We start from the raw sequence: 55,300 nt of genomic DNA on the forward strand, positions 1-55,300 counted from the left end.
GTAGACAGACTTCCATCAAGTGGATCCAGGCAACGGACCAAATGCCGGTGTGCTTTTTTCCACGCTGCTCCGATCGTCGCCTCGGATGAGATATCACGTGCGGCGCGCGGACCACGGGTGCGGTGGCTCCAAAGAGTAAACAATCCAGCGCAACTTTCAGCGCGTACTAGTTTTCATGACAGGGACCTCATCTCGGGGCGACTCCGCCTCTCGCCTCGACCTTTTCTCCTACGGACTTTTGGGGCTGCCGCTGGCGGCCGGCACGCTGCCGGTCTATCTATTCGTGCCGACCTTCTATGCGGAAGAGCTGGGGCTCGGGCTTGCCGCCGTGGGGGCGGTGCTGTTCTGGATGCGCCTTCTCGATGTGGTGAGCGATCCGGTCATTGGATGGCTTAGCGACCGCACGACCAGCCGCTTCGGGCGCAGAGTGCCCTGGATCGTCCTCGGCCTTCCCCTAACGGCTATTGGCATGTGGCTTCTGTTCCGTCCGCCGGAAGACCCGACGCTCGGCTATTTGGCGATCGCCAGCGCGATTCTTTACATCGGTTGGACGTCGCTGGCCGTGCCCTATTCGGCTTGGGGCGCGGAAGCGAGTCCGTCCTATAATGAGCGTTCGCGCTTCACTGCCTGGCGAGAAGGGGCGGTCGTTATTGGCACGCTGGTCGCCGCAGGCATTGCCGATAGTGGCGGGGCGCTGGCGGAAGGGCTTGGGCACTTGGCGGTGGCGACCGTGCTGGGGCTCGCCATTGCGGGCGCGCTGCTCTTGTTCCGGGCGCCGCGCCCCCAAGCGCGGGTTAGCGACGCGTCCGACCAGGCAGCTCAAACCCCAGCGGGGTGGCGTGCCGGAGTTCAGCTGCTGTGGGCGAACGGGCCTTTTCGGCGCTTGCTCTTCGCCTGGCTCTTGAATGGCGTCGCCAACGGACTGCCGGCGACGCTCTTTCTTCTCTTTGTGACGCATCGGCTGAATGCTCCTGATCAAACCGGTCTGTTTCTGATCACCTATTTCGGCATCTCTATCGCAGGGCTGCCGTTCTGGCTGTGGGCGGCGCGCCGGTTTGGCAAGCACCGCGCCTGGAGCGGGGCCATGATCTGGGCCTGCGGCTGGTTTGCGCTTGCGCCGTTCTTAGGCCCGCAAGACCTTGCACTGTTTGCGGCCCTTTGCGTCGGGACGGGCCTCGCCCTCGGGGCCGATTTGGCCCTGCCGCCATCGATGCAGGCGGACGCGATCGATGCGGAGACGGCGCGCACGCTGAACGCGCGCACGGGGCTCTATTTCGCCCTCTGGGGGATGGCGACAAAGCTCTCGCTAGCCTTCGCGGTCGGCATTGCATTCCCGCTGCTCGATTGGGCTGGCGGTCCGGAAGCGGGCGGCTGGATGCTGGCGCTTCTCTATGGCGGCGTGCCGATCCTTTTCAAGCTTGCCGCCGTTGCACTTATTGCTGGGTACGATCTCGACGAAGCGGCGCAGCGCGATCTTCGGCGCCGGATCGAATCGCACGCACGCGAGGCCGTGTGACGCGACGCAGCTGATGGTGCGCCGATCCTAGTCCATCGAAAAGCGGGTTGGGGACGCCTCAGTCATCATCGGGCAGCCCAGCGTCTTTTCCAGTGCCTCGACCAGCTCCCGTTCCGTCTCCACTGTTGAGAAGAGCCCGCCGGTCTCCTCCGCAAGGCATTTGGTCTCGACGACCGATTGTTCGCCCGTCCAGGTGATGCCTCTCACGCGCAAGCCAATGACATGCACGGTGAGCTGCAAGCCCTCTTGCTTGAGTTGCTTGCCGACATCGCAGGGGTTGCCGCCGCAGGTCTCTTCACCGTCCGTCAAGAGCACGATCACGCCGGGTTTGGCCACGTAGTCGAGCACGTCCGCCGCCTGCAATACGGACTTCGACAACGGCGTCTGGCCTGCCGGTGTCAGACCGTTGACGACATCGAGGATACGTTTCGCCGCGTCCGGGGCAGGCTTGAGGTCGAGCTGCACGTTGCATTGCTGCCAGGGTCCTGGCCCGTAGGTGATGAGGCCGACGCGCCGCATACGCGTGACGCGCGGCAAGACCTTGGCGAGCGCCGCGCGAACTTTGTCGATCCGGCTGATGGCGCTCGGATTCTCGCTGCCGTAGCCCCAGCCATTGCCCGACATCGACCCAGACGCGTCGAACACGAGCATTGCATCCTCTGTACACGGCGCTTGCGCGTCGTCGGCAGCCTGCGCAGGCGTACCAATAAGTATAGCGGCTGCAAGTAACGCCAGCCCTAGCCACGTGGCGATGTCCATCATGTCAAAGCGAAGTCTAACCAATTCGAGACTGGTGCGCTTGTATTCGCGCCCTGCCGGCACCCTCTTCGTCCTAGCTCTCTGCTGCTTGAGGACGAGCGGCCTTGAGATCGGGGAGAAGGGCGGCAGCTTTACCTATCGGGTCGAGGACGATTACAGCGCGCCGTTCGACAGCGGCACGGGCATCCAGACCTGGGCTGTCACCGGCGGCGAGGCTTACCGGATCTAGAGCGCGCCCGACAGTTTCGGCACGTGTTCAAAAAAGGGGCGGGGTAGGGCTTTAATCGTTCCAATCCCGCCTCCGCGCGCAGCACAAAGGCGGGACCGGTTCATGACGCAACATCACCCATCGCGGTGGGACTTACGGAGCCTCGAGCGCTTCCCGACGCTCCTTACTCAGGACCTCCTCGTCCTAGACCAAACCCATGCTCGCGTGCAGGGCTGCGAGTTTAGGGCCAAGAGGTGACTGCATAACCGTGGCAATCAAAACGATAGCTCCGGCTGCGATGAGTCTCATTGTCATGCGAGAGGGCAAATACATGGGGGGTATCCTTCTCTTACAACACTGAGGGGTGTCGTTATTCGACGACACACAGTCTAAACGCGTTATATGTCGGTTTGGATTACAAATCGCACACTCGAGTTCACGGCTGAGTGAGGGGAACTAAGGCTGAACAGCGGCGTCGTAACCCAAATTCCGTTTCCGGTTTGCATGCTCTAGCCGTTCGCAATAGGCATAGTCGAGGGGCCCAGCGGAGATCCGGCCCCCGATGATGAACCGAACCGCTAGGTCAATGCGTTGCCGGACACCTCAATGAAGCTTTGGGAACAAGCACTTATCGCCTTCTCGATACTGGCGGTTGGCTTTCTCCTGATCGACCCGTTCATGTATGAACGGGCGAAGGCCATGTCGCCCGCAGCGCGCGACTTCTTCCGCGCCATTACCGATATCGGCCGCTCGAATTGGATGCTGATTCCAACGGCGACCATTATAGGTTTTGCGGTTTTACTGCGGCGCAACCATATCGGCTTTCGCAATGCAGCAGGCTACGGGCTGATTATTCAGGCCGCGAGCTTTGCCTTTGTGAGCATTGGGGGCGCAGGGCTCATCGCGGCGCTTTGCAAGAATATTCTCGGGCGCGCCCGCCCCAAGTTCTACGAGGAACTTGGGCACTTTCACTTCAGCTTCTTCTCCTTCGACGCCGATTATGCGTCCCTGCCGTCGGGCCATTCGACCTCGATCTTTGCCTTTGCGACTGTCGTCGCGATACTCGTCCCGCGTGCTCGTGTGTTCGTCTACACGATCGCCGTGTGGATCGCGTTCAGCCGCGTGTTGATTGGGGTGCATTACTTCACCGACGCGGTTCTCGGCGCGATTCTCGGGACGGTATTCCCCTATATCGTGCGAGATCGATTCGCCGCGCGTCGCTGGCTGTTCGAATACGCTCCGGACGGAGGCTACCGGCTGCGGGGTTTGCGCACGCAAGCCTGGCTAGGCTGGCCAGAGCATGTGCGCACGTCTCACGATTCGTCCAGCGAGCCTGCGCGGGATGGCTCCGCGAAATAGCGCGGACCATTCGGTTTCCCAAGCACCGTTGATCTGTCCCGCGCGCGTTCCTATCTAATTTCGTTCGCTATAACGCGAGGTCCGCGCCCTATTTGAGAGGCGAAGGCCCCGGGGAGAGAGACGAAATGATGAAGAATTTTTCACGTACCCTTGCCATTGGGGTCGTTGCTGGCGCGCTGCTTGCGCCTGCAGCAGCGAGCGCGCTGTCGCTGACGGCGGCCGACTTCGCGAGGATGGAGTCGAGGCTAAATCTCACGCCGGAACAGCGTGCAGCGATTTCGCCCATTCTGCAGAAATCGCAAACCGCCCGCAGCTCGACGTTCCAGAAATACGGCGTCGACCTCAAGACATGCAGTCGGCCTGGGGCCCTTGGGCTCATGCGACTGAACAAGGATATGAATCGGATCAACGCTGATACGCGTGCGCGCTTGGCGGCGATCTTGGATGCGTCTCAGCTTCGCGAATACGACAAGATCGTCGCGGAGCAGACAGAGATTGTTAAAAAGCAGATCATGTGTTGATCCCGGATCGGGCTTGGATAGGGGGCGGTCGCGAAACCAACGGCTACCCGGCGAAGGTCAGCGTGATAACGATACCGAGTGTCAGAACGACGAGTGACACAACGCCCATGACCCAGACCGGCGGAGAGGGTTGATGTAGGGCCGACCCGCCCTCTGCTGCTTTCATTCTGTCAGCGATGCTCATTCGGGAAACGGGACCGCCTGCCGATCCTGAGTTCGACATGTCCATGCCTTGCATCCCACTCGCCTTCATCGGCGCCGAAATGGAGACGTGCGCGTCCGTACCGCCAGGCCGCACGGTCATCATTCCGTGTTTCAAATGATGGGCCACAAGCCAATAGTTCATGGGGTAGGCGCAAAGTGCGCCCACCATCAGCGCGAGCGACATACGGAACCAAAACAGGGCCTGGGTGGGGTCGTGGGCGTCCGGGTTGCCCTGAAAGGCGAGGGCGGAAACCGGCAGCATCCCACCCATCAAACAATTGATGGATAGAAACTCTGAGCTGAAGGTCCCCTTGAGGGCCTTCCAGTAGGAGCCGAACATCTCGCCCATGAAGAGGGCTTGAAAGATGGCCCAGCCGAAGGCGAAACCCAGCACATACTCGAGCGCGAATTCAGCCATAGGCGGCAGCGCAACGACGGCACCGATCACAGCGCCAACCAGGATCCCGATGCCATCGCCTGTGGCGCAGTGCATGGTCGAGCCAAGGGCCTGGCGCCACTGCGCGGCCACATAGCGTTCATGGAGCCCGGGCAGGGGTTCTCTGCAGCCCAGAACATAAAGAAACGCGCCAAAAGGCCCCGAATAGGCTGTGAAGAGGACGAAGGCCCACTTCATCACGGGGTTTTCGGGGGTCGAGCAAATATCGATCGCCACGAACAACAGGGAAAGCGCTGTTAGCGTGAACCACCACAGTGTGACCCCGTCGAGTAGCATAGCGCTCCTCCCTTGCCGTGCCCCCGAATAGATGTGGCAGAACACTACCTCTCGCCGCGTAGCCATGCGAGGGGTCGATCGAGCCATAGGTGCGGTGCTCATGGAATAGGCAGGTCAGCCGCGCATCTGGCGTCATCTTTGCCAAATTTCCCACGGCTGTTGCCTCCATGCTCTAGGGGCCGCTTCTCATTCGCGTTAGACTTATGTCAGTCTTGCGAATCAATTTTTTGCGGTGCAGCATTGGTGTCAAATGCTGGTGGGAAGACGGAAGTCTTGCAGTTCCAGCAATTTGTACCGGGTCAAATGGATTTCGAAGTGCCTGCATAACTTCTGTATTGGTCATTCTGACGCAGGGCAGCCGCTAGGCTCCGGTTTAGCACGGGTCTTGCGAAGACCAGTCTAAGCTCGCGAAACAAAGCGAGCTAATGCTGCGGCGCAGCATTGGCGGATTGGGCAAGTTAAAGAAGTCCGGCCGGTCATTGAGAGTGTTGGGAGGTTCGGGTCCGAAAAGGGCCGCGAGGAGTGGCGTTAGTGCAACCTTTGGAAAGGGGGCCAAATGCCTACGAGACTGACCCAAATCAAAGCGGCTGCCCTGAGCCGGTCGGTTCAGGGCGATAGGCTGCTGCTAATGCCGAGACCGCGTTTGGTTGCGCGCTCATCTGAAAAATCGATGCCCGCCAGCCTGGCGAGTCAACCGGGCCCTTTTGCGGTCCTTTCACAGACGTGGGGAGCATAGATCATGCCCGTACCAATGCCATCTGCTGTCGTCCTTATCGTGTGTAAGACCGTATTGCTGCCGGCCGACCAACAAGACGTGAACTCTAAGTGGACAGGGTATGAGAACCGGACGTGGTTGATCGAGGACTCGATGATGCATTGCAAGCGTGAGGAGGTCCAACTCTTCGATCAGGCTGAAGCGATGGGCGCCGCGGCGCAGCCCTTCAACCAGCAGCGCTGCCAGAGAGCGAGCCTTATGTTGGGGGTCCAGTGGGACCAAAGCCACAAGAGCTCGAAGTATCGTTTCTGGCGCGTCGCCTGTCCGGTGCCGATCGTCGATACCAGAACAGGCGAAGTGATCGCCTGGAAGATGCCGGATTGCGGGCATCGTGATACAGTGGTTTGCGAGGTTGATACCGCAATCTAGCGCGGTCCAGCCTCGATCTAGCGGACGTCGAGGCGCCCTCACGAGTTGGGGCGGCCTTGGCGGAGGAGGTCCTGGCTCATGCCAGCCTGGGCAAAGATCGGTGCAGGATTAGTGCTTGCGCTTGTCTTGCTGGGATTCGCGGGGCTCAAAGCCACGTCCAATAAGTTTGGGCCACTCGTCCAGACCTACGGCACAACTTATTACGGCGGCGACGGTCCGAAAGTCGCGACGGTCCCGTGTAAGACCGAGAGCGATATCCGATCGGCTATAGCCCGCGTTCATGCGGTATTCGATCAGTATGTTGGTTCCCGCCTCGCCGCATTCGAGCAGCGCGCCGCGCACCAAAAAGGGTTGCCACCGCTCCGCGTTGACACCCTCTATGTGATCACTGAGGATGATCAGATGAGGGATGGAAAGACGGTCCTGTTCATCGGCCTGAAAGACGATTGCGTGAGCACGGTCTTCAGTTTTCCAACGCGAATTTACGACGACTTGAAGGCGCTTGAAGAAGGCGACGTTTGAGTCCGTGACCGCAACGATTCCCGCCGGTGAAGTCGTTTATGCGATTGGCGATATTCATGGTCGCGTCGATCTCTTGCATGAGCTCCTCACACTCATCGAGCAGGACGCAGCAGCAGTTGGCAAAGCAAGGAAGACGCTCATATTCCTTGGCGACTACGTGGATCGCGGACCAGACAGCCGCGGTGTTGTCGAGCTCCTAAGCACTCGCTTGCCCGATGAATTCGACGCGCACTTTCTAATAGGCAACCACGAACAGTTCTTATTGGATTTTCTCGACGATCCAACTTGGCTCGACGTTTGGCTGCGCAATGGCGGTGAGCCGACCCTGCTATCCTACGGTGTCGATGTCGGCGGACTCGAGCGCCAAGGAGCTGAGCCAGGAGCGTGGCGAGAAGCCTTCCGTGAAGCTATTCCGGAGAGGCATCTGCACTTCCTTCGAAATCTGGAACTGCAATACCAGATCGGGGACTATGTGTTCGTACACGCCGGCGTGCGCCCGGGCGTGCCACTCGACGAACAACGGCGCGCCGATCTGCTTTGGATACGACATGAGTTTCTGCGCTCGCAGGAACCATTCGGGAAAATTGTGGTTCACGGACACACGCCGGAGCGCGAGCCAGTCATGAGATCGAATCGGATTGGAATCGATACGGGCGCGGTCTTCACCGGCTGCCTCACGGCGCTTCGGCTCGAGAGCGGCACACGCACGTTTCTTCAAGTCGCAAGCTAGGCGTTTTTTCTGGTGCGCTATCCGCGTGTCTCTGGGCTGTCAGCCACAAGCCCCCGGAGTCGGCTTGTAAGGCTACCACCGCCTGACTTTCGACCCCGCCTTTTAGCTCGCCGAGCGGCGAAGCGACTAGACAGACTGCGCGATCCCTCGTCTGCCTGGTTGACGTCTTCCTCCGCTGTCTCTTCGTCTTCGTGGTGGGCTTCAGTGTCATGCTCTTTGACCTCGTCGCTCTGATCACTGTCGTCTTGACCACGTGACGTATAGTGCCCCTGGATCTCGTAAGTCTCAAAGTCCTCTTCGATCTCGTCGTCGCCCTCGCCGTTATAAGTCTCGACGTCGAACGTGTGCGTGGCAACCTGTTCCTCTTCCCAACGAGGGGGCTCGACCTCATGGCTCTCACCGGCATAGTCGACATCTGCAGAGGGCGCCTCTTCGCCCGTGGCATAGGCTTGATCCTGGACGGGTTCAGAGGGCTCGGCAGCGCCATTACCAGCGTAAGCGGCCTCTTCGTACACATCAGCGGTCTCGTTCGCCATGGCCATAGTGTGTTGCGGCTCCGCCATAGCTTCGGATCCTTCAGCGGACGCCGCGTGACTTGTCATCGCGCTCTGCCACGTTTGCGGTTTTTGCCGTGCTGCGTCGAGAATATGGGACGCAAGTTGGTTGAGCTCGCGGCGCAGAAACTCAATTTCTTCGCTGCTCGTCCGTACACGTTCCAGTTCTTCCTGGGCTCGGGACAGCTCGGCCGTGAGCCGTTGGCTCTCTGCGACTGCTTTAGAGTCTTTCTTGCTCGAGCCGCGGCCCGACGCACCTCCGCTCTCGAGCGAGAGCCGGAGCTGGTCGATATCGGCGCGCTGATTATGGACAGTCGCTCGGGCGACTTTCAGCGCGTCCGACTGGGATGCGATCGTCGTACGCAATTCGGCATTTACTGTTTCCAGGTCCGTTAGGGCTTTCTTCGCGGCTTTGAGGCGGGCGTCGAGATCTGGCAAACGCCGCTTTATGGTCTGCTGCAAAACCCGATTGGCGTTCTCAGCCTCATGCAGCTCGCCCTTCGCAGCCTCCAGACTGCCATTCAACTTCTGAATTTCGACCCGACGCTTGTTCGCTTCGATCAGCTCGCGAGCAGCCTTCTCCTTCGACTTATCGAGGGCAACTTCGACCTTCCGAAGCTGAAGTGCAAAGTCAGCGCGTATTTGATCTTTGTCGGCCTGAATCTCGGCAAGTGTCAGGGGCATAGTGGCTTCGAGGCGGCGCGTGGTGAGCTTCACCGCCCGATTCCACAAAGGTGGCGCCAGCATGAGGCCGAGAAGGCATCCCAGGAAGAAGCCCAACGCCCCGAACATAAACCACTCGATCATCAAGGCCTTTGGTTCCTTGAAATTGGAGCCGGATTTGCCCCCGGAAAGGGCTCTGCCGACGAACGCTCCATAAGCCCCTTGTGCAGGAAGCCGATGCCACGCACCGAGCCCTATGCGCGAGCCACCCGCGCAATAAGGGGAGGCCATGCCCTGCGCGCCCAACGATCCGAGGCCCGCAAAACTCGCGCTCCGACTTCATTAGCGCCAAATTAGAACGGATTCCAGGTCGGCTGACGAGTATACTTCAAGTAGCCGACATTTGCGCCCAGTCTAAGGCCGACCCCGGATCGGATCGGGGCGAGGACAAGATCGTCCCGGGCCAAGTAGGTGACGCCCACGCCGCCCACCAAGTAGGCGGAGCCGTCTATGCCGGCAAACTTGTCATAGATCTGGCCCGGATCCGCCAGATTGTATACTAAAACCATGGTCTTGGAGCCTTCGGCACCGAAGTCGTAGCCCAAAGACGGGCCCTGCCAGAAGACCCGATACTGCCCGCCATTTGTTGTGTGCAGCGTCCCTTCGCCGTAGCGAAGGCCCGCAACGAACGCCCCCCCGGCTTCCTCACCAACGATATAGCCGTTCGGGCGCCCCGATTTCTGGAACGTGTACTCCACCGCACTGGCGAAGCCGGAGGAGATTTTGCCGAAAAAGCGATGTCCTGCGCTCTTGATCTCATCGGGCGAGAAGCCATCGTCACTGTCTAGTCGCTCCGATGCATAGCCCTGCGCCGCCACGTAGGTTTGGCTGGGTTGATAACCCGGTGGTTGGTAGGCCTGTTGGGGTGCAGCAATAGGGGCCGATTGCGACGCGTTCGGGTCGTACCCCCCAACGGCCGGAGCGACACCGCCGCTACTTTGTACAGGGGCGTTCTGGACCGGGATAGTGCCGGAATTCGCGCCGTATGGCGCGCTCTGCGCCTGCGAGGCAGACGCAAGAACCGAATTCAGAAGAATCGCCGAAAGCGCGGCGACCACGATGTAGGTAGTACGCATGACAAAAGACCTCGGACGTGCGAGCCCGCTTGATGACCGGGCGCAGAGGCGTAAGGCCCCGCTCTCGATTGTTGACCGAAAGGGTTACCAAACGGTGGAAGGCTTACCGCGGCGTTAAGATGGAGCGGCCCCATGCGACAAAGTTCGCGTTCTTTAGCGCCGAGTCCGTTTTGCCATATCTGAATCTGGCGCCGCGTGTATTGACGACATGGCCGCCGGCCGCTTCCAAGACGGCCTGCCCGGCTGCTGTGTCCCACTCCATCGTGGGGCCGAGGCGCGGATAGAGGTCCGCATTGCCGCGTGCGATCTCCAAGAACTTGATGGACGACCCGGCAGCCGTACGTTCAGTGACTGAATAGCCCTCCAAGAACTCCTCGGTCTTCCGGTCCAAGTGAGAGAGGCTCACCAGAGCCGTGATCGCTTCTGGGTGGGCAGCCCGCGCATGCAGACGTTTGTGACTTAGGGCGTTCAAGTCTGCACCGTCTTTGCTCGGTGCCATGGAAGTCTCGATCGCCACACCATCGGCAATGGTGACGGCAAGAAGATTCCGGGCAGGCGCGTACACCAGGCCGAAGCAGGGAAATCCATCGTCTATCAGCCCAACATTGACCGTGAAATCTGTACGCTCCTTGATGAATTCTTTCGTGCCGTCCAATGGGTCAACGAGGAAAAAAGTCTGGCCCAAGGACGCCTTGCGGTCAGTTGTCGACTCTTCGGACACAATTGGGATGTTCGGTGCGAGCTCGCGCAGCGCGGTCTCAAGTATTTCATTGGAATCCCGATCCGCCTGGGTCACCGGAGACTGGTCGTCTTTGTACTCGATCTCATCCGTTGCGCCATAGTGGGCCATGATCGCGGCGCCGGCTTTTGCGGCTGCGCCGGTTAAGACTTCGGCGGCGACATGGAGGTCGAGGACGGGCGTCCCCTCGGCAAGCGCCGCTGTTGTATGTCTAGGTGCTGACAAGGCAAGATGCTCCAAAGGGCGTTGATTCGAAAAAAATCTTCGTGTTTCGATGATTGCTCCCTTCCTGTAACAGAAATTCGTACACAGGCCATGATAACTGCGCATGAGTCTTGCTGGCGCGAGAATGGAGAAAGCAATGTCGGAGCCGATTGTGCTCAACGATCTCGAGCTGGCGGCACTGGTTTCGAGCCGGATATGCCATGACATCATCAATCCGGTCTCCGCCATCTCCAACGGTTTGGAGATGCTGGCGGAGGAGCCCGACGACGAGATGCGCGCCGCGGCGATGGATCTCATTCTGAAGAGTGCCAGCCAGGCATCCGCCAAACTTCAGTTTGCCCGCATCGCTTTCGGGGCGGCAGGATCGGCAGGCGCAGAGATTGACACGCGCGATGCGGAAAAGGTGGCGCAAGCGTTTGTTCAGACGAGTGAGAAACATGACCTCGTGTGGGACGGGCCGGCGCTGATCTTGCCCAAGAACAAGGTCAAGCTATTGCTCAATTTGGTCGGGCTTGGTCTCGCTGCATTGCCGCGCGGTGGCACCATTAACGCGGCAATATCCGAGGACGGGGGAGAGGTGTCCTACACGATCACGGCTACAGGCAAGGCGGCGCGTCTCAGCGAAAAGGCGGACGCACTTCTTGTGGGCGAGGCAACAGGGGAAGTCGATGCGCATTTGATTCAGCCCTACTACGCCGCGCGTGTGGCACAAGCGTCTGGCATGACGGTAACAACGAGTTCCGGCGAAGACGAGGTCGTGTTACGAGCGCAATAGCGCAGCTAATACAACCCTTCGCCAAGAATGGCCCGCCATCGCGCGCCTGACTCAAATGTACGAAGCAGACACAAAACGGCCGGGGCAAGCCCAGCCGTCTTCGTGTCCAACAATCGAAAGTCGGAGTGACCTAAGCGGCGGCCTCGTCGGCCTCTGCTTCTTCCTCGGGATTGCGCAGCACGTAGCCGCGGCCCCAAACGGTCTCAATGTAGTGCTTTCCGCCTGTCGCCGCGGCGAGCTTCTTGCGCAGCTTGCAGATAAATACGTCGATGATCTTGAGTTCCGGCTCGTCCATGCCGCCATACAGATGGTTCAAGAACATCTCTTTGGTCAGGGTTGTCCCCTTACGCAAAGAGAGCAGTTCCAGCATCTGGTATTCTTTACCTGTGAGGTGCACACGCTGACCGTTAACGTCGACCGTTTTAGTGTCCAGGTTAACCTTTAGGCCGCCGGTCTGGATGACTGACTGGGCATGCCCCTTTGAGCGGCGCACAATCGCGTGGATGCGCGCTACGAGCTCGTCCTTATGGAAAGGCTTGGTCATATAGTCGTCGGCGCCGAAGCCTAGACCGCGCACCTTGTCTTCGATGCCTGCAAGACCGGAAAGGATGAGTATCGGGGTCGATACCTTGCTCACACGCAAGGATTTGAGGACCTCGTAACCGCTCATGTCCGGCAAATTCAAGTCGAGAAGGATTATGTCGTAGTCGTAGATCTTGCCGAGATCGACGCCTTCTTCGCCGAGATCTGTCTTGTAAACGTTGAAGCCTTCGGACTGCAGCATCAATTCGATGCTCTGCGCCGTCGCGCTGTCGTCCTCGATCAGAAGAACCCGCATTCTAATTCCCCCGTATTCTCATGTCCTGGCTGTCCCCTGACCCAAAACGTCGGACGCTTGATTGGTTAATTTCGAATCAAGAAGTTAATGTCCAATAGTTAACAAAAACTAACCAACAGGGTAGTGTTAACAACATCCGCTAACCAAGATTATTTATGCGTACGTCTTCGCCAGTTACATCGATTAGGCGGATACGACTCTCATGGTTTACCGGCGCTTAAGTCCTGTCGGCGATGATCTTGATTCAAGGGACGGGGGGACCGGTCCTTGAGACTTGGTGAGAAGCCGTTTGGGGGCGCCTGGCTTTCGGTTTGCTCTGCGCTTGGTAGTCGGCTCGTGTCAATTTGGGGAAGTAGCGTTCGCGCCGAAACTGCGCGGACCCGAACAGGCTTGAGGGTATTGAGTTATGAAGTCACGCGATGGAGTCATGCGTCTAAAGCGCTTCGAGGTCGATGAGAAGCGCCGGAAGGTCGCTGACATCGAGTCTATGATTGCCGAATTTAACGATATGGCTGTGGACCTCGACCGGCAGATCGCTGTCGAGCAAGAGCGCGCCGGCATCACAGACGTCAATCACTACGCTTATCCGACCTTCGCAAAGGCAGCCATACAGCGCCGGGACAATCTGGCGGTGTCGGTGGCGGGGCTAGAGGCGAAGTTGGCTATGGCCAAAGGCGAACTCAAAGAGGCAGAGGACGAGCTCCGGAAGATCGAGGTTCTTCAGGGGCGCGATGTCGATCGTGGGAGGGTCGAGGAGCCCGAGCCCGATTTTGGCATGATCGGTGTCGCCCGCGCGGGCTAGCTGCGCCTCAGAAGCCAAATCAACAGAAAGACTACGAACCGGCGGTGGACCTCCACCGCCGGACTCCGTTAGATGTTGGCGAACCCAAAGTTTTTGCCGCGCGCGGAGGTCTCCTCATGCCCTCATTCGATATTGTCTCTAAGACAGACATGCCCGACGTTGACAATGCCCTCGCGAATATGACGCGCGAGATGAGCCAGCGTTACGATTTTAAGGGTTCGAATTCCAAGATCGAGCGAAACGAAGGCGTCATCGTCATCCACGCGGACGACGATCTGAAGCTCAAGCAGATGCATGAACTGTTGCAAGGCCATCTCGCCAAGCGTGGGATCGGGCCGGGTGTGGTCGATTATCAAGCCGTCGAGAAGGCCGCCGGCCAGTCGGTTCGTCAGAACGTTCTCCTTCGTCAGGGCATCGATAAGGAACTGGCCAAGCGGATCGTAAAGGAAGTGAAGGGCAGTAAAATCAAGGTTCAGGTTGCCATTCAGGGCGACGAGCTGCGGGTAACCGGCAAGAAGCGCGACGATCTCCAGGCGGTTATCCAACTCGTGAAGGGTCTAAAAATCGAGCAACCGCTTCAGTTCGAGAACTTTAGAGACTGATCCGCCGCGGGTTCCGCGAGTAGGGCGGATCAACCACTAGGTTGCATTGCGTCACCGTAGCCCGATCGCCGCATGATCGTTTATAGCTAACCCATGATTTCGGTTGTCGTTGTCATCGTACTCGTGGTCGCGCTGCTCGTCATCGCAAGGCGCAGCAGCAAGAACCGAGACACTATCCTCATCGAAGTCCTCTTGGGTATCGCAGGCTCCGTGGTGGCCGCGCTCGCCGTCGCGTCCTTCCCGAAGATGGATACAGACAACGTCCTCGGTTACCTGGACAAACAGATCTACGAGTGGGTGTTCGGCAAAGAGACAGAAGAGCCGCCGGCTCCCGAGAAGAAAGCGGTCGCGATCAAGAAGAATGTCAGCCGCGATGATCGGGAAATCGAAGGCGTCTATGCGGGGCTGATCCGCTCCATTCAGAACGGATCCGAGGTTCTTGATGAAAAGGCCTACGTCTTGAGGGTCGATCCTACCAAGAAAGAGAAGGTCCTCGAGATCTACGAGCACGGTGACATCGAATACAAAGTTCGTATCGACGGAAAGCTTGAGGAGGACGGTGTCACATGGGTTGGCGAAACAAAATCGGTGCTGAAGGGCGGAACGTTCGTTCAGGACGATTTGAAACTTCTTCTTTCGCCTGAGGTGGGTCGCATCGACTGGCACCAAAAAGACAAGGTAGCGCCCGTCGAGTCGATCGGTACGCTCTACAAGGTCGACGAGAACGCGGTGTCCGACCGGATCAGCGCTGTGAACCGGATCAAGAACGAGACGTTCATCTGTAAAGAGGAGAGCGCCAAAATGGGAGGCAGCATCTCGCTGTTTCTTTTCATTCCCATGGAGCTGCCGGCGGGCTCAAGCGCCTTCACGTTGGAGGGGCCGCCCCATTCGAACAGGGTTTACGCCGAGCTCATCTCGGGCGTTGCGAAGCCGTATGAGGGCCCGTACGACGTACACATCAAGAACCGATTCAGGAGCAACGACTTCCCCAATCTCACCGGGATTAAGAGGCTCCACCCAAACCTCTCATCCTTTGTCGGCTTTTTCGACAAGGAGTACAGCATTGGCATCAATCGGCCCGGGACGGAGCCCAGTTGGTTCAAGGGCAGTCTGGCCGACTCGGTACCGTGCCGGATCTTCTATGTGGGATTCCCGCCTGGGCCAGTCGTCCACTAGCCATCACCGAGCAGACAAACAGAAAATGGCCGGGGCGGGCCCGGCCATTTCGTAGGTTAGATCTGTCGTTGATACTTCCGGCTAGTGGCCGCGATATTGTTGGATTCGTGTCGCGCGCAGACCCGCGAGCCCATGCTTGTCGATGGATCGCTGCCAACTCAGGAACTCGTCCACAGTCAATGTATAGCGGTCGCAAGCCTCTTCGAGGCTAAGTAGACCCCCCCGAACGGCTGCCACGACCTCGGCTTTACGCCGAATGACCCAACGGCGGGTATTCGTCGGAGGAAGGTCGGCAACGGTTAGCGGGCTGCCGTCTGGTCCGATCACGTATCGGACGCGCGGCCTATAATGTTCAGTCATTGTACGCAACACTCACTAAAACTCGATTAGCCACAATCGACGGGGACCCTAACAGCGGCCGATTTAAGAATTACCTAAGCCGCCGCGTAAAAATAGTCGCAAGAGAACCCGCAAAACTCTCTGAATTGTCTCAAGTTTCTGACATTGTTCTTGCAGGCCTTCGCGCAGCCGCTTTCTGGTTTGGCTTGCGCGGCAGGGCCGCTGTGCCTATGTTCACGGACTTATCCGAACTGTCACAAGGAATTAGCGGACCGGTCAGCATCCGCGCGGCGACGGGATCGAGGTACCGAGAGCGACCATGCGGTAGCGCGATTGTTGTGCGATTTTCGCACTTTGTATTCCCCGCGCTTCTGGCTCCAACCTCTGAGAGCCGTCTGCGCGCCGATGAAAGTCAGCGCCAAACAGATATCATGGTTAACAGTTTGCATCTTTCGGGGCATCCGTCCGAGACGCGGGTAGTCGTGGCCATGTCGGGCGGCGTCGACTCATCGGTCGTGGCGGGTTTGCTAAAGCGCGAGGGCTACGATGTCGTTGGCATCACCCTGCAGCTTTACGACCATGGTGAGGCTGTTGCCAAAAAGGGTGCCTGCTGCGCTGGGCAGGACATCAAGGATGCGCGCCGCGTGGCGGCCGCGCTCGATATCCCCCACTACGTTCTCGACTACGAGCGCCAGTTCGAGACCGCTGTTATGGACGCCTTCGCGGACAGCTATCTGTCCGGCGAGACCCCTGTGCCATGCGTTGCTTGCAACCAGACGGTCAAGTTTCGCGATCTATTGGACACCGCACAGGGATTGGGCGCGCAGGCTCTGGCTACCGGCCACTACATTAAGAGCAGCCCGGGTCCGCACGGCTGGGAACTCCATCGCGCAGCGGACAAGGAGCGGGACCAGAGCTACTTCTTGTTCAATACGACGCCGGAGCAACTTGCCTTCCTTCGCTTCCCGCTCGGCGGCATGCCGAAGGATGAGACGCGAGCCTTGGCTCGGGAGTTTGGCCTCGACATCGCCGACAAGTCGGACAGCCAAGACATCTGCTTCGTGCCATCGGGTCGCTACACGCAAGTTATCGAGCGCCTTCGCCCCGGCGCGGCCGAAGCTGGCGACATCGTTCATGTGGACGGGCGCGTGCTTGGTCGCCACACGGGCATTATCAATTACACGGTCGGACAACGCCGTGGCCTTGGGATTGCCGCATCCGAGCCGCTTTATGTCGTGAAGCTCGATCCGGCACGCCACGAAGTTGTAGTCGGGCCGCGGGAGGCGCTCTTGACGCGAACCTTGGAATTGCGTGACGTGAACTGGTTGGGCGCTGGGCCCTTCGAGATCGCTGTCGCGGGTGGCCGTGAGGTTCTGGTTCGGATTCGGTCCACAGGCCCGCTTCAGCCGGCGACGGTCGTGTCTGAGAACGGGGCTGTTCTCGTGCAACTGGCCGACGGTGAGGAGGGCGTTTCGCCCGGACAGGCTTGTGTGTTTTACGCTGCATCGGGCGGCGGAGAGCGACTCTTGGGCGGAGGATGGATCAAGTCCGCTGCGCCGCCCTTTGTGGCCAACGACGCTATGCAGGTTCAGGCGGCGTCGCTGCCCGCCGAGGCCTTTTTGGTAGGATCACGTTAAGCCGCGGCATCAGCACGCCGCAAATCTTGGGGAGGTTCAAGCGTTGACTTCCAATCATCCGACGATGGACACGGACTCCGTCCGGCACGCTTACCGGCGCTGGGCGCCGGTCTACGACTACACATTCGGTCGAATCGCCGACGCAGGCCGCAGACACGCCGTGCGTATCATCAACAAGCGCAAAGGGCGCGTACTCGAAGTCGGCGTGGGCACCGGCCTGTCGCTGCCGGCATATGGCAAGCACCTAACCGTGACGGGCATCGATCTGTCGCCGGAGATGCTTGATAAGGCGCTTGAGAAGGTCGCCAATAAGAAACTCGATAACGTGGACGGTCTTCACGAGATGGACGCGAGCGCCTTAGGCTTCGCGGACGAAAGCTTCGAGACCGTCGTTGCGATGTACGTGATGACCGTGGTGCCAGACCCGGTCAAAGTCATGCATGAGTTGGAGCGAGTCTGCGCGCCCGGCGGCGAGGTGATTCTGGTCAATCACTTCAGCCAGGAGCGCGGCGTGCGTGGCCTTCTTGAGCGCAAGCTGGCAGGTTTCGCCGATCTTATTGGCTGGCATGCGGTCTTCGAGCCGGAGCGGGTCCTTACATGCGAGGACTTGCGTCTCGTTGAACGGCGTCCGTTATGGCCGCTGGGTCTCTTCACCATGCTGCGCTTCGTCAAGGAGCCGGGCCTCGGCATTGGTCCGCAGGCGGCCAGGACGTTCTTGGCGACCGGCGGCGAAGCGGAGGCGGGCGCTTCCGCGGCCCCCGAGCAGCAGACGGCTTTGGCGCGCAGGATGCTTGACTTGAATTACTGGCGGTCCCTATATCGCCGGCTCCAGAGTCAATTGGCCGAACGATAGTCTCTCCTTTGCCCTACCGCGTAGCGGCTATTTGAGGGCAGGGGTTTTGTGCCCTACCGGCCTTCAGCCTACTTGAGCGCGGGACCAACTTGCGGTCTAAGAAGCCGGTGAACTGGAACGCGAGGCATTGCCCTCGCCGCATTGGGGCGGAGTAGCTCAGCTGGTTAGAGCAGCGGAATCATAATCCGCGTGTCGGGGGTTCAAGTCCCTCCTCCGCTACCAAACATGCTATTGGCCCGACAAGTTGACGTCACCGACTGAAATTTCCTCGGTCTTTGCACTGCCCGCGATTTAAAAGCCTACTCTTGGCGAACTAGCTCAGCGCAGCCCGCCGTGGCGTCCTCTCCTGATTCAACATAGCAGGCGCTAATCCGGTCAGGGTCGAGAATGCGGCCCTGATTGTATCCCTTGCTGTCAGACGACACCCAGGTGAAGGAGACGTTGTCGGGATAGATGACGCCAAAGAAATTGACGGTGCCCTCGGGATAGTCGAAGTGACCCCGAAATCGGCGGTCTCGCTGCTCCGTTATCTCGATCGTTTTCTGCCCCCAAACCCGATAGCCCTTCTTGTCGGAGACTGTCCTGTTCTCGCCAACCCAGGTTCCAACCAGGTCTGGTATTGCCTCTTCCGCGCTGAGTGGGACGGTTGGTGAACCATACGACGCGAGTAAGAAAGCCGATATCGCGCCAAGCCACCTGGTCATTTTGCTTTCCTCTCTCCGGCTCGGGCCGAGAAGCTCTCGACCAACTGTGAGGGGTCAAGACTCGCGCCGCGCTCGATCTCACGCTTACGTAAGTGTAAAGAGCCGACCAAGAATGCCAACCTCCCTCCTGGCACCGCGTGGCGGGAGTGGGTAGTGTCTTGTGATGGGATACAAGGCAACCTACGAGGCCTGGGCAACTGATCCGCGTGCGTTTTGGGCGCAGGCCACGGAAACGTTGGGTTGGATCACGCCGCCCCAAACGGTGCTCGACGATCGCGGTGCGCCGATTTTCGCTTGGTATCCCGATGGCGTGATGAACACGTGCTGGAACGCGATTGACCGCCATGTTGCGGCAGGTCGCGGGGCGCAAGCGGCCATCATCTACGACAGCCCCGTCACAGGGACGAAACGGAGGATCACCTATGCCGAACTCCTGGAGCAGGTGGCACAGTTGGGCGGAGCCCTGCAATCGCGGGGCGTCGAAAAAGGCGATCGCGTCGTCATCTATATGCCGATGGTGCCGGAAGCGCTTATCGCGATGCTTGCCTGCGCGCGGATCGGCGCGGTGCACTCCGTTGTGTTTGGCGGGTTCGCGGCCCATGAACTGGCGGTCCGGATTGACGATGCGAAGCCGAAGGCGATACTCGCCGGGTCCTGTGGGATCGAGCCGACGCGGGTCGTGCCCTATAAGCCCCTTCTGGACGGCGCGATCGAGCAGGCCGAGCACAAGCCCGAATTCTGCGTGATCCTTCAGCGTGAGCAGGCGCGCGCAGACTTGGGCGCGCGCGATGTGGAGTGGTTCGAGTGCCAGCGCGGGGCAAAGCCAGCAGAGTGTGTCCCGGTCTTGGGCAACGACCCCCTATATATTCTCTATACGTCAGGGACGACGGGTCAGCCGAAAGGCGTGCAGCGGCCGAGTGGCGGCCATGCCGTGGCCCTCAGCTGGACGATGAAGAACATCTACGACATCGATCCGGGCGACGTCTTCTGGACGGCCTCCGATGTCGGGTGGGTCGTGGGACATTCCTATATCTGCTACGCGCCGCTGTTGTGTGGCGCGACGACCTTGGTTTTCGAGGGTAAGCCGGTAGGCACACCCGATGCAGGGACCTTCTGGCGAGTGATTTCGGAGTATGGGGTCAAAGCGCTCTTCACGGCGCCGACTGCGTTCCGGGCGATCAAGCGCGCGGACCCAGGTGGCGAGTTCATCCGCAAATACGACCTGAGCTCACTCAAGTACTTGTTCCTTGCAGGAGAGAGAGCGGATTCCGACACGATTAATTGGGCTCGGGAAATGCTTCATGTCCCCGTTATCGATCACTGGTGGCAGACCGAGACCGGTTGGACGATTGCCGGCAATGCCATGGGGCTTGAGCCGTTGCCGGTGAAAACGGGTTCTGCCGGCGTTCCCATGCCGGGATACGACATCCGCATCCTTGGGGAAGACGGTCACGAAGTGCCGCGTGGACAGCTTGGCGCAATAGCTATCAAATTGCCGATGCCGCCGGGGTGTCTCCAGACGTTGTGGCAGGCAGAGGAGCGGTATCGGGACAGCTATCTCAGTAGATTTCCCGGCTACTACGATACGAGCGATGCGGGAATTATCGATGAGGACGGCTACGTCTTTGTCATGGCTCGCACGGACGATGTCATCAACGTAGCCGGGCATAGGTTATCGACCGGGGCGATCGAAGAAGTGTTGGCGGCCCTTCCGGACGTGGCCGAGTGCGCCGTCATCGGTGTTGCCGATGAGTTGAAGGGACAGCTGCCCATGGGTTTTCTTTGCCTCAACAGCGGTGTGTCCCGGCCTCATGAAGACATTGTCGAAGAGGCCATTGCCCAGGTGCGCAACCAAATTGGCCCAGTGGCGGCTTTCAAACTCGCCTGTGTGGTCGAGCGCCTTCCGAAGACTCGCTCAGGCAAAATACTGCGTGGCACCATGGCGAAGATCGCAGATGGCGAGGACTACAAGATGCCCGCTACAATTGACGACCCAGCAATCCTTGAAGAGATCCGCCAGGAGGTCCATGCGCTGGGCTACGGCCAATCGTCATAGCGCCAGACGGCGCCCTGATCGCGATGCAACGGCCGCCAAAATAGGCAGCACTTGGGCAGGCGGGCGGAACGCGCACGGCGTATGGTGCATTGCAATCATGAAATTTGGCGGCCACCCGCTTGAGCCGGGGCGAGTAGTCCGTGTAAAGGACGGCGACGAACGAACCGTCTGCTTACTTCCATGCTAGGTTAACGCGCCGGTTCCGTATACTGTGTTTGCATATCGAGAGACCATTGGAGCGCATGCGGGGATAACTGTGTCTAGCGTCGGCCGTAACCTAATCCTCATTGTTGACGATACGCCGACAAATGTCGCTGTTATCTCGGGGTTGTTGAAGGAAACATACAAGACCAAGGTCGCGACGAACGGCGAAAAAGCCCTAGCGATCGCAAACGGAGCCGACAAGCCGGACCTCATCCTGCTCGACATCATGATGCCTGGCATGGATGGCTTTGAAGTCTGTCGGCGATTGAAGGCCAATCCTGAGACCGCCGAGATCCCGGTAATTTTCCTTACCGCCAAAACCGATGCCGTCGATGAAGAGAAGGGCTTTGAGGTCGGCGGCGTCGACTACATCCACAAGCCATTTTCCGGACCGATTGTCCTCGCCAGAGTTCGAACCCAGCTTGCGTTGCAGGAAGCGCTTTCAGAGGCGCGCGAAGCCCACAATCAAGCAGATGAGCTGCTCCACGCTTTGCTCCCGAGAAAAGCGGCCGAGGAGATTCGCAACTATGGCACGGTGATCCCAAAGCGTTATGACAACGTGGCGGTGTTATTCTGCGACGTAACGAACTTCACAGCTTATTGCGACAAGAATGAGCCCGAGGATGTTGTGTCCAGGCTCGATGCTCTATTCGTAATCTTTGAGCGCATCACGGCACAGCATGGCCTTGAGAAAATCAAGACTATTGGCGACGGCTTCATGTCGGTTGCGGGCCTATTGCAGGAGGTCGACAATCCCGTCGGCTCAGCGGTTCGCTGCGGGTTGGAAATGGCGTCGACGCTAATCGATGCAGATCTGGGATGGGAAGTGCGGGTTGGCGTCAATGCCGGGCCCGTCGTTGCCGGCATCGTGGGGCAGGAGCGCTATCAGTTCGACATCTGGGGAGATACCGTCAACGTTGCTGCTCGCATGCTCGAGCGGTCCGAGCCCAGCACTGTCGCGGTGACCGGTGATGTGTGGGCCATGGTTTCCTCGGATTTCGAGGGCGAGAAACTGGGTGAACTTGAGGTCAAAGGGAAGGGTTTGGTTCCGATCTATAGCCTCAAAGCCGAACAGATAGTTCGAGATAAGGCTAAGGTCGCGTCGTAACTTCCAGCAAAGCCTCTATCGTCTGGCCGACAATGTTCAAAGACCTAAAAACCAGCACAAAGCTCGCCTTGCTCACAGGCTCCTTCGTGGTCGCAATTTTGGTTGCGATCTACAGTCTTGTTGCTGAGAAGCAACGTGCGATCGAATTCTCAAATAAGGAAATCGCCGGGGTCACCTACCTTGAGAAGATAAGAAATCTTTACAGCATCATATTGACAGCGCCGAGCGATCAAAGCGCGGGCGGTGCGAGAACATCTCTTCGAGATGCACAGGCAACGCTCGCCGCGGCGGAACGCGAAGTGGGAGCCTCTGCGACTTCCCGGAAATCAGTCGGAGGCCTCGATCTCGGCACCGCGCCATTCGTAAGGTCGCTCAACGAGTCGCTCCGGTTGCTCTGGTCCGACAGCTCCCGCGAAGAGAGCTATGCGAGCCGCATTCATGAAACACTGGTCCGTGCTCAAGCGCTGACAACACAGGTTGGTAATGAGTCCAACCTCGCGCTCGATCCCGATCTTGATAGCTACTATTTGCAAGACACAGTTGTCAGACAGATTCCAATGTTGCTAGGGCAAATCGGTGAGGCGCAAGCTGTGGCAGATGCCGCCGAAAATCGTCCGAACCTTGAGGAATCTGCGCAGCTTCTGACGCTGGCCGGCATGGCCAAATCGACGAGCGACCAGATCGCCAAGGACCTTGAGTCCGTCTATGAGGCGAGCGAAGGCAAGTCGCTCCCGGCAGACCTCAAGCGAAATATGAGCAGGATGCTCAACGGCGCCTCCACTTATGTCGGTCATTTGACGCGGGGCGTGAAAGATCCTGCCCTCTGGGACGCGGAGATCGACGATGAAAGGTACCGAGAGGTCGTCTACAGCGCATTAGGAGCTTGGACGAGCGGCCAAACAGCGCTGAGAGACGTCCTTCAGGCGCGGGTCGACAATTTATTCGAACGACTTATCGCTAGTCTGCTGATCACAGGCGGCCTCGCTCTTTTGAGCATTTTGCTGGCCTTTTTGACCTATCGCCATATCGTCGGACCACTGACTAAACTCCAATTGATCGCTGAGAAAGTCGGCAAGACGTCGGATTATGGTCAGCGCATAAACTATGAAGGCAAGGACGAGATCGGGCAGCTTGCGTCATCGTTCAATCAAATGCTGGGTGAGCTAGCCGATAGCAAGAAAGCAGAGGTGGCTGAAGCCGCAGAAAAAACGGCGCGGACCCGAATCTCTACTTTGCTTAAGCACTCTCCCGCCGTCATTTATAGCTTTAAGGCACGCGGTGATTACGCCCCCACATTCGTTTCCGAGAACCTAGGCTCGATGCTCGGATACGATGTTGATGAGTACATGAAAGACGCATCCTTTTGGCGTCAGCACGTTCATCCGGATGACTACGATCGGGTAGAGGCTCAGCAAAGTAAGTTGTTTGAGACAGGACAGAACATTTCTGAGTACCGCTTTCTCAAGAAGGACGGCTCGTATTGCTGGGTGAGCGACGAACAGCATTTGATACGGGATCCGGACAATGACGACGAGCCACATGAAGTTGTCGGTTCGTGGAATAACATTGACGTACGAAAGAAGGCTGAGCGAGCGCTAGAGGAGGCGAAGGTTGAATTGCAGAAGGCCGCTGAAGCGGCTCAGGAGGCAAGTGAAGCCAAGAGTTCGTTCCTCGCGAATATGAGCCACGAAATCCGTACACCGATGAATGCCGTCATCGGTCTATCACACCTTGCATTGAAGACCGACCTGCAGCCTAGACAACGTGACTACGTCACCAAAATTAAGAACTCGGGTGAACACCTGCTCGGCATCTTGAACGACATTCTGGACTTCTCGAAGGTCGAGGCGGGCAAGTTAGAGGTTGAGAATATCGACTTCGATCTGGATAAGGTGCTCGAGAATGTAGGAAATCTGATTTCAGAGAAGGCGTCGGCGAAGGGACTAGAACTCATCTTTGATATTGATCCGGCAGTCTGTCGACACCTTAAAGGCGATCCGCTTCGGCTGGGGCAGATACTGATTAACTTCTGCAACAACGCCGTAAAGTTCACTGAGCGAGGTGAGGTGGTGGTTCGCGCGGAGATGTTGGAGGACGATGCCAAAAGTCAGCGCATTGCCTTCTCGGTCAGAGATACCGGTATCGGTCTGACAAGGCAGCAGATCGGAAAATTGTTTCAGGCCTTCGAGCAGGCAGACACGTCGCATACGCGCAAGTTCGGCGGCACCGGGCTGGGTCTGGCAATCTCAAAACGGTTGGCTGAGCTGATGGGTGGGGATGTCGGTGTCACTAGTGAACCCGGGAAGGGGAGCACATTCCGATTTACGGCGCGTCTTGAGAAAGCGTCAGCAGTGCCAAGGCGGCGCGTGTTGCAGTCTGATCTGCGAGGACGCCGAGCCTTGGTGATCGATGATAATTCGCATGCGAGAAATGTTCTGGCCGGCATGCTCGGGCATATGGGTTTTGGCGTCGACGAAGCTCCGTCAGGCGAGGAAGCCATCGAGATGGTCAAGCAGCTCGCCAACGGTGGGAGCTTCTACGACATCGCTTTTGTCGACTGGCAAATGCCTGGGCTCGATGGCGTTGAGACCGGTAAGCGTATTCTTGCTGCGGCCGGTGTCGAGAAGGTGCCGCACTTGGTCATGGTCACTGCGTACGGTCGCGAGGATGTGCTGAGACAAGCGGAAAAGAGCGGATTCGAGAACGTTTTGATCAAGCCGGTGACGTCTTCGATCCTGTTCGATACCACGGCTGATGCACTTGGCGCAGATGTCGAGACGGACGAAGCAGAGGACGCCGTCAGGTTCTTTGACTCCAGCTCAATTCGCGGTTCACGCATATTGCTGGTCGAAGACAACGAGATTAATCAGGAAGTGGCGATGGGCCAGCTTGAAGATGCTGAGCTCTTTGTGGACTTGGCGGAGAACGGCGCCGAGGCCATCCGAATGGTTCGCGAGAACGAGTATGACGCCGTCTTGATGGACATGCAGATGCCCGTAATGGACGGCATCGAGGCAACCAAAGTTATTCGGTCCGAACCGCAGTTCCAGACCTTGCCGATTATTGCGATGACAGCTGCCGCGATGGCGGCTGACCGCGATCGATGTCTTGAGGCAGGGATGAACGACCATGTCACCAAGCCAATCGATCCCGACCACCTTCTCGGTGCGCTGGTGCGCTGGATCAGACACTCGAGCACGGGCGAAGGAGCCCCAAGGGTGCAAGCCCGCGAGCGTGAGAAACCTGCGGTACCGCCTAAAGATGAGCGTCCCTTGGACATTGCCGAGATCGATGTCGCCTCTGCCTTGAAGCGTACAGGTGGCAACCGGGGTCGGTACGAGTCCCTTTTGCAGCGCTTCGCCCAGAAGCAAGCCAAGGTGGTTGACGAGATACGCGAGTCCCTCTCTTCGTCGGATGTGGCGACGGCGGAGCGCACGGCCCACTCACTTAAAGGTGCCGCTGGTACGCTTGGCGCGATGGACGTTTCGGAAAAAGCTGCGGCAGCAGAGATTGCTATTCGTGAAAGCCAAGGTGTCGACGAAGCGCTGACGGCACTCGCGGTCAGTGTTGCCAAGGCGGTCGATGCCATTCAGGCGGCGTTACCCAAAGAAGGCGCATCCAGCAACGGAAAGGTCAGTCTCGACCCATCGATGGCTCTCAAGCCGCTCGACGAACTTCGGCGTCTACTGGAGAACGACGATGGAGAGGCGGCAGATTTCATGATCGAGGCGAGGCCGGCTCTCGCCGGGGCCCTCACGGATACGGAGATCGAGAACCTTGGTGAACTTGTTGGAGAGTTCGACTTTGAGCGGGCCCTTGGATGTCTCACCGACATTGTTGCACGTCTTGAAAAGGATTGCGCGGCGAGCGACGTCAAGTCCTGACATGCCCGCGCTCATGGTTCCGACGATTAACGTCAGCGAGTAGCGCCGATCACTCGTTTCCTGGAGGTCTTGCGCAAAACCATCCACAGGTGCTTCGCCCCGGCCGGCCAACGCGATGCAATCTCGTCTCGGTGCTGATAATCTGACTGACGCTGAGCAACGACTCGGCAATACGTCAGGGGAGGCGAATCATGGACATAGTTGGCTTGCTGATTACCTTGCTGATCGGTGCTGTCGCTGGCTGGCTGGCTGGCGTTATCGTTGAAGGCTCGGGCTTCGGCTTTTTTTGGAACATCCTCATCGGTATAGCGGGCGCCTTTATCGCGGGCTGGTTATTCCCACGTCTAGGCCTTCGTTTAACGATCGCCGGTGGCGTTATCGGTGCGATTGTCACGGCCGCGCTCGGTGCGATCGTTCTGTTGGTCGTGGTCAACCTGATTCAGCGGCTTATCGGCTGATCCGTTACCTGTGGGCCGGGCGGTAGCAAAACCGTAAGCCTTGTACGCTCGCTTGCCGCCAGCCTGCCGGTCTCAGAGGCGTGCAGAGTTTGAGGGTCGTGAATTGGTGTCAGCGATAGGCGCCGATTGACGCGGGATCTATGCCTATGGGCGTTGTCGAGGTAGCGTTCGCAAGGTCGAACGAAAGGAAGAATCGATGCGTCCCAAACGTCTTATGACTGCCTCGCTTGTTTTTACGATCCTTGTTGTCAGTGCGGTGACGTTGGCCGTTGCAGAGCCCCAGATTATTGGCGAGCGAGACGGTAACGACATTGTCACGGTCCGTGGTGTCGACCAAACCGGGTCGAAGCAAGAGCTCCCGATCTTCCCTGGAATCTCGGACAAGACAGCAGGCGCGACGGGTCTGTCCTTGTTGAAGGTCGTGATACCGCCGGGCGCGACCGCCAAAGCCCACGTTCACAAAGGCTATGAGTCCGCTGTTTATCTGATCCAGGGGCGTGTTGAGACGCGCTTCGGCGATGGTCTCAAAAAGACTGTGGTCAATGAAGCGGGAGACTTTATCTTCATCCCGGCAGATGTTCCCCATCAGCCGCGCAACTTAAGCGACACAGAACCTGCCATCGCGATTGTTGCGCGTAACGCTCCAGACGAACAAGAGCACGTCATCGAGTACCCGACGCATGGGGCTTCTGAGGATTAGATGCTTTTGCCGGTTAGAAAGCTGTTGGCCGCATCGAATCTCAATGCGACCTGGCGTCTCGTCCGCGCGTCCAGGCCAAGATTTCAAGGCTCTTGCAAAGCGAGATAACGAGCTCATCGGCCGGGAGCGATATAGCTGCGGCTAAACCAACTCGCCGTCGCAGCTCTCTGTCGAGTGTTTCTACCAAGTCGAGCGGATCAACCGCGTTGGCCACCTCCTCCAGCCATTGATGAAGCGGGGATCCCGTCAACGACTGCAGATCGTTTGCTACAGGCAGGCCTTCCAAGGTGGACAAAAGGGTACCCCACGCATCGATCGGCTTGAGTTCCTCTTCGAAGCCGCCGAAGGAGTTGAGAAACCTTTGTACATCCAGATGTTTCGCCATTCGTGTCCTCCTCGCCGTGAGGAACCCCGACGCTGAAAGCGCCGGGGCCTAGTCCACCGCGGTGGAGAGTAGAAGGAGGAGGCGGCACCGCGATGCACGTCTAAGCTACGGGCACGCACCAGCCGAAGATCAGCAGCTTACGAAGATGTAATCCGTTCGCTTGACAGCGCTGAGGCGGAACGACATATCAGTGATATATTATAACATACTAGTCGGGAATTTTTCATGGACCAAGAGGCCCGCGGACGGGCGTCCGCTAAGAAGGCAGAGTTGCGCGTCGTCACGACAGACCCAGTTGTGCACGGTCACGGCTTCCACAGGACTGCCGAGCCACAAATGCAGGAACCGGAGGTTGTCGTTGTGACGACAACTCCAGCAGAACCGGGATCTCCGCACCGGGTTGTCAAAGGCGACCGGCTCGACATTCTTGACCAGATTTGGTCCCCAGGCTGCGCTGCTTCGATATGGAAGCGTAAAGCACGCTGGCCGCTTCTAGATCGGTTGGAGGAACTCAGTCCCGAACAATTGCCAGAGCTGCGTATGGCCACGGATCCCGATCACGCGCTCAGCGCATTGGGCACCGAGGTTCAGCGACTGGGGCTGGGAGATAGCAGCTTTGGACCAGACCTGCTTGAGGACGCAAGCAAGCTCGTGCGTTCCTTCTGCAGTGTCATGAAGACGAACACCGTTCGCCTGCGCTTCGATGTCATTCGGAGCGAGGCGTGCCGAAAATTCCACCTCGATAATGTCGCCGCACGCTTGCTTTGCACATATCGAGGACGTGGGACGCAATATGGCCAGTTTAGAACCGAGGGTAACCCCGATCCCATCCACGAGCTCGCGACCGGGGATGTCGGACTATTTCGCGGGCAGCTTTGGCCAACCGGCGAGGGGTCCGGCATCGTGCATCGTTCGCCACCAATATCGCAGGGCGGAGAGACGCGGTTGCTGTTCGTAATTGATGACGGAGGCCCGGAGGCGGGCTGCTAGCAAAGTGCGGCCGATGCGCTAGGCCTCCAAGCCTGCCCGACCAACAGCAAACGCTGACTCGACGAAGCTCAAAAGGGCATCCGGTAAATCGACCAGTGTAAGGATCTGTTCGGCTGTCGCCACGGCTCCCACGTAGCCGTCCGTGTGCCAATGGCCCGGATGCGGCGGATCTGGAAGATCTGCTGGATCCAGGTGTGGCCAAGGGTTCACGTAGAAGTAGGGCTGCCCGTAGCTCTCGTCGCCGGGCGACATACCAATCCCAATACCACGCGCCGCCTCGGCGCTGCCGGCCTCAAGCTGGACATAGGTCGCAATGTCGAAATGGTGAGGCCAACATCGAACGGGACTAGGGCCTGGCTCGAGATCCGCATAATTCTTCGCGAAGTCGGACAGAACTGTGTTTGCGAGATCGAACCAAGCCGCAAGAGCTGTCAGTTGCACGGAGGCGGTCTGCGCCGAGAACAAATCCAACTTGGCGACCGCTTCGGGCAGCTCGTATGGCAAGGTGACCTTTGATGCCGGATTCAGTCCGGACTGGCCCAGTTGCCGGTCCAGCCACTGGAGAGCGCCTTCTGTTGTTTGTGCTTCCATATCGAGTTTCACACGCGTTGTGCCGTCCTGGACCACATCGAGACGAAGCGGGCTGAGCGACAGACCAATCAGCATTGCTCCATCATCATGAGGCATCGGCTGCGACAAGAAACGCTTTGAGGTTGCGTCCCACCTGAGGCTGGAGTGGCTATCGTCGGTTTCGGGCTCCAGGTTCGAGCGCGCGGCCAAGGTTAGGAGCTGAATGGCCTTGTGTGTCATGCACCGCGCTCCGACAAGAGACAACGGCGCGCACGCGTGAAGATCTTTATCCAAGTCCATTGAAGGTCACTCCTCAGAGGACTGAACTAAGAACTAACCCTTATACCAGCTCCGCGTCGGTCATCACCTCTACGAGGGCAGGCTTGTCTGCATTCAACGCTGTAGCAATCGCCTCTTTCAAATCAGCAGTCTCGGTGACCTTGGCGCCGTGTCCGCCGCACAATCGCGCATAGGCCGCGAAGGACGGATTGTGCAAATTGGTCTCCCAGACGGGCCATTCACCGGCGCGTTGCTCCTTCGAGATTTTGCCGAGCTCAGCGTTGTTGAGCAGGATATGCGTGATGTTCATCCCGTACTTTACGAGTGTCGCGAATTCCATTGGGTACTGACCGAAACCGCCGTCGCCGGAGATCGAGACAACTTTACGCCCTGCGAATTCAGCGACGTCTTGGGTCGCAGCCCAGGCGCCCATTGCTGCCGGCAGCGCAAACCCAATCGATCCGAGATAACCAGACATGAGAACGCGTTGCCCGGTTGTTTCGAAATAGCGTCCGAATGAGTAGGTGTTGTTGCCAACATCGACCGCAATGATCGCGTCAGCAGGACACAACTCTGAGAGGACATCGAACAACGCGACGGAGGAGACGCCCTGTCCACGCTCTTCGCGAAGACGCGTCCGTTTCTCTTCGCGCCACATCGCCCAACGCTCTGTGAGCTCTCTGACCTGGCGGTCGTCGCTCCGCGGGTCCAATCTTTCGCATATGGCACGGCAAAAGGCGCCGATTTCCCCCCATATCGGGAGTTTCACCGGGTGAAACTTGCCGAGCTGCATGCGCTCGAAATCGACCTGAATGATTGGCTTGGAACGATCGATTCCAGTGTGATTTGCAAAGGATGAGCCGAGCGACAGGATCAGGTCCGACTCATTCATGAACCAGCTGGCGATCGGTGTCCCAGATCGTCCGAGTACGCCGGCCGCGTTAGGATGATCGTCCGCAATGAGGCCCTTTCCCTTGAACGTCGTCATGACCGGTGCGCCCAGCCGCTCGGCAAGTTCGATAACGGCGTTCCGTGCGCTGACAGCACCATGCCCCATCACGATAATGGGACGCTTGGCATTCTGGATCAGGTCGCTGGCGGCCTCCAAAGCGTCTTCGGATGGAACCACAACATCTTCACCGATTCTGCCCTGTGGGCTCCCAGCCTTGGCGTCGCTCGGTATTGTCTGGACATCGTCGGGGAAGATCAGGTGCGCGACATCGCGCTCTACAATCGCGGACTTGCAGGCGAGCGTCATCAGTTCCGCGTGGTTCGATGTTGTCAAAACCGGTTGCGAGAATTTTGAAACGGCCTCGAATGCAGACTTGAGGTCGATGTCCTGGAAGGCGCCTGGGCCGAATACTTGTGTTTGCACCTGACCCGTCAACGCCAGTACCGGTGCGCGATCTACTTTGGCATCCCACATGCCCGTCAAGAGGTTGGTTGCACCGGGCCCTGCAATTGTCAGACACGCTGCGGGCATCCCCGTGAGTTTGCCATAGGCAGAAGCTGCGAACGCAGCCGCCCCTTCATGACGTACTCCGAAATACCTTAGCTCTCCATCCGATACGCGCCGTCTTATGGCATCTGCCAGTCCGAGATTTGAGTGGCCGACCATGCCAAACACGCTTTTGACGCCCCAATTGACCATGGTCTCGGCCATGACGTCCGTGGTCGTGCGCTGGTGCTCCGGCTCGGGCTTGAGCCCGACAAAGACCTCGCTATCCAGGATTTTCAAGGGGTAGAGCTGCTGCCCCGTATCTTTATGTCCCCCAGGGGGAGCGCCAGTGAGTGGATGGAAGTCCCAGCCGTGCCACGGGCAGCGGATCCAGCACTGTCCGTCCACCCCTGTCTCGATAGATCCTTCGCCAAGTGGGCCGCCTTGATGAGGGCACTTGTTGTCCATGGCGGCCCATTGGCCATCGAAGTGAGAGAGGCAAATCGACATGTTCCGTGGCGTGACGGTTTTGACACGCCCCTCCGGGAGGTCGTCCACATGGCCAACCTTTACCCATTCCAAGTCCGCTTCGCTCATAGCTTGATGCCCAGCCTTATGTCTTATTCGGCCTCACTGTATCGCAATGCGCCCATGCGCGGGCGCATCGTTTCACGTGCGCCGACGTCAACATACCGCAGCCTCATCGGCTGGCACGACGATTCCATTACACATCGTCGTGACGGGATGAAGATCTACGATTTCCTAAGCTGCGAGCGCTTCGCGTTCATGAGGCGTATCGAAGTCGAGCTTCGGACCGACGGCTACGACGCCGGTGGGATTGATCGTGCCATGGCTCTCATAATAGTGCCGCCGATTGTGCTCGAAGTTCAGCGTGCTGGCTACGCCAGGTTGCTGATAGAGATCGCGCACATAGGCCGAGAGCGCGGGATAGTCCGCGAGGCGCTTCAAGTTGCATTTGAAGTGCCCGTGATAAATGGCATCAAAGCGCATCAAAGTCGTGAACAAGCGCCAGTCGGCCTCGGTGATCCGTTCGCCCGTCAAATAGCGCTGCTTCTGCAGGCGCTCTTCGAGCCAATCCAAAGTCTCGAACAGCGGGTACAGCGCCTCTTCGTAAGCTTCTTGGGATGTGGCAAAGCCGGCTTTGTACACCCCGTTGTTCACACAGTCGTAGATGCGGTCGTTGAGCGCATCGATCTCCTCTCGGAGGTCCTCCGGGTAGTAGTCGCCGGGCTTCGCGCCGACGCCGTCGAAGGCGCTGTTGAACATGCGGATGATCTCCGAAGATTCGTTTGAGACGATCGTGTTCGTCTTCTTGTCCCATAGTACGGGCACGGTGACGCGCCCCGAATACTCAGAATCGGCCTTCAGGTAGATCTCGTAGAAATATTTCGAGTCGAATAGGCGGTCGCCAACGACGCCAGCATCGTCTGGCTCGAAGGTCCAGCCCTTGTCGCCCATGTACCAATGGACGAACGAGACGTCGATCATATCCTCGAGACCCTTGATCGAGCGAAATAGCAGCGTTCGATGTGCCCAAGGACAGGCATAAGAGACAAAGAGGTGGTAACGGCCTGGTTCGGCCTTGAAGCCGCCGCGTCCTGTTGGACCTGGTGAGCCATCGGCCGTCACCCAGTTCCGAAACTGCGCCTTGGATCGGACGAAGCGTCCGCCGTGCTCCTTCGTATTGTACCAAACGTCTTGCCAGACGCCGTCAACTAGTAAACCCATAGCAAGTCAACCTCTCGTGGGATCGCCGCCAACCAAACAGGTGGCGTGAAAACTGTAGCGTGCGTTACAGAAATCAATGTGGTGCGAGTCGTTTGAAGTTCAAGGGTAGGTCCGCCCCCTTGGCTCATCCGCCGAATGAGTAGTTCGCCGAGGGTCGCTCAGAACACGCCGAACATGCCGAAAACGCTGACGCGCTGGCAGAAAGGCCGGTGCCTGATGCGCCTCAGCGCGGGGCGAGCGAGGCGATCATCTCGTTCAAGACTTCAGCCATATTCATGGCGGCTGCGAAATTAAACTCGTTGATCGCGACAAAGGCTGCAACGCCCCTGTTTGGAGCAAAGGCGATGTAGGAAAACGTCCCTTGGAGACCCCCAGCCTTCTGAAGGATTAGTGGGCGATCTCCGTCAGGCATCATCACAACCCAGCCGAGCGCCATCGCGTCCATGCGGCCGGATTCGTCCATGCCAGACACAGGGTTTAGATTGTCGCGCACAAGATAGGCCGCGTGGTCCAGCATCCTGACCTCAGCATCCTTTTCATCAAAGCGGTCCAGGTGCCATTGCATCCAGCGCAGCAAGTCTTTGGGCGTCGAATACAGGCCGCCAGAACCTACGATGACGTCTCCCGTGGGCACGTTGCGAAGCGCCTTTCCGTCGAAACCATGGCCCTCCATCAGCCGGTCCCGTTGGTCATCGGACAATTCGAACACGGTGTCGCGTAGGCCGAGCGGTCCTGTGATGCGTTTCTTGAGCAGTTGCGGGTAGGGGGTCTTCCCAGCTGCGGCAAGGCCGATGGCCAAAAGATCGAAAGCAAAATTCGAGTAAAGAATGCCCGTGCCAGGCGGAAAGAGAAGCTCGTTTGCGCCGAGCCAATTCGAGAAGGCATCCCTTGTGATCGGGCTGAAGGGATCGCCCTCAGGGCCCGGCTCATGCGGAACTTCGCGGGGTAAACCGGCAGAATGCGTCACGATGTCGATGAGTCTAATCCGTGAGGTGTTGGGATCCTTACCTTTGCCGAACTCGGGGGCGAGCGACTCCAGCGTTTGCGTGAGAGACACTTTTCCATCGGCTGCGAGGTCAGCAAGCACCTGGCCTGTGAAGGCTTTGGTGATCGACCCAATCCGCAGCACGGTGTCACCGTCAGGTTTCTCCCCGCCGTCGACGCGCTCGCCGAAGCCGTATATGGCGGTTTCGCCGTTCCGAACCGCGCCAATCACAAGCCCCGGCACCTTGCTTTGTATGAACAAGACCGTGCCGGTGAATTCGACCGTCTCTTCGAGTAGAGGATCCGCAAGCGCCGACGGGGAAGAAGCGACTGTCGCAAGGGTGTAGCCAAGGAAACCAAAAAGGGCAGTCCGAAAACGGAAGGAGGCGGTTCCTGCGTGGGTGGACATATCGTTGGGGCCTTCGGTGCTGTTACTATTGGACTTCGGTTCTTTAGAGGTGCTTATAGCCGCTTCTGCGCGCCATCACATAGGACGGAGACAGATCGAGTGCGCCATTCGGCATTGTCTTTATTCTTGATTTTCCTGTTGCCACTCGTTGCCGCGGACGCCGCCGCGACAAGCGATGTGCAGCTGCTTAGAAAGCTGTTGATCGAGCGGTTGGCACTCATGGAGCAGGTCGCTGCCTACAAATGGAACAACGATCTTCCCATCGACGATCCGGTTCGTGAAGCGAATGTCCTGAACGTTGCGGTAGCACGAGCACGTGCGGCCGGACTGAAGCCTGAGGCAGCGCGGCGCTTTATCCTTGCCCAGATGGATGCTGCCAAGATGATACAATGGTACTATTTCGCAAGTTGGGAGGAGCAGTCGGTCGGGTCCATTGACGACGTGCCCGACCTCGTCGGGGAACTGCGGCCTAAGATTGGCGCGCTTTCGGTCGAGCTCGTTTCCGTTGTAGCAATGAGCCAAGCACAATTGCACACTTGCCCGGCCATCGCCGTTTTGAGGCCCATTCCGCCGGAGTTCTCTGGCGTCCCCAAAGTTTGGGCTGAGGCCGTCAGCGGTATCGTCGGGAATCGTCCGGACTGTTCGTAGGAACGTGCCTTTGCGGACAAGCAGGTGAGCCGATTGGCTCTGGAAATGTTCACAGTTTCCTAACCAGAACGCTGGGTTCTCGGGAACCGTGCCTTGGTTTCGCGAAGATTCGTACCTAAGTGGTTTCTTGTGCCGATTTGAGAACCCAAACTGATGCGACAATGAAAACAATCGCTCCCATAATCTTTGCCGGGCTTATCGCCTTTTCTATGGCGGGATGTGCCGTCGAAGTGCCACTGTCAGCGTTCCGCTTGGGAACGCCGGGCACGGAACAGGCGCCCACGCAGACGCCCCAGCCCGAACGCTCCAACCCGAACAGCCAATAGCAACCAACCCGCTATGCAGTTGAAGGAACGGCCAACGCGCCGCGCGCTCTAGCCGTCGCTAACTGCAATGAAATGGAACTGCGTGAGACAGCAAAGCGATCGTGCTAGGCGAAGTCGGACAGCTTCCCGAAATGATCGGCGAGCATGTAGTAGACCGTAACCCGGTTCTTGTTCCGAACGTCCTTCATCTTATCGCCGATGCTGGCGATCGCACCATCGAGCTCGTCGTCGGACATGCTGAGGCCGAGCTTCTTCTTGAGGAACTTCTCACGCACGCGTTCAAGCTCGGACTTGTCAGTGAAAGATACGAGCGACGCATCCCGACTCTGCAATGCTATGCCACAGTGGCGGATGATGCCATCGATTGCGGTGTCATCCGCATCCGGCACATATTTCTTGACGTCTACGCTCCAATCAGTGTCGGTCATCAATTCCTCCCATCAGCTTTTGGCGACCTTCAAATGTCACATGACGGCTCCCTACGTCTGTAGGGGCAGCTTATGACAAGACGATTGCAGAGCGACGTTAGAGTATGCTGGCTTTTGCGCTGGTTTAACGGTCGATTTTGGTGATCTTCGAGCCTTCGAGCGTCAAATTGTACATGAGGCCCTTGGGATCCAATACGAAGCCGATCACCGGCTGTGTGATCTTGTCCGTGTCGATGGATCCGCCGGCTCCGAGCGTGATGATCGCCACGGACGCGTCCACGCCGATCTTGAAGCCCTGAAGGCTATAGAACTGATCGAGCGCATCGCGGGTCATGAACATGATGATGACTGATCGCTCTTGGACACCGAGCTGAAATCCGAATGAAGCGCCGACGATATTGTAGTAACCGGCTGGCTTCTTATCGACGATTAGCATGCCTTCGCCATACTCCCCGCCAATGCCAAAACCTGCTTTGACGATCGATGGAAAAACCAGGATTCCCACGGCTTTGTTGGCAAGCGCCCTGGCGCCGCCGATCTGATCGACGAAGCTGTGCAGCGTTTCGTTTACGTCGTCTTCGATTTGTTCCGCAGTTGCGGCCTCGGCGAGCGACGGCGTAGAGACCAACGCGGTACATGCGAGAAAGGCGGCAAGCAGGCTTGTTGTCAGAGATTTCATCACGCAGCTCCTTTGGGTTCCCCGGGTCGCGCTATAGGGCTGTATTGTGGCAGCGCTTCGCCCCGTATGGGGCAAGAATGGGCGGGATAGGTGGAACCCGATCCTTTGCCTAGTAAGCACGCGCAGCGACCCGGGCTGTAACGTCGCCTCCGCTAAGCCACGTCGCTTTTCGAAGCGCCCACGATACGGTGCGGGTGCGTAAAGACTTCGAACCCGTCTTTGCGAGCGATGGCGGCCAGAGTCATCCCGCATGTCTCGGCCATACGGACGGCAAGTGCAGTAGGCGCCGACACTGCGACAATCACGGGCGCGCCGATCATTGCCGACTTCTGAACCATCTCAACGGATACACGGCTGGTTAGCACGACGACCCCTTGCGCCGCGTCGCCACCATTGCGCACACTGGCACCGGCGAGTTTGTCGAGGGCATTGTGCCGCCCCACATCTTCGCGCACCGCAATCAGGCCTCGTGTCGGCTCCCAAAAGCCGGCCGCATGCACCGCGCGCGTTTCACGGTTGAGCTCTTGATGAGCGGCGAGCGAAGAGACCGCAGTCATAATTTCTTCCGGCGTCAGAATCCGGCCCTCGCCAACAGCCGGGGGTGGTCGCATCGCTTCGTTTAGGCTCTCAACGCCGCAAAGGCCACAGCCGGTTGGACCCGCAATTTTGCGGCGGCGGCCGAGAAATTCTGCGGCGTCCTTTGCTTTGAGCCAAACGCGGAGCTCGATGCCCGTCTCTTCGAAAACAGTCTCCACAGTGTCAATGGCGTCAGCGGACGACACGACTCCTTCTGTCAGGGCGAAGCCGACAGCGAAGTCTTCGAGATCTTGTGGCGTCGCCATCATCACCGCGTAGGAAGCGGTATTGAACGTGAAGGCGATCGCGGTTTCTTCCGGAATTGTTCGTTGGCTGCCGGTCATCCCAGCCGAGGCGGATTCCGACCGCCAAACCGAACGTGGGACGCGGACGCTAGGGGACGGCATACTTTGCTCCGGGGCTCTGACCTGGGAGCGCGAGGGGCTCCCTCGAGAATCACTTTAATACATAGTGGACCATAACAGCCTTCGCCACGTCACGACGGTGTGCGAAAAACGGCTGATTTCTGGGATATTCCATCCCTGCGCGGCTCCGACGACGCAGAATTGCTATTGTCATGCGCGCATCTGGCGGGCCTTTGCCCGCCGCAACGAGCTGATGTCAGGGAGGACAAGGAAATGGCTAGTACGACCGCCTTAAGGAGTCAGTCGGATATTTGGTGGGTATTTTTGCTCGAAGGGATCGCATCGATCATCTTTGGGTTTTTGCTGATAACCCGGCCCGCAGAAACGCTGGTAGCGCTGGTAATTTTTCTCGGTTTGTACTGGCTGTTCGTCGGTGTGCTTGAGCTTGTGCGGGTGTTCGTGGACGACACAGTGCCTTGGTACTGGTCGCTGATCATCGGTGTTTTGGGCATTCTGGCCGGCATTATCGTGCTCAGGCACCCAATCTTCTCCGCCATTGTGCTGCCCACGGCGATTGTTGTGTGGCTCGGCGTCCTCGGCGTCGTGATGGGCATTATTGCGATAATTGGGGCATTCACCGGCGGCGGCATCGGCTCGTTCATATTCGGATTGATCAACCTGATCATCGGCGTAATTCTCCTGGGAGCACCCATCCCGGCGGCCGTCGCTGTCCCGCTTGTATTTGGAGCGCTCTTGCTGATCCAAGGCGTGATCCTGATCGTATATGGGTTCAAGGTCCGCGAGTAGGAGTGCTAGCGGCTACCGATTGGTTCGAGTAGGGAGAGCCGTGCGGGGAGGAGAGTGTGAAGTTGCAGTCGCCGAGTAAATTCCTCCTCGCAGGCCTCTTTCTTGCGATGTCGGCTGGGCCGGTCATAGCCCAAGACCAGAAAACACCGTGCACCGAAGACGCCATGATCGTGTTCGACGCGTCAGGGTCTATGGCCGGAAACCTCGGTCAGGGCATCATGACGGAGAAACCACGCATTTTTGAAGTGCGTCGCGCGCTCGGGCGCGTTCTGCCGAACGTAACCCAATATCGCAAGGTAGGATTGATTACTTACGGTCCTGGTCCGTACAGGCAATGTAATGTTCAGCTCGATCTACGCCCCGTTCCCGATGCTACGGACCCCATCATGACCGCGGTTTCGGGGCTGAATCCTGCAGGCAAAACCCCGCTAACCGAGGCAGTGGAACAAGCGGCTGAGGTGCTTGAGCATCGTAAGAAGCCTGGGGTTGTCGTTCTGCTTACGGATGGCGAAGAAACTTGCGATGGCGATCCCTGTGCCCTGGGAAAGAAACTCCTGGCGACCAGCAGCAATTTGACCGTCCACGTCATTGGCTTCCAAATGAAGAACTTCACTTGGATCGGCGAATCCAGCGTGTTGGACGTTAAGTGCCTCGCACAAGAGACGGGCGGAGTGTATATCTCCGCGGAAAACGAAGAGGACCTCGTGAAGGCCTTCCAGAAGACGCTCGGCTGCCCAATGATGTCGGCGTTAGAGCCCCAAGCTTCCCATCGATAACTCAAAGTTGCTAGGACTACGCCCCTAGTTTGCCGTAGGGTGATTTGCCGGCAAGGTGGGGTGGTATCGATGTCTCAGATTGGTTGGATAGTTCGTTGCGGGCTTGCACTTGCGCTCATCTGCCTATTGTCGACAAAAGGCGTCGCGGCCGAAGAGATGGCGCCGTGCACCGAAGACGCCATGATCGTCTTCGACGCATCGGGATCCATGGCGGGCAGTCTCGCTGAGGGCATCGGCGCGAAGATCCGCCGTATCGACGAGGTTCGCAAAGCGCTTGCCACGGCGCTACCGCGCGTCACGCATTTCCGGAAGATCGGGCTCATCACCTACGGCCCAGGTCCTTACCAGCAATGCAACGTCAATCTCGACTTGCGTCCGACCACGGATGCGGCCAAGCCGATCTTGGATACGGTCGATCGGCTCAACCCGGCGGGGAAAACTCCGATGACGGATGCCGTCGAGCAGGCAGCAGAGGTTCTCGATTACAAGTCCAAGCCTGGAATTGTCGTGGTTTTGACTGACGGCGAGGAGACTTGCGGAGGTGCGCCCTGCAATCTCGGCGACAAGCTCAAATCAGATGGCGCCCAGCTGACAGTCCATGTCATCGGCTTCCGAATGACGGCCTTTTGGACGGCTGCGCAGAGCGCACTCGACGTAAAGTGTCTGGCCAGGGAGACAGGCGGCCTCTACATCGCAACGAACAGCCAGGAAGAATTGGTCCGTGCTTTCGAAAAGACGCTTGGCTGCCCCATAATGTCTTACTTGGATCCGCCGGTCTCTCAGCAGCATGCATCTACAATTAGGAGCGAGCGCCCATAGGCGATACTGTCTTCGTCTGCGTCCTCCAAACGTGATGGCAGGAGCTGAGGCATGAAGAGTGTCCCCGCGTTTCTTCGGTGCGCCGCCCTGGCGCTGCCTATTATTTTGGCCGGCATCGCGCCTGGGCTCCCGGCCGAGACGCGGAAGCCATGCACTGAGGACGCAATGATCGTGTTCGATGCCTCCGGGTCCATGTCGGGGAACCTGGATACATTCAGCACGGTCCCGAACTTGCGTATCGACGAAGTTCGGAGAGCGTTGCGTCGTGTTCTCCCGAGAGCCGCGCAGTTTCGCAGAATTGGTCTGATCACCTATGGCCCTGGGCCATATGACCAATGCAATGTGTCGCTTGATCTGCGGCCGAGAGCCAACGCTGCAAACCCCATCATGGGCGTCGTCAACGACCTCCGTCCCGCGGGTCAAACACCTCTGACAAAAGCGGTCGAGCAAGCCGCGGAGGTCCTGGAGTATCGCAATAAGCCTGGCACGGTTGTCGTTCTGACGGATGGCGAGGAAACGTGTAACGGTGACCCCTGCGCGCTCGGCAGGAGGCTAAGCGCGGAAAACCCAAGCTTGACCGTCCATGTCATCGGTTTTCGTCTTCAGGCCGACTTTTGGCTTGGGGCGCAGAGCTTTATGGACGCTCAGTGTCTCGCCGAAAAAACAGGCGGAACTTATTTGAATGTTCAAGGCGAAGACGATTTGGCGAGGGCATTCGAGCAGACACTCAGCTGCCCAATGATGTCCTTGTGGCGCCCACGACCGGTTCAGTACAGCAAATAGGGTGTCCTTAGGGCTTCGAAGTCCGCCACACCCTTCGTCCAGCTTGCGGCGATCTCGGCCACGGGCACCTGCGCCTCGACTTGTTCGCGCAATTGCGGTGACCCCGCGAGAATGTCGATAGGCATTTTCTCATGCTCGTACTCGTAGGGGCCCTCGCGCCAAGCGAAGCGATCGGGCGCGAGCCCCATGCACTCGCGGATCAGCGCGGCGCCAACGATGACAGGCTCGAATTTTTCACGGGCGGTGACGTGGAGCTGGCAGCCACCGCAGGGCGTCTTGGCATGCTTTTGGAAAGTTGGTTCGAACACAACAGGCCGGAAATAAACGCCCTCGAAGTCGTGCGCGTTCATGCGGGCGGCGAGTGCATCTGCATCGAGATACGGCGCGCCTATCAGTTCGAAGGGCCGGGTGGTCCCGCGTCCCTCTGAGACCATCGTGCCTTCGAATAGGACGGTTCCGGGGTACACGATCGCCGTCTCCAAAGTCGGCATATTGGGCGAGGGCATTATCCACGGCACGTCGGTCTCGTCGAAATAGGTCTCGCGCGCCCAGCCTTCCATGGTCACGGTCTCAAGAGGCGCGCCGATTTCAAACTGCTCGTTGAACAATCTGGCGAGTTCCGCCACGGTCATCCCGTGGCGCATGGGAATAGGAAACTGTCCGACAAAGGACTCGTAACCGGGTTCCAGCATCGGGCCCGCAATCTGCGATCCCCCAATCGGATTGGGACGGTCGCACACGACCACGGGCGTCCCCGTCTTAGCTGCCGCGCGTAGGCAATTCGCCATGGTGTAGATGAAGGTATAGATACGCGAACCCACGTCCTGTAGGTCGATCACGAGCACATCGATCAGATCGAGCATATCCTTCGTCGGCTCGCGGGTTTCGCTATAGAGAGAAAAGATCGGGACACCTCGCTTTGGGTCGGTCGTATGCGGCGTCTCGATCATGTTGTCTTGTAGGTCGGAGTTGAACCCGTGCTGGGGACCAAAGATCGCCGCAAGCTCAAAGGTGTCTGAGTTTGCAAGCATATCGACGATGTGTCGGTAGCAATGATCGACCGAGGCTGGATTGGCCAAAATTCCGACTTTGAGCCCGACAAGCCGATCTGAGGCGAGCAGTCGTTCGGAACCGAGCAACATCGCCTAAAGCCCTCCTGCTGGGATCTGGCCCCGCTGCGCATCGAAAATCCGGCTTTCCGGCATTTTTCATCCCCCAAAGTGCTAACAGTCCGGCCAATCCGAGCCGGACCTATCGCTGAGCATCGCCAAGGACTTACCCGGAGTCTCCCGATCTTTCCACGCCCCATTTATCAGGCCTTGGTCAAGTGGCTGTCGTTGGGGCTGGCGACGGGGCGCGTTTTGCGACAAAAAGCGGGGAGAGAGACGCCTTTAGTGAGAAAAGCGGGGCGACATAGGTTCAGGCTGGGCAACCACCGCCCAGCACGATTGTAGCGTTGAGAGGAATTGGGCATGGCGGAAAAGATTCGCACCGCAGTGGTAGGCACGGGGTATTTTGGACGGTTCCACGCAAATCATTACACCAAGAACCCCAATGCAGATCTGGTGGCTGTGGTGGATGCGGACTCCGATCGGGCCAAAGCGATGGCCGAGGAATTCGGTGCCGAAGCCTTGACGGATCATCGGGAGATTTACGGTAAGGTCGATGCGGCAAGTGTCGCGGTGCCGACGCCCTACCATTTCGACGTGGCGCGCGATCTCATCGATGCCGGACTTCATGTCAATGTTGAGAAACCGATTACGGAGACAGTCGAGCAGGCGCAGGTTCTTACAAAGCTGGCGGAGGAGCGTGGCACGATACTGCAGGTGGGCCACATCGAGCGCTACTCCGCTGCCTATCGTGTGATCTCGGAGAAAATCGACCGCCCGCTCTACCTTGAAAGCTACCGCATCGCGCCGTGGAAGGCGCGCGGGGTCGACGTTGACGTCATACTCGACCTGATGATTCACGATATCGATATGATCATCGGCCTGGTTGGCTCGCCGGTCAGCAGCGTGGATGCGGTTGGTACCGGCGTCATGGGACGTAAAGTTGACATCGCCAATGCGCGGATCAATTTCGAATCCGGCTGCGTAGCGAATGTGACGACCAGCCGGATCAGCTACAAGACAGAGCGTCGCTTGCGGGTCTTCTCCCACAGCCAATATCTCAACTGCGATTTGGGCGAACGCAAAATCTTCGGCTATAGCCTACGCGGCGATCCGATGACTGAGGGGCTGGGAGCCATTGCCACCGACACAGTGGATATCCCCCAAGAGGACAGCCTTGGCAATGAGATCGCTTCCTTCCTGGACTGCGTTAGGACTGGGAAGAAACCCTTCGTTGACGGCTATGCCGGTTCCGAGGCACTGCGGGTCGCCGTGATGATCAACGAGAGCATTGATGCACAGCTCAAGAAGGTGCAAGCGTGGCTCGCGCCTGGATCGCCCGTTACGGTCTCGGCTAAGAGCTAGTTGCCAGGCTTATTCTCAGCTGAGCCTTTGGCTATAAGATCAAGCACGACTTTGGCGGCACGCCTGCTGGGTGGTGGATCGACATCGCCAAGAACCTGCAAGACCTCAGCGAAGCCTTCTTGCTGCGCTGCGCGCGCTTCGGGAGATCCGAGAAGGTTCGCGACCTTCTCTGCGACGGCGGGCGCGGTGCATTCCTCTTGCAGGAGTTCCGGAACAACTTCGCGGTCGGCCAGCAAGTTGACGAGTGAGGCGTATTTTACCGCGATCGGCATCCGGCGCACGATAAAGGCGGTGAGGGCGCTGACCCGATACGCCACTGCCATCGGAACGCGAGCAAGACCAAGTTCGAGCGTTACGGTGCCAGATTTCGCCATGGCAACATCGCTTGCCGCGAAGGCATCAAATCGCTCAGCGGGGTTCGTTACGTGCAAGACGGGCAGCGGCCAGTCTCGTGTCTGCGCTCGGACCGTTTCCGCGACATTTGGCGCGACGGGTATCACAATTTGTAGATCGCGATAGCGCTCCGATAAGAGTGCTACAGCCTTGGCGAAGACCGGCAGCATGCGCCGCACCTCGCTGTTGCGACTGCCCGGCACCACGCAAAGCAGCGGCGCCGTATCAGCAATGCTATGGGCGTCGCGGAATGATTTACCGTCTCCCGCCATCGCGGACTCAATCGCGGGGTGTCCCACATAGGTGGTAGGCAGCCCATGCTTGGCAAAGAAGTCGACCTCGAAGGGCAGCAAGGCCATCAGATGGTCGACGCGTTGTCCCAACGTCTTGGCCCGCCCGGCGCGCCAAGCCCAGGCTTGTGGCGCCACGTAGTGCACGATGGGAATGCCAGAGCCGCGCAGCTTTTTGGCAACGCGCAATGTAAAGCTTGGTGCATCAACTGTTACAACGAGGTCTGGCTTCGTCTCACGGATTTTGTCGGCGGTCTGGTTCATCCGCTTCAGGATGCGGGGCAGGTGGGGGACGACTTCGGCAATGCCGATCAGCGCCAATTCGCGCATGGGAAACAGGCTTTCTAGTCCCTGTGCCTCGCATTGGGGCCCGCCGATGCCGGAAATATTGACGCGGTCGTCCGTCATCTCCCGTAGGGCGCCGATCAGACGCCCCGCGAGATTGTCTCCTGAGGGTTCGCCCGCGATGATGAAGACCCGCGGCTCCTGCCGGCTCATTCCAACGCCTCGTTCATGTTGCGCGAAGGTAGGACTTAGGGCACTTGGGGTCGAGTTGTCTCGGAAAAGTTGTGCCCGCCACCGTCCTCTTCAAATAGTTTGCTGCGTCTATTCCGCGCTTGCAACGCGTTCAGGGTCCGCGGCTGTTGAGAATGCTAACTCAAGCAAATGCGAAACTTGGCCCTGAACGTATCGCCAGGTGCCACCAGGCGAAGGCCATCTTCGCTGATAAGCGCGTTTGTAGGCGCAGTCATCGGCTCGAAGGCGATAAAGTTCTGATCATGAGGGCCGTACACTTGCGTGTGCGTATATCCGTCCAGTAGGTCCACAGCGATCTCGTGGCCGCCATATGAAATCGACAGTGTGGCCTCCGGCTCTAGAAGGGCGAAGCCATCGTCGAAACTCTGCGTTCCAAGCGCATCATCAAGGCCCGGATAGGGCTCTGCTTCGCCAGTCGGGATTTGGCGCGCATCCAACTTAAGGTGACGCATCTTCGGAAGGTGAATACGCCAGTTCCTGCGATCTCCCTCTAGGCCGATATAGGGATGAAACCCGAAGCTTACTGGTACGTCGATATCGCCAGTCGCCGTCAGCGACGTCTCGATTTCGAGACTGCCCGGCGCGATTTTGGCTTTTAGTGACAACCGGCAGGGGTACGGAAATACAGCGAGGCCCTGTGGATGAGACCATTCGAAGTCCGCGGCCAGAGCCGATTCCGACGTGTCAACAACATCCCATTTCATATGAGGCCACATCAGCCCATGCATGGGCAACCCGTTTGCGTCGTAACGCAGGACGAGCGACTGAGGTGGCAGTGTAACGCCGCGGCCCGCGACCTCGTATCGAAAGTCTGCGAGGCGGTTGGCAAAAGGAAAAAGGAAGGGAATTCCGACGGTACGATTGCCGGCTGCGGCAACGATGAGGTTGTCGATACGACGTAGTGCCTCGATGCCGTTCTTTTTCAGCGAAACGCCGATCATCCCGTAGCTGGGTAGTAAGATTGCATCGGTGTCTCCTGCAAAGATACGCGTCGCTCTGCTGTCAGCGAGCAAGTTAGGAACAGGGTTCGTCATCACGTACATCTCCGTTTAGGCGCCGCCGAAGCCGACCCTCACGCGGACCGCTTGTGGGACTTGTCACATCGTCAGTGTACCACTCATTACCGGGATACACCGGCCCCCGACCTTCGTTGCTGTGACAACCCCGTTGCGCTTGGCCGCGATGGCTTCCACTAAACTTGGACGCCCCATGTCGACCCCTTGACCGATCCGCGCTTTGAAGACCAAGTCGGGCTTTCTGTTGAGATGCGCCAACAGGCCGATCAAGGCCACATTCGCCGAGCCAGTGGCGGGATCCTCGGGTATGCCGTGAAGTGGCGCGAACATTCGCGCCTGTATAGGCGGGTCGCTTTTGGGCTCTCGGACATAGAGGAAAAGACCGGCAGCCGAGTCACGAGGAAGATGCGCCGAGAAGGCAGATACGTTCGGCGTCGCGGCGCTTAGCGCGGTCCGGTCCTTGAGTTGGGCGAACAGAAACGGATTGCCAGCGCTCGCGATCAATGGGAGGTGGCGCCTCTGCTCGATGGCCTGTGTGGAGAGCCCACAAAGGTCCGCAACAATACCGGGTGCCACACCCGAACCCACCATCAGCGGCTGAGGAGCCGCGACTTGGGCTCCAACAATACTCCCGCCGTTCCGCAGCACATTGACATTCACCAATCCACTCAGCTCCTCGAAGACGAGCGTATCGTTTGCATAGGCGCGTCCCCGGCGCGCTGCCTCGGATGCAAGTACATAAGCGGTACCGACGTTCGGATGGCCGGCAAAAGGTAACTCCGCGCGGGGCGTGAAGATTCGGATGCGGGCGGTGTTGGCGGGGTCTCGCGGGCGAAGCACGAAGGTGGTCTCCGAGAGATTGAACTCGGCAGCCACACTCTGCATTTGCTCCGTTGTCAACGTATCAGCACCCTGAACGACAGCTAGCGGGTTGCCGCCAAACTGACGCTCGGCGAAGACATCGACAGTGTTATACCGAAGCAGCGTCATGTCAGCGCTGCACCATATAGATCCGTGCGGCGGTCTCTGAAGAACCCCCAGTCGGCGCGATAGGCTGAGATTTCGTCGAGATCAAAACGTCCAAAGATCGCGCCCTCGGCATTCTCATCCATACTTGCGACGATCTCCCCCGTGTGATCAGCGGCGAAGGAGTGGCCGTAATAGCGTTGGTGAACACCGTCATTGTTTTCCTCACCTATCCGATTTGCGGCAACGACGGGGATAGCGTTAGCGACCGCGTGTCCCTGCATGACACGTTGCCAACGTGCACGGGTGTCGAGTGAGGAGTCATACGGTTCTGTGCCTATTGCGGTGGGGTAAACAAGAAACTCTGCGCCCTGGAGTGCCATAGCCCGCGCTGCCTCTGGGTACCACTGATCCCAGCAAATGCCGACACCCATCGTGCCGTATTTCGTGCGCCAGGCCTTGAATCCGGTATCGCCGGGACGGAAGTAATACTTCTCATGGTAGCCAGGTCCGTCGGGAATGTGGCTCTTGCGGTAAACACCCAAGAGAGTGCCGTCCGCATCGGCGATGGCGACGCTGTTGTAGAAGTGCGGGCCATGCTTCTCGAAAAAGGAGATCGGTATCACGACCTTCAGTTCCCTCGCGAGGCCGCTAAGAACGCGTACGCAAGGGTGCTCGTCTACGGCATAAGCGGTCTCGAACCATTTGGGGTCCTGGCGCGTGGGGAAGTAGATCCCTTGGAGAAGTTCGGGCACGACCACGACGTGCGCACCCTGGCTGGCCGCCTCACGGATCAAGGCCACGATCCGTTCGATATTGGTGGCCATATCGTGACCTAACGCGGTTTGAACCGCAGCAACCGTTACCTCGCGAGCCATGACCTGTTCCGACTTTTCTGACCTGTTGGGTCTCTCACTTGGCGAAGAGCCGCCCGCGAGCGTAGTCAGGTTCCTCGCGGGTGATGCAATGGAATGCGCCCCCACCGGCGTCGCCGGCTCCCAAGAGACTTGAGGCTGACAGACCAACAACTTTGCGGTCCGGAAATACGGCTTGCAAGCGCTTGAGTGCATCGGCTTGTGACCTTGTGCCAAACACCGGCACGGCCACAATGCCATTTGCAATGACAAAGTTAAGGTGCGAGGCGGGTGCTACCTCTCCATCGGCGTTGAGGAAACGCCCAGGACTTGGGATCGAGACAATATCGATCTCTCGCCCCAATGCGTCTGTCGCACCGGTTAAATTTTCAGCGACCGCCGCGAACACTTCAGCGTTCGGGTCGTCTGGTTCGACCGGTTCTTGGATAACGATCCGGCCGGGCCCCACAAATCTTGCAACGTTGTCGACATGGCCGTCAGTGTGGTCGCTGGCGAGCCCCACATCGATCCAGAGAATCTTGCGCGCACCCAGAGCGGCGCGCAGCAAGTCTTCTGCCTCTGCTTGCGACCAGCCGTTCCGGTTTTTGTTGAGAAGAGTCTGCCGCGTTGCGAGAATCGTGCCGGCTCCATCGTGGTCGATAGCGCCGCCTTCCAATACGAACTTGAACCGGCGCGTGGGAACGCCCGCGAGCGCAGCGAGCCCGTCGCCGACGGCCTCGTCGCCGGGCAGAAGGAATTTACCTCCCCATCCATTGTTGCGGAAACGAAGTCCACAGGGTCCGTTCAGGTCGGTGGCGAAGAGGGGACTGGTGTCACGGAGCCATATGTCACCGTATGCCAAGGGAACGAGCTCAGCGACATCTCCGACGGCGCTCGCTGCCGACTGCCGTGCTTCGGAGCTGCTGACAAGAACGCGAATTCGGTTGTTGGGCGCGAGCGCCCGAACGAGCGCTGCGACGTCGCGGCGCGGGGATTCGAGGTCGCCGTTCCACTCTTTCGACGACGCTGGCCAGGCCGTCCACAGTGCTCGCTGAGGCGCCCATTCGGGGAAAAGGCGCACATGAGCCGGAGGCCTACCCTTCATCGTGTGTCGCAATACTCGCTGGAAAGAAGATCTGAAAAGGAGTTCGCTACACCGTTTTCGTGGGTGCCCACATACCCTGGTGCGGCGGATACTGGGCGCGATGCTGCGGGCAGGAGGATTTGGTGAGCAAGCGGAGAGTTCAGGCGCAGCAGTGGGTTGTCGGCGATGTGTTCGATGCGGCTTTCGTCAGCTCTAGGCTGCGGAGGGCGCATGGGCACGTGTGCACCAAGCGCCGTGATAGTGTTCGCTTCGGCGACCCTTAGGCCGCAGCGACCCAAACGCCAGCGACATAACCAAACGCCACTGCATCCGGGTTCTTCTGAGCTGCCAACACGAGCTGATCCTCAGCGTCCACCTTCATCTCGCGATCGCTGAACTGGTGCGCCTCACTGCTGCGCTTTAAGTCGTCTTTATTGTAGCCGCTAAGCAGAATTACCGGCTTGCCGCGAACGACAATCTTGGGGAGTGCCATACCCGCCTCCAAATGCGCCGTCCTCAAGATGCGCTCCGCTCATTTATGCGTCGGAGACGATTTCATCTCTGCAGACAACATTTTCACTACGGCGACCCCCACGTCAGCCAAGTATCACTATAGTCAAAAAATACGACATTGGTAAGACAGTGTGTCCAAAAAGTACTTTTAATTCTGAGTGTTGCGCGATGCAGCATGGACGCAGTGCAACAATGTCGCAATCGGCAGATCAGCTGGGCGTCTGCGCGGCCAACGCAGCCAAGCCTTGTTGCGTTGCAACAGGAGGGTTCCATTCAAGCGCTCGCAGCGCAGCGGGATCGGCCACAAGCGAGTTGAAGAGCGCGCCGACCTCCATTTCCGGCTTCAAAGCGGACAGGGTCGCTTTCAGAAGGGGTGGCGGTACGTAGAAAAGCCCAGCCCTGCGACCAAGCCCCTGCCGCAGAGCGCCGATGATCTCGGCCACGTTGAGCGGTGCCGGATCAGCCACGATAAAGGGACGATTCAGCGGCGCTGACGTTGTCAGAAGTCGGTCAACGGCCTCGACCAGATTTTCGAGCCCCAAGAGCGAGCGACGGGCTTTCAGGCCAGCCAGCGGCAGAGGGTAGGGGCTGCGCGCCAGTTTAAGAAGTTTCGCGATATTGCCGCCCGCACCAGGGCCGTAGACAAGAGCTAGCCGAAGGGCGGCCCATTCTAGTCCGGTTTCGGCAAGCCCATTCTCCGCCTCAAGCTTCGATCGGCCATACGCATCGGTGGGCTGCGCTTCTTGGCCATCAGTGAGGACGCCCGCCGCCGTAGGGCCGGCCTGGGCACGGATAGAGGACAAGAACAAGAAACGCTTCACGCGTGCGCGCTTCGCAGCGTTGGCAAAACGAACCGTCGCTTCCGTATTGAATAGGCGATAATCGTCCTCTGGAATGCCGGTCGCGGTGCGGGGTATTCCGGCTGAATGGATCACCGCATCGACGTCGGCCAAGGCCTCGGACATATTGTAGGGCTTGGCGATGTCGCCGATAAGGACGCTCGCGCAGGATTCCGGCATCTCGGTGGGTCGTCGCAGCAAAACGCGGACGCGGTAGCCCCGGGCCGTAAGCCCGCTGAGGAGATGCTGGCCAATGAAGCCCGTCGCGCCGGTGAGAGCTACCAGCGGTTTGCGCCCTGGCTGTTGAACCGTTGCGCTGGACATGCTGATCCACAGGTTCCGTGTCGAGGCGCGAGGCCGCCTTCAGATCCTGAAGTTCACATCGATAATCGGGCAGGAGCAAGCCACTGCATGGGCGAGACCTGACGCGCGCTTAGTTTGCTGGTCCACCCAAGGGAATGGTGACGGTTACGTAGCCCGCATCGCCTTCAAGGCGGTTTTCGACATCGAATTCGCGGTAGTACTTAAGGTTGGTCAGGACTGGGACCTGGCCCAGCTGGAAGTTCATATTCACGACCGGACCGATCGCAGACACCCGCCCTGCAAACGACCCTAAGCGCGCGCCTGGGCCGCTGTCGCCCGTGACTTGGTCATAGTAGTAGCCATTGACGCCAACGGCGAACTGCTTCGAGAAATTCTGAACGACGGCGTATTCGAGGTGGAACTCACTGCCGCTCTTGTACTGCGTGGTGGGGTTTTCCCAGTTGTAGGTGATGCCCGCCATGGAGGAGACCTCAAGGCCGATCTTGGGGTCCAGCCAGGTGAAGGCCGCGGCGTTGTCGATTGCCCAGCGATTGAATCCGGCGTTGGCCAGATTGCCCTGTTCCCAGAAACCCGTTGGGGTATTCACGAGCGTGTGCGTCTTGAAGTGCCAATTGCCGTAATGCCAGCCGAGCATGAAGCCCGGCACAAGATCGCCAAAGCGCGTCTCCTGATCTCCAATGCTTCGCGAAATAGTTACGCCGAACGGCGGTGGGAGCGAGAGGCTTGCGCCTGCATCCACATCCTTGTGGATGATCGGGATGAGCATGAGGAACCCGATATTGGCGCCCAGCACCTTGTTGGGGGCGACCCAAAGAGGCGCTGGCACGTTGCCATAGACGCCGCCTTCGACGCCACCATCTAGAATGAGTCCGGCGCTTTCAAACGCAAAGTCGGTGCTACCGGAATAGAAGTAGTTGTAGTCGATTACGTATGTGCCGGGCGGGGGCAGAATGCCTGCGTTTGTTGTCGTGGACCCAAGTAGATAGAACCCAGCGCCACCTTCGACCGCTGTCGCCCTGTCCGGCGATGCGACCAGTAGGCCCATGAGGGCCATGGCAGCGGCTGTTATGCGCATTCTCATCGCCAGCCTCCCTGAATCTCGGTCCATGCTTTTTTTGTATGGACTCACTTGGCTACAGGATAGCCGCAAGGGAGCTTTACCGGTGTGCCTTTGGAGACACAGTACGGGAAATGATTTCCGTCGGTGCCGCGTGGAGAGCCGTCTAATGGGATGCCGAGACCGTAATCCGGCGGATCGGCGGTCACGCCGTATCAGCGGCACAGGCCAAGGGCGCGCATGGGCCGGCAGTCTGCTAGGCTTTACGTCACATGAGAGGAACTCGCGGAGGGCTACGCGTATGTCATTCGGCAGAACGCTAATCGCAGCGATCGTGATGCTGATTGCATCCTTTCCGGTTCGGGCGGACGACACACCTGACCCGCTGCCTTCTTGGAACGAGGGCAGCCTAAAAGCGGCGATCCTCGACTATGTGGCACGTGTGACGACCCCGGGCAGCCCGGACTTCGTCCCTCAACCGCAGAGGATCGCTACGTTTGATAACGACGGCACGCTCTGGGTCGAGCAGCCGCTCTATACGCAGTTCGTGTTCGTCGTCGACCGTGTGAAGGCGGTGTCCAACCAACATCCGGAGTGGAAAAAGAAGGAGCCGTTTAAATCTGCGTTGGACGGCAACACGAAGAAGCTTCTCGGTTACGGTGAGAAGGGCCTCATGATGCTTCTAACGGCAACTCACAGCGGCATGACGACTGTAGAATTCAACGACATTGCTTCCGCGTGGCTCAAGACGGCGAAGCACCCGAGATTTGATCGCCTCTACACCGACCTCACCTATGCACCGATGATCGAACTACTCGATTATTTGCGCGCCAACGGCTTCACGACCTTTATCGTCTCGGGAGGCGGCACGGCTTTTATGCGCGCGTATACGGAGCAGTGCTATGGCATTCCGCCTTGGCAAGTCGTTGGCTCGTCCGGCGAGACGGAGTTTCGCTACTGGGACTCGAGTCCGACACTGGTGAAACTGCCGGAACTGTTATTCTTTGACGATGGGCCGGGTAAGGCGGAGGGCATCAATCACTATATTGGCCGTCAGCCAATCTTCGCCTTTGGCAACTCAACTGGCGACAAAGAAATGCTCGAATGGACAGCCAACTGCAAGGGGCTGTGCTTCATGGGGCTTGTCCATCACGACGATGGGAAGCGGGAGTACGACTATGGACCCGATTCCGATGTGGGTCACTTCCCCGTTGAGCTGATGGAGTATGCCCTGGCGAATGGCTGGAATGTCGTCAGCATAAAGAACGATTGGAATCGGATCTTCTCGTGGGGCAAACCAGAGACCAAGCCTTCCGCCACTCCTTTACAGTAGAGGGGGGCGCCGGAATGACACCGTGGCTTGTCCTCGTATCGGGCTGGATCGAAGTTCTGTTTGGTGCGTCGGCGATGCTCGCGCCATCCATGGTTGTTGCTAGTATCGGCGGATCCGGTTTGGACGGTCCGGCAATGGTCATGGTCCGCGTTTTGGAAGTGGCGATCTTTGCCATTGGCGTAGGAGCGCTACTCGGTCGAGATTGGTCCGCGGCGACGGATGGTCAGAAGACGGCGTATGGTCTCGGGTCTTATGCGGCGATCTCGCTCGCCCTCTACAATGTTATTGCAGCGCCAGTGCTGGTCCTTGGCGCCGTTGAGTCGGGTGGCGCTGGGCTCTGGGGTGCGGCGTTGCTACACTCTATCGTTGCAGTTCTCTTCGTATACGCATTTGCGATGCAGCGCTGAAAAGTTAAGCCTGCTGCTGAAGAGGTGATGCAGCACCCTAGAAAACGCAGACCGGTTTACGGTAGTGTATTGTGGTTGAAGGAAAATCGCGCTTCCGCGCTATTTCCTCGGGGGACATCTTGAGTAAGCCACGTTTTGCGTATGCCGCACGGACTATCGGCGGGCTGCTCGCACTTCTCATCGTTGGTTCGCTGCTGGCGAGTTGTGCCTCAGTCGGCGGTCGCAAAGCCGTCCCACTTGGGCTTGAGGACAACGCGCAAGTCTCCGGCATGCAGGCGGAGACGATCCGTTTTTGGGGCGATGAACTCCCGCCGAACACGGCCGAATTTCGTGCGAAGCGCGCGGCTCAGCTGACCCGTAGCCGTCCAGAATTTCGGGGTGGCGGGCGCCGACCTGTTACGAACTCTTTGGCCTTGTCCGGCGGTGGTCCGTTGGGGGCCTATGGCGCCGGCGTTCTCGCGGGATGGACCGCCGCAGGCACAAGGCCCAAGTTCGACATCGTGACGGGCGTTTCGGCTGGTGCGCTGACGGCTCCATTCGCGTTCCTCGGACCCAAATATGATCCAGCACTGAAGCACGTGTTTACGGAGTCGCACACGAACGATATCGCGGTTCTGACGCCAGTTAGGGGTCTCCTGGGTGGAAGTGCGATGTCTAGCAACGCGCCGCTCGCGAAGATCATTGCGCACTATGTGACGCCGTCCTTCCTTGCTGAAGTTGCGGCCGAGCATCGCAAAGGCCGCCGGCTGTTGATTGGCACCACCAATCTCGATGCGGGCCGCCCTGTGATCTGGGACATGGGAGAGATTGCGTCGAGCGGCCGCCCAGGCTCCGTCGAATTGTTCCGCGAAGTGCTCTTGGCGTCTGCGGCCATTCCGGCGGCTTTTCCACCTAGCTTCATCAAGGTGAACGCCGACGGCTACAGCTACGAAGAAATGCATGTTGACGGTGGAACGACGCGCTCGGTCTTCCTCGCGCCGACAGAGCTGACATTGTCGGGAACGGATGCGGCGCTGGGTGTCCGACCAGTCCGGCGCTTCTACATCATCATGAATGGCTGGGTGACGCCCCAACGCGACGCCGTAAAACCGCGCACTATGGCCATTGCGGGACGCGCTGTGTCGACCCTTCTCAAGAACCAAGGCGTTGGTGACCTCTATCGCCTCTACGCGTTCTGCAAGCGAAACGGCATCGACTACAATTTAGCCTATATTCCCGGTGACGTTCAGGACACAAGCACCGCGCCGTTCGATCCGGTCTTCATGACCGAGCTTTATAATGTGGGTAGCCAGATGGCGCGCCGGGGCTACCCCTGGCAGAAGCAGCCGCCGGAGCTATAGAGACGTTTTCCGGCTTTCCAATGTCTGCGATGGGCCAGAACCAGCCCTAAGGTTGTCTGATAACGAAGTCCCATTTGCTTGCCCAAGCCGCGCTCACTTGTTCAAGCATCTGTTTTAGCTTCGTCCCAAAAGCGAACTTTACTGCCCATGGCTAGCGTCGGGTGAGCATACCAATCAGAAACCCCAAACCTAATGCGACGGCGATAACAAGGATTGGGTTCCGCTTGAAGGCTTTATCAGCCTCATGAAGGGCTTCTTCTGCTGTTGAGCGGGCGCGAGGAAACTGTTCCTCAGCAATGCGTTCGACTGTCGAAGATAAACTCTGGATCCCAGAGCGAAGCGCTGCAATTTGCTCTTCAAGGCTAGACTCTATCGAGCTGGTCCAGTCTTCGATTTCTTTTCGAGCTCTTTCCTTTGCGTATCCGTAGCGCTCTTGGATCATCCCCTCGAGCTGATCGCGCCGACCAGCAATCGCGGTGAGGTCGTCGTCAGTGAGCTTCCCCCATCGCTCCTTAGCCCTGCCTTTTATCTGTTTCCAGTTTCCTTCGATCCGCGTCCAATCCATGTGGACCTCCTCCGTTGTCAGACTTCACGCATCAAGCGCATCAGACCTCACGATCCTCGGAAGCGCGTGGTCTGGTGAGTAAAAACGTGCGCATGATTTGGCTTTTTGCAGGCTGACGCCTTGATTTGAGGCAAGCGGCTTCGTTCGGCCACCGCGACGAGCCAGCGGCGATTACTTGGTCTCACGGAGCGCCTCAGGCGACAGATGGGCCGTGAGATCGTGATCAGGCGTGTTGGTTAGATCCTTTTGCAAAGTGCATTTGAGAGCAGACGCGAGCGTGGCAGGCACTGCACGACGAAATTCGCCCACCACCTTCGGCGGGGCGACCAGGACGAACTGGTCGAACGACCGAGCCGCGTGCGCTCGCCCGATCTCCGCGACGACTAAGCTCACGAAGCTCCGCTTTTCGGCCTCGTGCAGGTCTAACCGCGGCTCGAGACCATGCCGGCTAGAATCGGCGCTTTCGAAGACCCGCCCTGGCCGATCGGCAGTCATATCGCGGCTCTGCTTATGCAGGCTTGAAGATTCAAAACTCGACGCGGTCCTAAACCGGCCTTGCGAATCACGCTCGATGAAGCGCGCACGGCCACCATCGGCGATCACATATAATAGTCTAGCAGTCTTCATGCCTTCGTGCCCGATGAGGGGGGCCTGGACGGGCTCCCTGAACTCCCAAAAATAGAGGACTTACGCGAACCGAGGGTGCCTTGTGTCTCGATCCTACACGGTGGATGTCGGCCGTCTCCTTTTCGGCGCCCCGATGATATACTCGTCTGCATATACATGCCGCAAAATCAGTGGGACTTGATCACCGTCAAAGATACTAGCACGCGCTTACGCATATCGTGCCGCTGAACAGTGTCGGGTTAGAGAAGATGATTACCTTAGAGGACTGCGTGGCTATGTGTGGCCTCACCGAAGAAGAAGTGCTCGCCATCGCCGAGCACGAGCATATCCCCGAAATGGCTGCCACCGCGCTTGCCCAATACCTAACCGATCAGGATCATGGCGAGGAGAAGATCCGTGACATGATTGTTGACGATATCCGCGCGGGCCAAGCGCGCAATGATAGGCAGCATGTCCTGTCGCTTCTCCACGTGCTCCACCACTTTTTGAGGACGCATCCGGAGGCTAGACCCCAACAGCAT

55 protein-coding genes, 1 tRNA gene and 1 pseudogene are annotated in these 55,300 nt (G+C 58.5%); 30 read left to right on the plus strand and 27 right to left on the minus strand.

From position 1 onward, the window contains the following. The first annotated feature begins 175 nt into the window (after positions 1 to 175). On the plus strand, positions 176 to 1,516 hold the full coding sequence (locus AC33YF_RS01005) for an MFS transporter (RefSeq protein WP_491775328.1): 1,341 nt from the start codon (positions 176 to 178) through the stop codon (positions 1,514 to 1,516). Between the two features lie 27 nt (positions 1,517 to 1,543). Here the strand turns inward: AC33YF_RS01005 and AC33YF_RS01010 are convergent, their stop codons facing one another. Continuing rightward, on the minus strand, positions 1,544 to 2,299 hold the full coding sequence (locus tag AC33YF_RS01010) for a vWA domain-containing protein (protein WP_491775329.1): 756 nt from the start codon (positions 2,297 to 2,299) through the stop codon (positions 1,544 to 1,546). A 64-nt stretch (positions 2,300 to 2,363) separates the two neighbouring features. On the opposite strand from AC33YF_RS01010, the gene AC33YF_RS01015 reads away from it, so the two are divergent. The 3 genes from AC33YF_RS01015 (at position 2,364) to AC33YF_RS01025 (ending at position 4,363) form a co-directional block, all read left to right on the plus strand. Then, positions 2,364 to 2,504 carry a hypothetical protein gene (locus AC33YF_RS01015; RefSeq protein WP_491775330.1) on the plus strand — a complete coding sequence of 47 codons (141 nt, stop codon included), beginning with the start codon at positions 2,364 to 2,366 and terminating at the stop codon, positions 2,502 to 2,504. Positions 2,505 to 3,089: 585 nt separating this feature from the next. Continuing rightward, positions 3,090 to 3,842 carry a phosphatase PAP2 family protein gene (locus AC33YF_RS01020; RefSeq protein ID WP_491775331.1) on the plus strand — a complete coding sequence of 251 codons (753 nt, stop codon included), beginning with the start codon at positions 3,090 to 3,092 and terminating at the stop codon, positions 3,840 to 3,842. Between the two features lie 125 nt (positions 3,843 to 3,967). Then, a complete protein-coding gene (locus tag AC33YF_RS01025; protein ID WP_491775332.1) occupies positions 3,968 to 4,363 on the plus strand; it encodes a hypothetical protein in 396 nt (131 codons plus the stop codon). Positions 4,364 to 4,406: 43 nt separating this feature from the next. Here AC33YF_RS01025 and AC33YF_RS01030 read toward each other — a convergent pair whose 3' ends face one another. Further along, the gene (locus tag AC33YF_RS01030) at positions 4,407 to 5,300 is read right to left on the minus strand and encodes a DUF4396 domain-containing protein (protein ID WP_491775333.1); all 894 of its coding nucleotides are present in this window, start codon (positions 5,298 to 5,300) and stop codon (positions 4,407 to 4,409) included. Between the two features lie 739 nt (positions 5,301 to 6,039). Between AC33YF_RS01030 and AC33YF_RS01035 the strand changes: the two genes are divergently transcribed. From AC33YF_RS01035 to AC33YF_RS01045, 3 genes are all read left to right on the plus strand, one after another. Next, positions 6,040 to 6,444 carry a hypothetical protein gene (locus tag AC33YF_RS01035; RefSeq protein ID WP_491775334.1) on the plus strand — a complete coding sequence of 135 codons (405 nt, stop codon included), beginning with the start codon at positions 6,040 to 6,042 and terminating at the stop codon, positions 6,442 to 6,444. 78 nt (positions 6,445 to 6,522) lie between these two features. After that, positions 6,523 to 6,966, plus strand: coding sequence for a hypothetical protein (locus tag AC33YF_RS01040; RefSeq protein ID WP_491775335.1), 444 nt, complete (start codon positions 6,523 to 6,525; stop codon positions 6,964 to 6,966). After that, positions 6,947 to 7,696 carry a metallophosphoesterase family protein gene (locus AC33YF_RS01045; protein ID WP_491775336.1) on the plus strand — a complete coding sequence of 250 codons (750 nt, stop codon included), beginning with the start codon at positions 6,947 to 6,949 and terminating at the stop codon, positions 7,694 to 7,696. The genes AC33YF_RS01040 and AC33YF_RS01045 overlap by 20 nt, the downstream gene beginning before the upstream one ends. 17 nt (positions 7,697 to 7,713) lie before the next feature. Here the strand turns inward: AC33YF_RS01045 and AC33YF_RS01050 are convergent, their stop codons facing one another. From AC33YF_RS01050 to cysQ, 3 genes are all read right to left on the minus strand, one after another. Continuing rightward, positions 7,714 to 9,057 carry a hypothetical protein gene (locus AC33YF_RS01050; protein ID WP_491775337.1) on the minus strand — a complete coding sequence of 448 codons (1,344 nt, stop codon included), beginning with the start codon at positions 9,055 to 9,057 and terminating at the stop codon, positions 7,714 to 7,716. A 209-nt stretch (positions 9,058 to 9,266) separates the two neighbouring features. Further along, a complete protein-coding gene (locus tag AC33YF_RS01055) occupies positions 9,267 to 10,049 on the minus strand; it encodes a DUF1134 domain-containing protein (protein WP_491775338.1) in 783 nt (260 codons plus the stop codon). 103 nt (positions 10,050 to 10,152) lie between these two features. Further along, complete coding sequence (gene cysQ, locus AC33YF_RS01060; RefSeq protein WP_491775339.1) at positions 10,153 to 11,013, minus strand: 3'(2'),5'-bisphosphate nucleotidase CysQ; 861 nt, start codon at positions 11,011 to 11,013, stop codon at positions 10,153 to 10,155. A 136-nt stretch (positions 11,014 to 11,149) separates the two neighbouring features. Between cysQ and chpT the strand changes: the two genes are divergently transcribed. Continuing rightward, on the plus strand, positions 11,150 to 11,788 hold the full coding sequence (chpT, locus tag AC33YF_RS01065) for a histidine phosphotransferase ChpT (RefSeq protein ID WP_491775340.1): 639 nt from the start codon (positions 11,150 to 11,152) through the stop codon (positions 11,786 to 11,788). A gap of 130 nt (positions 11,789 to 11,918) precedes the next feature. On the opposite strand, the gene ctrA is transcribed toward chpT, so the two are convergent. Then, positions 11,919 to 12,626, minus strand: a complete 708-nt coding sequence (gene ctrA, locus AC33YF_RS01070; RefSeq protein ID WP_491775341.1) for a response regulator transcription factor CtrA — start codon at positions 12,624 to 12,626, stop codon at positions 11,919 to 11,921. A gap of 406 nt (positions 12,627 to 13,032) precedes the next feature. Here ctrA and AC33YF_RS01075 point away from each other — a divergent pair, with 406 nt between their 5' ends. The 3 genes from AC33YF_RS01075 to AC33YF_RS01085 all read left to right on the plus strand — a co-directional run bounded on the left by AC33YF_RS01075 (position 13,033) and on the right by AC33YF_RS01085 (position 15,206). Beyond that, positions 13,033 to 13,428, plus strand: coding sequence for a flagellar export protein FliJ (locus tag AC33YF_RS01075; protein WP_491775342.1), 396 nt, complete (start codon positions 13,033 to 13,035; stop codon positions 13,426 to 13,428). Between the two features lie 116 nt (positions 13,429 to 13,544). Continuing rightward, positions 13,545 to 14,030 carry a YajQ family cyclic di-GMP-binding protein gene (locus AC33YF_RS01080; protein WP_491775343.1) on the plus strand — a complete coding sequence of 162 codons (486 nt, stop codon included), beginning with the start codon at positions 13,545 to 13,547 and terminating at the stop codon, positions 14,028 to 14,030. A 93-nt stretch (positions 14,031 to 14,123) separates the two neighbouring features. Continuing rightward, positions 14,124 to 15,206: a hypothetical protein gene (locus tag AC33YF_RS01085; protein WP_491775344.1), complete on the plus strand. Its 1,083-nt coding sequence runs from the start codon at positions 14,124 to 14,126 to the stop codon at positions 15,204 to 15,206. An 81-nt stretch (positions 15,207 to 15,287) separates the two neighbouring features. On the opposite strand, the gene sciP is transcribed toward AC33YF_RS01085, so the two are convergent. After that, positions 15,288 to 15,566 (minus strand): CtrA inhibitor SciP, encoded by a 279-nt coding sequence (sciP, locus tag AC33YF_RS01090; protein ID WP_491775345.1) that lies wholly within the window; start codon positions 15,564 to 15,566, stop codon positions 15,288 to 15,290. Between the two features lie 410 nt (positions 15,567 to 15,976). On the opposite strand from sciP, the gene mnmA reads away from it, so the two are divergent. The 3 genes from mnmA to AC33YF_RS01105 all read left to right on the plus strand — a co-directional run bounded on the left by mnmA (position 15,977) and on the right by AC33YF_RS01105 (position 18,257). Beyond that, the gene (gene mnmA / locus AC33YF_RS01095; protein ID WP_491775346.1) at positions 15,977 to 17,182 is read left to right on the plus strand and encodes a tRNA 2-thiouridine(34) synthase MnmA; all 1,206 of its coding nucleotides are present in this window, start codon (positions 15,977 to 15,979) and stop codon (positions 17,180 to 17,182) included. Positions 17,183 to 17,246: 64 nt separating this feature from the next. Continuing rightward, on the plus strand, positions 17,247 to 18,035 hold the full coding sequence (locus AC33YF_RS01100; protein WP_491775347.1) for a class I SAM-dependent methyltransferase: 789 nt from the start codon (positions 17,247 to 17,249) through the stop codon (positions 18,033 to 18,035). Positions 18,036 to 18,180: 145 nt separating this feature from the next. Further along, a tRNA-Met gene (locus tag AC33YF_RS01105) sits at positions 18,181 to 18,257 on the plus strand. 77 nt (positions 18,258 to 18,334) lie between these two features. Here AC33YF_RS01105 and AC33YF_RS01110 read toward each other — a convergent pair. Then, a complete protein-coding gene (locus AC33YF_RS01110) occupies positions 18,335 to 18,739 on the minus strand; it encodes a hypothetical protein (protein ID WP_491775348.1) in 405 nt (134 codons plus the stop codon). 163 nt (positions 18,740 to 18,902) lie between these two features. Between AC33YF_RS01110 and AC33YF_RS01115 the strand changes: the two genes are divergently transcribed. The 5 genes from AC33YF_RS01115 (at position 18,903) to AC33YF_RS01135 (ending at position 27,149) form a co-directional block, all read left to right on the plus strand. Continuing rightward, positions 18,903 to 20,795 (plus strand): propionyl-CoA synthetase, encoded by a 1,893-nt coding sequence (locus AC33YF_RS01115; protein ID WP_491775349.1) that lies wholly within the window; start codon positions 18,903 to 18,905, stop codon positions 20,793 to 20,795. Positions 20,796 to 21,051: 256 nt separating this feature from the next. Next, entirely contained in the window at positions 21,052 to 22,107 is a 1,056-nt protein-coding gene (locus tag AC33YF_RS01120) for an adenylate/guanylate cyclase domain-containing protein (RefSeq protein WP_491775350.1), read from the plus strand. A gap of 32 nt (positions 22,108 to 22,139) precedes the next feature. After that, a complete protein-coding gene (locus AC33YF_RS01125; protein WP_491775351.1) occupies positions 22,140 to 25,991 on the plus strand; it encodes a response regulator in 3,852 nt (1,283 codons plus the stop codon). A 191-nt stretch (positions 25,992 to 26,182) separates the two neighbouring features. Next, positions 26,183 to 26,449 (plus strand): GlsB/YeaQ/YmgE family stress response membrane protein, encoded by a 267-nt coding sequence (locus AC33YF_RS01130; protein WP_491775352.1) that lies wholly within the window; start codon positions 26,183 to 26,185, stop codon positions 26,447 to 26,449. Positions 26,450 to 26,645: 196 nt separating this feature from the next. Continuing rightward, on the plus strand, positions 26,646 to 27,149 hold the full coding sequence (locus AC33YF_RS01135; RefSeq protein ID WP_491775353.1) for a cupin domain-containing protein: 504 nt from the start codon (positions 26,646 to 26,648) through the stop codon (positions 27,147 to 27,149). A gap of 40 nt (positions 27,150 to 27,189) precedes the next feature. On the opposite strand, the gene AC33YF_RS01140 is transcribed toward AC33YF_RS01135, so the two are convergent. Beyond that, positions 27,190 to 27,534, minus strand: coding sequence for a hypothetical protein (locus AC33YF_RS01140; protein ID WP_491775354.1), 345 nt, complete (start codon positions 27,532 to 27,534; stop codon positions 27,190 to 27,192). A 225-nt stretch (positions 27,535 to 27,759) separates the two neighbouring features. Between AC33YF_RS01140 and AC33YF_RS01145 the strand changes: the two genes are divergently transcribed. After that, the gene (locus AC33YF_RS01145) at positions 27,760 to 28,524 is read left to right on the plus strand and encodes a DUF1826 domain-containing protein (RefSeq protein ID WP_491775355.1); all 765 of its coding nucleotides are present in this window, start codon (positions 27,760 to 27,762) and stop codon (positions 28,522 to 28,524) included. Between the two features lie 18 nt (positions 28,525 to 28,542). Here AC33YF_RS01145 and AC33YF_RS01150 read toward each other — a convergent pair whose 3' ends face one another. The 4 genes from AC33YF_RS01150 to ampH all read right to left on the minus strand — a co-directional run bounded on the left by AC33YF_RS01150 (position 28,543) and on the right by ampH (position 33,953). Continuing rightward, positions 28,543 to 29,334 (minus strand): hypothetical protein, encoded by a 792-nt coding sequence (locus tag AC33YF_RS01150; RefSeq protein ID WP_491775356.1) that lies wholly within the window; start codon positions 29,332 to 29,334, stop codon positions 28,543 to 28,545. Between the two features lie 100 nt (positions 29,335 to 29,434). Beyond that, complete coding sequence (locus AC33YF_RS01155; RefSeq protein ID WP_491775357.1) at positions 29,435 to 31,408, minus strand: thiamine pyrophosphate-dependent enzyme; 1,974 nt, start codon at positions 31,406 to 31,408, stop codon at positions 29,435 to 29,437. 165 nt (positions 31,409 to 31,573) lie between these two features. Continuing rightward, on the minus strand, positions 31,574 to 32,560 hold the full coding sequence (locus AC33YF_RS01160; RefSeq protein WP_491775358.1) for a glutathione S-transferase family protein: 987 nt from the start codon (positions 32,558 to 32,560) through the stop codon (positions 31,574 to 31,576). 223 nt (positions 32,561 to 32,783) lie between these two features. Further along, complete coding sequence (ampH, locus tag AC33YF_RS01165) at positions 32,784 to 33,953, minus strand: D-alanyl-D-alanine-carboxypeptidase/endopeptidase AmpH (RefSeq protein WP_491775359.1); 1,170 nt, start codon at positions 33,951 to 33,953, stop codon at positions 32,784 to 32,786. 114 nt (positions 33,954 to 34,067) lie between these two features. On the opposite strand from ampH, the gene aroQ reads away from it, so the two are divergent. Further along, positions 34,068 to 34,601, plus strand: coding sequence for a gamma subclass chorismate mutase AroQ (gene aroQ / locus AC33YF_RS01170; RefSeq protein ID WP_491775360.1), 534 nt, complete (start codon positions 34,068 to 34,070; stop codon positions 34,599 to 34,601). A gap of 430 nt (positions 34,602 to 35,031) precedes the next feature. On the opposite strand, the gene AC33YF_RS01175 is transcribed toward aroQ, so the two are convergent. The 3 genes from AC33YF_RS01175 to fdhD all read right to left on the minus strand — a co-directional run bounded on the left by AC33YF_RS01175 (position 35,032) and on the right by fdhD (position 37,017). Further along, entirely contained in the window at positions 35,032 to 35,355 is a 324-nt protein-coding gene (locus tag AC33YF_RS01175) for a DUF2853 family protein (protein WP_491775361.1), read from the minus strand. Positions 35,356 to 35,479: 124 nt separating this feature from the next. Then, complete coding sequence (locus tag AC33YF_RS01180; RefSeq protein WP_491775362.1) at positions 35,480 to 36,034, minus strand: BPSL1445 family SYLF domain-containing lipoprotein; 555 nt, start codon at positions 36,032 to 36,034, stop codon at positions 35,480 to 35,482. Between the two features lie 152 nt (positions 36,035 to 36,186). Beyond that, a complete protein-coding gene (fdhD, locus tag AC33YF_RS01185) occupies positions 36,187 to 37,017 on the minus strand; it encodes a formate dehydrogenase accessory sulfurtransferase FdhD (RefSeq protein WP_491775363.1) in 831 nt (276 codons plus the stop codon). Positions 37,018 to 37,248: 231 nt separating this feature from the next. Here fdhD and AC33YF_RS01190 point away from each other — a divergent pair, with 231 nt between their 5' ends. The 4 genes from AC33YF_RS01190 (at position 37,249) to AC33YF_RS01205 (ending at position 40,160) form a co-directional block, all read left to right on the plus strand. Next, positions 37,249 to 37,782, plus strand: a complete 534-nt coding sequence (locus tag AC33YF_RS01190; protein ID WP_491775364.1) for an HdeD family acid-resistance protein — start codon at positions 37,249 to 37,251, stop codon at positions 37,780 to 37,782. A 56-nt stretch (positions 37,783 to 37,838) separates the two neighbouring features. Beyond that, positions 37,839 to 38,558 carry a vWA domain-containing protein gene (locus AC33YF_RS01195; RefSeq protein WP_491775365.1) on the plus strand — a complete coding sequence of 240 codons (720 nt, stop codon included), beginning with the start codon at positions 37,839 to 37,841 and terminating at the stop codon, positions 38,556 to 38,558. A gap of 69 nt (positions 38,559 to 38,627) precedes the next feature. Beyond that, complete coding sequence (locus AC33YF_RS01200; protein ID WP_491775366.1) at positions 38,628 to 39,377, plus strand: vWA domain-containing protein; 750 nt, start codon at positions 38,628 to 38,630, stop codon at positions 39,375 to 39,377. Positions 39,378 to 39,428: 51 nt separating this feature from the next. Then, positions 39,429 to 40,160, plus strand: coding sequence for a vWA domain-containing protein (locus AC33YF_RS01205; protein WP_491775367.1), 732 nt, complete (start codon positions 39,429 to 39,431; stop codon positions 40,158 to 40,160). On the opposite strand, the gene AC33YF_RS01210 is transcribed toward AC33YF_RS01205, so the two are convergent. Further along, a complete protein-coding gene (locus tag AC33YF_RS01210; RefSeq protein ID WP_491775368.1) occupies positions 40,145 to 41,302 on the minus strand; it encodes an exo-beta-N-acetylmuramidase NamZ family protein in 1,158 nt (385 codons plus the stop codon). The genes AC33YF_RS01205 and AC33YF_RS01210 overlap by 16 nt on opposite strands. 330 nt (positions 41,303 to 41,632) lie before the next feature. Here AC33YF_RS01210 and AC33YF_RS01215 point away from each other — a divergent pair, with 330 nt between their 5' ends. Next, positions 41,633 to 42,634, plus strand: coding sequence for a Gfo/Idh/MocA family protein (locus AC33YF_RS01215; protein ID WP_491775369.1), 1,002 nt, complete (start codon positions 41,633 to 41,635; stop codon positions 42,632 to 42,634). Here the strand turns inward: AC33YF_RS01215 and lpxB are convergent. From lpxB to AC33YF_RS01255, 8 genes are all read right to left on the minus strand, one after another. Then, positions 42,631 to 43,815 carry a lipid-A-disaccharide synthase gene (gene lpxB, locus AC33YF_RS01220; RefSeq protein ID WP_491775370.1) on the minus strand — a complete coding sequence of 395 codons (1,185 nt, stop codon included), beginning with the start codon at positions 43,813 to 43,815 and terminating at the stop codon, positions 42,631 to 42,633. The genes AC33YF_RS01215 and lpxB overlap by 4 nt on opposite strands. 155 nt (positions 43,816 to 43,970) lie before the next feature. Continuing rightward, the gene (locus tag AC33YF_RS01225; protein ID WP_491775371.1) at positions 43,971 to 44,888 is read right to left on the minus strand and encodes an aldose 1-epimerase; all 918 of its coding nucleotides are present in this window, start codon (positions 44,886 to 44,888) and stop codon (positions 43,971 to 43,973) included. A 63-nt stretch (positions 44,889 to 44,951) separates the two neighbouring features. Beyond that, positions 44,952 to 45,860: a PhzF family phenazine biosynthesis protein gene (locus AC33YF_RS01230; protein WP_491775372.1), complete on the minus strand. Its 909-nt coding sequence runs from the start codon at positions 45,858 to 45,860 to the stop codon at positions 44,952 to 44,954. Beyond that, positions 45,857 to 46,714, minus strand: coding sequence for an N-carbamoylputrescine amidase (aguB, locus tag AC33YF_RS01235; protein ID WP_491775373.1), 858 nt, complete (start codon positions 46,712 to 46,714; stop codon positions 45,857 to 45,859). Before aguB ends, AC33YF_RS01230 begins: the two co-directional genes overlap by 4 nt. A 34-nt stretch (positions 46,715 to 46,748) precedes the next feature. Then, the gene (locus AC33YF_RS01240) at positions 46,749 to 47,795 is read right to left on the minus strand and encodes an agmatine deiminase family protein (RefSeq protein WP_491775374.1); all 1,047 of its coding nucleotides are present in this window, start codon (positions 47,793 to 47,795) and stop codon (positions 46,749 to 46,751) included. 259 nt (positions 47,796 to 48,054) lie between these two features. After that, positions 48,055 to 48,267, minus strand: a complete 213-nt coding sequence (locus tag AC33YF_RS01245; protein WP_491775375.1) for a hypothetical protein — start codon at positions 48,265 to 48,267, stop codon at positions 48,055 to 48,057. Between the two features lie 229 nt (positions 48,268 to 48,496). Then, positions 48,497 to 49,450: an NAD-dependent epimerase/dehydratase family protein gene (locus tag AC33YF_RS01250; RefSeq protein WP_491775376.1), complete on the minus strand. Its 954-nt coding sequence runs from the start codon at positions 49,448 to 49,450 to the stop codon at positions 48,497 to 48,499. A gap of 109 nt (positions 49,451 to 49,559) precedes the next feature. Further along, positions 49,560 to 50,531, minus strand: coding sequence for a SphA family protein (locus tag AC33YF_RS01255; protein ID WP_491775377.1), 972 nt, complete (start codon positions 50,529 to 50,531; stop codon positions 49,560 to 49,562). A 277-nt stretch (positions 50,532 to 50,808) separates the two neighbouring features. Between AC33YF_RS01255 and AC33YF_RS01260 the strand changes: the two genes are divergently transcribed. From AC33YF_RS01260 to AC33YF_RS01270, 3 genes are all read left to right on the plus strand, one after another. Then, positions 50,809 to 51,840 (plus strand): HAD family hydrolase, encoded by a 1,032-nt coding sequence (locus AC33YF_RS01260; protein ID WP_491775378.1) that lies wholly within the window; start codon positions 50,809 to 50,811, stop codon positions 51,838 to 51,840. Between the two features lie 14 nt (positions 51,841 to 51,854). Beyond that, on the plus strand, positions 51,855 to 52,247 hold the full coding sequence (locus AC33YF_RS01265; RefSeq protein WP_491775379.1) for a hypothetical protein: 393 nt from the start codon (positions 51,855 to 51,857) through the stop codon (positions 52,245 to 52,247). Positions 52,248 to 52,366: 119 nt separating this feature from the next. Beyond that, on the plus strand, positions 52,367 to 53,587 hold the full coding sequence (locus AC33YF_RS01270; protein WP_491775380.1) for a patatin-like phospholipase family protein: 1,221 nt from the start codon (positions 52,367 to 52,369) through the stop codon (positions 53,585 to 53,587). Between the two features lie 367 nt (positions 53,588 to 53,954). On the opposite strand, the pseudogene AC33YF_RS01275 reads toward AC33YF_RS01270, so the two are convergent. After that, positions 53,955 to 54,152, minus strand: a pseudogene (locus tag AC33YF_RS01275) (CsbD family protein); the annotation flags it as partial. Between the two features lie 171 nt (positions 54,153 to 54,323). Continuing rightward, positions 54,324 to 54,779 carry a host attachment protein gene (locus tag AC33YF_RS01280; RefSeq protein WP_491775381.1) on the minus strand — a complete coding sequence of 152 codons (456 nt, stop codon included), beginning with the start codon at positions 54,777 to 54,779 and terminating at the stop codon, positions 54,324 to 54,326. Between the two features lie 275 nt (positions 54,780 to 55,054). Here AC33YF_RS01280 and AC33YF_RS01285 point away from each other — a divergent pair. After that, positions 55,055 to 55,300, plus strand: a 246-nt coding sequence (locus AC33YF_RS01285; protein ID WP_491775382.1) for a hypothetical protein, incomplete at its 3' end; no start/stop codon positions are given.

It is taken from the genome of Methyloceanibacter sp., assembly GCF_058506495.1.

What these genes read in the sequence shown, in the direction of transcription:
- AC33YF_RS01005 (WP_491775328.1), top strand. Translation starts at nt 176, where the DNA reads ATGACAGGGACCTCATCTCGGGGCGACTCCGCCTCTCGCCTCGACCTT.
- AC33YF_RS01020 (WP_491775331.1), top strand. Translation starts at nt 3,090, where the DNA reads ATGAAGCTTTGGGAACAAGCACTTATCGCCTTCTCGATACTGGCGGTT.
- AC33YF_RS01025 (WP_491775332.1), top strand. Translation starts at nt 3,968, where the DNA reads ATGATGAAGAATTTTTCACGTACCCTTGCCATTGGGGTCGTTGCTGGC.
- AC33YF_RS01030 (WP_491775333.1), bottom strand. Translation starts at nt 5,300, where the DNA reads ATGCTACTCGACGGGGTCACACTGTGGTGGTTCACGCTAACAGCGCTT.
- AC33YF_RS01035 (WP_491775334.1), top strand. Translation starts at nt 6,040, where the DNA reads ATGCCCGTACCAATGCCATCTGCTGTCGTCCTTATCGTGTGTAAGACC.
- AC33YF_RS01040 (WP_491775335.1), top strand. Translation starts at nt 6,523, where the DNA reads ATGCCAGCCTGGGCAAAGATCGGTGCAGGATTAGTGCTTGCGCTTGTC.
- AC33YF_RS01050 (WP_491775337.1), bottom strand. Translation starts at nt 9,057, where the DNA reads ATGATCGAGTGGTTTATGTTCGGGGCGTTGGGCTTCTTCCTGGGATGC.
- AC33YF_RS01055 (WP_491775338.1), bottom strand. Translation starts at nt 10,049, where the DNA reads ATGCGTACTACCTACATCGTGGTCGCCGCGCTTTCGGCGATTCTTCTG.
- chpT (WP_491775340.1), top strand. Translation starts at nt 11,150, where the DNA reads ATGTCGGAGCCGATTGTGCTCAACGATCTCGAGCTGGCGGCACTGGTT.
- ctrA (WP_491775341.1), bottom strand. Translation starts at nt 12,626, where the DNA reads ATGCGGGTTCTTCTGATCGAGGACGACAGCGCGACGGCGCAGAGCATC.
- AC33YF_RS01075 (WP_491775342.1), top strand. Translation starts at nt 13,033, where the DNA reads ATGAAGTCACGCGATGGAGTCATGCGTCTAAAGCGCTTCGAGGTCGAT.
- AC33YF_RS01080 (WP_491775343.1), top strand. Translation starts at nt 13,545, where the DNA reads ATGCCCTCATTCGATATTGTCTCTAAGACAGACATGCCCGACGTTGAC.
- AC33YF_RS01085 (WP_491775344.1), top strand. Translation starts at nt 14,124, where the DNA reads ATGATTTCGGTTGTCGTTGTCATCGTACTCGTGGTCGCGCTGCTCGTC.
- sciP (WP_491775345.1), bottom strand. Translation starts at nt 15,566, where the DNA reads ATGACTGAACATTATAGGCCGCGCGTCCGATACGTGATCGGACCAGAC.
- mnmA (WP_491775346.1), top strand. Translation starts at nt 15,977, where the DNA reads ATGGTTAACAGTTTGCATCTTTCGGGGCATCCGTCCGAGACGCGGGTA.
- AC33YF_RS01100 (WP_491775347.1), top strand. Translation starts at nt 17,247, where the DNA reads ATGGACACGGACTCCGTCCGGCACGCTTACCGGCGCTGGGCGCCGGTC.
- AC33YF_RS01110 (WP_491775348.1), bottom strand. Translation starts at nt 18,739, where the DNA reads ATGACCAGGTGGCTTGGCGCGATATCGGCTTTCTTACTCGCGTCGTAT.
- AC33YF_RS01115 (WP_491775349.1), top strand. Translation starts at nt 18,903, where the DNA reads ATGGGATACAAGGCAACCTACGAGGCCTGGGCAACTGATCCGCGTGCG.
- AC33YF_RS01125 (WP_491775351.1), top strand. Translation starts at nt 22,140, where the DNA reads ATGTTCAAAGACCTAAAAACCAGCACAAAGCTCGCCTTGCTCACAGGC.
- AC33YF_RS01130 (WP_491775352.1), top strand. Translation starts at nt 26,183, where the DNA reads ATGGACATAGTTGGCTTGCTGATTACCTTGCTGATCGGTGCTGTCGCT.
- AC33YF_RS01135 (WP_491775353.1), top strand. Translation starts at nt 26,646, where the DNA reads ATGCGTCCCAAACGTCTTATGACTGCCTCGCTTGTTTTTACGATCCTT.
- AC33YF_RS01140 (WP_491775354.1), bottom strand. Translation starts at nt 27,534, where the DNA reads ATGGCGAAACATCTGGATGTACAAAGGTTTCTCAACTCCTTCGGCGGC.
- AC33YF_RS01145 (WP_491775355.1), top strand. Translation starts at nt 27,760, where the DNA reads ATGGACCAAGAGGCCCGCGGACGGGCGTCCGCTAAGAAGGCAGAGTTG.
- AC33YF_RS01150 (WP_491775356.1), bottom strand. Translation starts at nt 29,334, where the DNA reads ATGACACACAAGGCCATTCAGCTCCTAACCTTGGCCGCGCGCTCGAAC.
- AC33YF_RS01155 (WP_491775357.1), bottom strand. Translation starts at nt 31,408, where the DNA reads ATGAGCGAAGCGGACTTGGAATGGGTAAAGGTTGGCCATGTGGACGAC.
- AC33YF_RS01160 (WP_491775358.1), bottom strand. Translation starts at nt 32,560, where the DNA reads ATGGGTTTACTAGTTGACGGCGTCTGGCAAGACGTTTGGTACAATACG.
- ampH (WP_491775359.1), bottom strand. Translation starts at nt 33,953, where the DNA reads ATGTCCACCCACGCAGGAACCGCCTCCTTCCGTTTTCGGACTGCCCTT.
- AC33YF_RS01175 (WP_491775361.1), bottom strand. Translation starts at nt 35,355, where the DNA reads ATGACCGACACTGATTGGAGCGTAGACGTCAAGAAATATGTGCCGGAT.
- AC33YF_RS01180 (WP_491775362.1), bottom strand. Translation starts at nt 36,034, where the DNA reads ATGAAATCTCTGACAACAAGCCTGCTTGCCGCCTTTCTCGCATGTACC.
- fdhD (WP_491775363.1), bottom strand. Translation starts at nt 37,017, where the DNA reads ATGCCGTCCCCTAGCGTCCGCGTCCCACGTTCGGTTTGGCGGTCGGAA.
- AC33YF_RS01190 (WP_491775364.1), top strand. Translation starts at nt 37,249, where the DNA reads ATGGCTAGTACGACCGCCTTAAGGAGTCAGTCGGATATTTGGTGGGTA.
- AC33YF_RS01200 (WP_491775366.1), top strand. Translation starts at nt 38,628, where the DNA reads ATGTCTCAGATTGGTTGGATAGTTCGTTGCGGGCTTGCACTTGCGCTC.
- AC33YF_RS01205 (WP_491775367.1), top strand. Translation starts at nt 39,429, where the DNA reads ATGAAGAGTGTCCCCGCGTTTCTTCGGTGCGCCGCCCTGGCGCTGCCT.
- AC33YF_RS01210 (WP_491775368.1), bottom strand. Translation starts at nt 41,302, where the DNA reads ATGTTGCTCGGTTCCGAACGACTGCTCGCCTCAGATCGGCTTGTCGGG.
- AC33YF_RS01215 (WP_491775369.1), top strand. Translation starts at nt 41,633, where the DNA reads ATGGCGGAAAAGATTCGCACCGCAGTGGTAGGCACGGGGTATTTTGGA.
- lpxB (WP_491775370.1), bottom strand. Translation starts at nt 43,815, where the DNA reads ATGAGCCGGCAGGAGCCGCGGGTCTTCATCATCGCGGGCGAACCCTCA.
- AC33YF_RS01225 (WP_491775371.1), bottom strand. Translation starts at nt 44,888, where the DNA reads ATGACGAACCCTGTTCCTAACTTGCTCGCTGACAGCAGAGCGACGCGT.
- AC33YF_RS01230 (WP_491775372.1), bottom strand. Translation starts at nt 45,860, where the DNA reads ATGACGCTGCTTCGGTATAACACTGTCGATGTCTTCGCCGAGCGTCAG.
- aguB (WP_491775373.1), bottom strand. Translation starts at nt 46,714, where the DNA reads ATGGCTCGCGAGGTAACGGTTGCTGCGGTTCAAACCGCGTTAGGTCAC.
- AC33YF_RS01240 (WP_491775374.1), bottom strand. Translation starts at nt 47,795, where the DNA reads ATGAAGGGTAGGCCTCCGGCTCATGTGCGCCTTTTCCCCGAATGGGCG.
- AC33YF_RS01245 (WP_491775375.1), bottom strand. Translation starts at nt 48,267, where the DNA reads ATGGCACTCCCCAAGATTGTCGTTCGCGGCAAGCCGGTAATTCTGCTT.
- AC33YF_RS01250 (WP_491775376.1), bottom strand. Translation starts at nt 49,450, where the DNA reads ATGTCCAGCGCAACGGTTCAACAGCCAGGGCGCAAACCGCTGGTAGCT.
- AC33YF_RS01255 (WP_491775377.1), bottom strand. Translation starts at nt 50,531, where the DNA reads ATGAGAATGCGCATAACAGCCGCTGCCATGGCCCTCATGGGCCTACTG.
- AC33YF_RS01260 (WP_491775378.1), top strand. Translation starts at nt 50,809, where the DNA reads ATGTCATTCGGCAGAACGCTAATCGCAGCGATCGTGATGCTGATTGCA.
- AC33YF_RS01265 (WP_491775379.1), top strand. Translation starts at nt 51,855, where the DNA reads ATGACACCGTGGCTTGTCCTCGTATCGGGCTGGATCGAAGTTCTGTTT.
- AC33YF_RS01280 (WP_491775381.1), bottom strand. Translation starts at nt 54,779, where the DNA reads ATGAAGACTGCTAGACTATTATATGTGATCGCCGATGGTGGCCGTGCG.